Raw genomic sequence first — 56,018 nt, forward strand, 5'->3', positions numbered from 1 at the left:
CTCGTCGCTGAGCACCAACTCGGCCCGCGGCCGGCCACGACCAGACATGACCACAGCCTACATTTAGATTAGGGACTTCCGGCGCACCACACTAGCCGGGGGCTGGCTGTCCGGGGCCCGGAGCACACACCGGTCAACCATCCTGCCCGACCGCTTCGACCCGTCGAAAAACCCGGCCCGCGTGGCGGCGGTCGAGCAACTGACCAAGCTAGCCGACCAGGCCGGCCGCACGCTGATCCAGCTCGCGCTCGGCTTCGTCACCGCCCACCCGGGCGTCACCAGCGCGATCATCGGCCCCCGCACCATCGACCACCTGCACTCGCAGCTGGCGGCGGCCGACACCGTCCTCAGCGCCGACGTGCTCGACGCCATCGACGCCATCGTCCCGCCCGGCGTCGACCTGGCCCCGGACGAGAAGCTCGACACCCCGCCCGCCCTGCTCGACCACTCCCTGCGCCGGCGGTGACCGCGATGACCACGCCGAGCTTCGGCATCGCCACTGCCCAGATGCAGGTCGGCTACCAGGACATCCAGCGGGTCTGGCACGAGGCCGACGCGATCGGGGAGATCGAGCACGCCTGGCTCTTCGATCACCTGATGCCGATCGGCGGCGACCCCGACGGCCCGATTCTGGAAGGCTGGACCCTGCTCGCCGCCCTCGCCGCCCAGACCAGCCGCCTGCAACTCGGCCTGCTGGTCACCAGCAATCGCTTCCGCCCGCCGGCGATGCTCGCCAAGATCGCGACCACGGTCGACGTCGTCTCAGGCGGTCGCCTCGCCTTCGGCATCGGCGTCGGATCACGGCCCGGGCACCCCCTCGCGCTGAGGGAATACGCCGCGCACGGCCTTCCCTTCCAGGAGACCGCGTACGCCGTGGGCAGCCTCGCCGAAGCCTGCACCGTGATCAAGCGGCTGTGGACCGAGCACCGACCGTTCGACTTCGATGGCACATATGTGCGGCTCACCGGCGCCTTCGGCAACCCGAAGCCGGCCTCAAGCCCGCCGTTCCTGATCGCCGGCCGGTCGGCGGCCGTGCTCCGCATCGCCGCCGAGCACGCCGACATCTGGAACATCCCGGGCGGCGATCTGGCCGACTGCGTGAGCCGCAGCGCCCTGCTCGACCGCTACTGCACCGGGATCGGCCGCGACCCGGCCGCGATCGTCCGCTCGATCCACCTGGCCGCCGACTTCGCCCGGCCCGGCAACACCCGGCAGGCGATCGAGGAGGCGCTCGACGCCGGCTTCCGTCACATCGTGCTCGGCCTGCCCCTCCCGTACCCGCCCGGCGCCGCCCGATGGGTGGCCGACGAACTCATCGCGCCCTTCCGCCGCTGAGACCCGCCTGCAAACCGCAGGCTCGACCTCGGAGGACAAGTGGCGAACATTGAAACTTCCCTGAAGGAAGCCATGACCATCGAGGGCGCCGTCGGCGTGGCACTGGTGGACTACACCAGCGACCTCACCCTCGGTGTCATGGGTGGCGGCGCAACCATGGACATGAACGTGGCCCCGCCGGCAACACCGACGTGGTCCGCGCCAAGGTGCGCACCCTCGAGATGCTGGGCTTCACCGACAACATCGAGGACATCCTGATCACCCTCGACAGCCAGTACCACCTGATCCGGCTCGTCCAGGGCCGGCGCGGCGGCGACGCGCTCTTCCTCTACCTGGCACTGAGCAAGAGCCGGGCCAACCTCGGTCTGGCGCGGCACCAGCTCCGCAAGATCGAAGCCGAACTCGAAATATGACGGCGGTCGAGGAGTCGAACGTCCGGAGCACGTCCCAGCTCGTCAGCGATGCGGTGCGGCAGTTCCGCAGCCAGGTGCCGGACTGCATCGCGAGCGGCCTCGTCGACATGTCGACCGGGATGCTGCTCGCCGCGGACACGCTCGACGACCACCCGAGCGAGGTGCTGGACCTGCTGGCGGCGGCCACGTTCGACCTGTTCCAGGGCCGCAACGTGGTGATGATCGAAGACATCTTCAAGGCCGCCGCGGCGTGCAGAATGCCCGGCACTACTTCCAGGAGATCCTGGTGCACAACGACAACATGGTGCACGTCTTCCTACGCAGCGCCGGCAACCAGGACACCGTCGCGGTGGTGGTATGCCGCAGAATCACGAACTCCGGGAGCAAAGACCGGACCAACCAAGGCCCGCTTCGGCGCTGCCTGCTGGCCTTGAAGCGGCTCGGTCGGAGCGGGCGCTACCCCTGGTCGGGCCCGGCCAGGCTGCCGGAACCCGGCCGGCTCGGCCCGTGCTGGTCCGGCCGGTGCCGCCCGGGACGCCCGAGAAAGCCGCCGGCACTTCCGCGCCGCTAGCGCAGCGATCCGCCGGCGCGACCCAGGACGTCACCGACCTGGCGGCCGACTGGTTCGCGTCGCTGATTCAGACGCCCTTCGCCAACGACGAAGCGGTCCTCGACCGCATTGTCGTCACCCTACGGACCCTCTGACCTCGCCGAGACGCCATGGAGCATGCCGTGCAAGCCGCCAGCTCAGATCCTTTCCAAACCGTCCGCGGCGAACTGGCCGCCCTGCGTCATCAGGTGACCGGGGTCCGCGGCCGCGTCATCGCCGGCGTCGACGGCCTGGTGATTCTGCACGACACGATGGCCGGCGCCGAACCCCACGACATCGCCGCCCTTGCGGCCGGCGCGCACGGCATCAGCCGTACGTGCGGCGCCGCCCTCGGGCAGGGGACGTTCAGTGAGGTGACGATCCGTAACTCGGGTGGCTATCTCGCCGTCTACGCGGGCGGTGATCTGGCGCTGCTCGCCGTCATCGGGGACAGCGGCCTCAACATCGCCCGCCTGCATCTGGAGGCCCCGTCCGGTCACCGCCCGGCTCTCGGCCGTCCTGACGATCAACGCGATAGACAACCGCCTGTAGGGAACCTCAACGCCGCGACGACGCCCGGGCCACGAGTTCGGGCGTGAACGACAGCTGCTGATGCCGGTGGTCGGGGTTGGTCGCCTCGTCGAGGACCAGCTGGGCGGCCGCCCGGCCCAATTCTTGACGCGGTTGGCGTACGGAAGTGAGCGGAACCGCCGCCGCGGCGGCGAATTCGATGTCGTCGAAACCGACGATCGCCAGATCGTCGGGGATGTGCCGGCCGGAGCCGATGCTCTGCTGCAGCAGGCCGAGCGCCAGCAGATCGTTGGCGCAGAAGGCCCCGGTGGGGCGCCGGCGCGCCGGGAGGCCGGCCAGCCGCTCGCCGGCCGAGCGGCCCTCGGCGACCGTCATCGCCTCGGTCGGCAGGTAGACGAAGTCGTCGGGCGAGCGGCCGAGCTCGGCCCAGATCTGCCGTGCGCCTTCGAGGCGTTCCCTGACCTGGCCGAGCGACTCCGGCCCGCCGATGACCGCGACGCGTTCGTGGCCCTGCTCGGCGAGGTGCTCGATGGCGATGCGGCCGCCGAGCACGTCGTCGACGGACACCGAGCAGCAGTCGGCGCCACCCCGCACCCGGTCGACGATGACCATGGGGACGCCGCGACGCGACAGCTCGTCGAGGTGCGGGGCGTCCGGGTTGACCGGGGTGATCAGGATGCCCTGGACGCGCTGCTGGAGCAGGCGGTCGAGGTGCACCTCTTCGCGTTCGGGCCGGCTGTTGCTGTTGCAGATGAACAGTGAGAGGTCGGCGTCCTCGGCCGCGTATTCGATGCCCTGCGCAACGTCGTGGAAGAACGGGTTGCTGCCGTCGAGCATCACGTAGGCCAGTGTGCGGCTGGTGCCGGCGCGCAGCTGGCGGGCCGATTCGTTGCGGACGAAGCCGAGGTCGGCCATCGCCCGCTCGACCCGTTCGCGGGTGCGGGCGCTGACCACTTCGGGCCGGTTCATGACGTTGGAGACCGTGCCCAGGGAGACTCCGGCGGCCGCGGCCACGTCCTTCACCGACGGTGTCCTGCCGTTGAGCACCGCAAACCCCCTGGTTTGAAACGTTGAAGCGCCATCTTACGGCATCGAGGAGCGGGACAACGGCGTCGTTTCCGCAGTGTTTCCATTCCGTGCTTGACACCTGTGACCGGGGCCACCTACGTTCTCCCTACGCCTAATGAAACATTTCAACTCGTCCAGGCTGGAGGTGGCCGGTGGCAGAGGCAGAGGCCCTGCTCGAGGTCCACGACGTGTCCAAATCCTTCGGCGCGGTCGCGGCCGTCCAGGGCGTCAGCTTCCCGCTGTACGGCGGGGAGGCGCACGCCCTCGTCGGTGAGAACGGTGCCGGCAAGTCGACGATCGTCAAGATGCTGGCCGGGGTGCATCGGCCCGACACCGGCACCCTGAAGGTGAACGGGGCCGACGTCGAGTTCGCCGGGCCGGCCGACGCCAAGGCGGCCGGCATCGCGGTCATCTATCAGGAGCCGACACTCTTCCCCGACCTGAACGTCGCGGAGAACATCGCGATGGGCAATCAGCCGCTGACCCGGCTGCGCCAGATCGACCGCAAGGCCATGCACGCCAACGCCGAGGCGCTGTTCCGCCGGCTGGGTGTCCACATCGACCCGACCCGCCCGGCCCGCGGCCTGTCGATCGCCGACCAGCAGCTGGTCGAGATCGCCAAGGCGCTGTCCAGCCAGGCCCGCATCCTGATCATGGATGAGCCGACCGCGGCCCTCTCCGGCGTCGAGGTCGAGCGGCTCTTCGCGGTCGTGCGGTCGCTGCGCGACGAGGGCGCCGCGATCATGTTCATCTCGCACCGGTTCGAGGAGATCACCGAGCTGTGCGAGCGGATCACGATCATGCGCGACGGCAAGCACGTCGCGACGGAGATGGTCGCCGACCTGACCGTCGACGACATGATCCGCCGGATGGTCGGCCGCGACCTCAGCGCGCTCTTCCCCAAGCAGGAGGTCACCCCGGGCGAGGTCGTGCTCGAGGTCGACGGCCTGTCTCGCGAGGGCCTCTTCCGCGACATCAGCTTCGACGTGCGGGCGGGCGAGATCGTTGCGCTGGCCGGCCTGGTCGGCGCCGGCCGGTCCGAGGTGATGCAGGCCGTCTTCGGGGTGGATCCCTATGACAAAGGGACGGTCAAGGTGTCGGGCAAGCGGCTCAAGGCCGGCTCCCCGCGGGCCGCGATGGCCGCCGGGATGGCCCTGGTGCCGGAGGACCGCCGCCAGCAGGGCCTGATCATGGAGCTGTCGATCGAGCGCAACGTGACCCTGCCCCGGGCCCGCAAACTGGCCCGGCTCGGCCTGCTCTTCGGCGGCGAGGAGCGGCGGGCCGCCGCGACCTGGACCCAGAAGCTGCAGACCAAGCTGGGCCACCTGTCCGACGCGGTCGGCACGCTCTCCGGCGGCAACCAGCAGAAGATCGTGCTGGCCAAGTGGCTGTCGACCGGGCCGAAGCTGCTGATCGTCGACGAGCCGACCCGCGGCATCGACGTCGGCACCAAGGCCGAGGTGCACCGGCTGATGTCGTCGCTGGCCGCCGACGGCCTCGCGGTCGTCATGGTCTCGTCCGAACTGCCCGAGGTGCTCGGCATGGCCGACCGGGTGGTGGTGCTGCGCGAGGGCCGGGTGGCCACGGTTCTGAGTCGCGACGAGGCGACCGAGGAGTCCGTTATGTACGCCGCGATGGGACAGCAGGTGACGGCATGACCCCGGCCGCCTTGGCAAAGCCCGGCAAGTCGTTGTTGAGGACGCGCGAGCTCGGCATCGTGCTGGCTCTGGCCCTTCTGATCATCTACACGACGGCCAACAACCACCGCTTCCTCTCCGGGCAGAGCATCCGCGACAACCTGCTCAACACCGCCATCCTCGCCGTGATGGCGGCCGGCGAGGCGGTCGTCGTGATCACCCGCAACATCGACCTGTCGGTCGGCTCGGTGCTCGGCGTCAGCGCGTGGGCCACGGCCACCATGGTCAGCGACCATCAGGGCCTGCCGATGATCGTCCCGATCGCGGTCGGCCTGCTGGTCGGCGCGCTCTGCGGCCTGATCAACGGCATCCTGGTCCGCTACGGCAGGGTGCCGGCCCTGGTCGTCACGCTGGGCACGCTCTACATGTACCGCGGCATCACGTACTCGTGGGCCGGCGGCAGGCAGGTGAACGCCGACAAGCTGCCGCAGCACTTCCTGGGCTTCGCCAACGCGAGCGTCCTCGGCGTCCCGTGGCTGGTGCTGATCGCGGTCGTCGTGGTCGGCGGCATCTCGGTGCTGATGCGCAATTACCGGGCCGGCCGCGAGCTGTACGCGATGGGCTCGAGCCCGCAGGCCGCCGAACTGGCCGGCATCAAGGTCGCCCGCAACCTGCTCGGCGCGTTCATCCTCAGTGGAGCGCTCGCCGGCCTGGCCGGGGTGCTGTTCGCGGCCCGGTTCGGCACGGTCGACGCGTCCGCCGGCACCAGCTACGAGCTCAACGTCGTGGCCGCGGTCGTGGTCGGCGGGGTGGCCGTCTTCGGTGGCAGCGGCACGGTCTGGGGAGCCGGTCTCGGCGCGCTGCTGCTGACCGTGATCGGGAGCGCCCTCGCGGTGCTCGAAATCAACCAGTTCTGGCAGCAGGCCATCGTCGGGTTCCTGATCATCCTGGCGATCTGCGCCGACCGGCTGGTCGCGGTACGCATCGCCCGCTCGCTGCGGAGGAGAGACGCCCATGTCTAAGCGCCTGGCGAGCTGGGACAGCATCATCATCCTGCTGACGGTCGTCGTCCTGATCGTCGCGTCGTTCGCGGTCGACAACTTCGGCACCAGCCGCAACTTCACGTTCCTCGTCCTCGACCTGATGCCGATCATCCTGGTCGCACTCCCGATGACGATGATCATCGTGACCGGCGAGATCGACCTGTCGGTGGCCAGCACGCTGGGCCTGACCAGCTCGCTCATGGGCTGGATGTGGAACAACGGAATGTCGATCCAGACGATCATTCCGCTCTGCATCGTGTTCGGCGCGGTGGCCGGCGCGCTCAACGGCTTCCTGGTCACCGGGCTCGGCCTGCCCTCGCTCGCGGTCACCATCGGCACCCTGGCGCTCTACCGGGGCCTGGCGTTCGTGGTGCTCGGCGACAGCGCGGTGGCCGACTTCCCCTACAACTACAGCAGCTGGGTCACCGGCACCTTCGGCGCCAGCTCGATCCCCCACGTCCTGCTGCCGATCGCGATACTCGCCGTGATCTTCGGCATCGTGCAGCACGCCACCCCGGTCGGTCGCGCGCTCTACGCGATCGGCGCCAACGCGCAGGCCTCACACTTCTCCGGCATTCGGGTCGCCCACACCAAATTCTGGCTCTACGTGGTCAGCGGCGCGGTCTGCGGCCTGGTCGGCGTGCTGTGGACCCTGCGCTACTCCAGCGCCCGCGCCGACAACGGCTCGGGCCTCGAACTCGCCGTGGTCGCGGCCGTCCTCCTCGGCGGCGTCTCGATCTTCGGTGGGAAAGGCAGCCTTCCCGGGGTCCTCGCCGGGGTCGTGCTGCTTGCCGCGTTGCAGAACGCGCTGCGCCTGAAGGACGTCTCCGGGCAGGCGCTGAACATCGTCACGGGCGCACTGCTCGTGCTGTCGGTTCTTCTTCCCAACATCGTCACCGCGATCCGCGGGTCCTGGCAGCGGCGCAAGCTCCGCCAGGCCGCGGCGTCATGAAGGAGTCCACCATGCTCCGATCTCGCATCCCCGTGCTGGCCTTCACCACGGCCGTCCTCGTCCTCGGATCCGCCGCGTGCGGTGGCACCACCAAGAACAACTCCTCGGACACCGGCTCGGCCGGCGGCGCGGCACCGGCCAGTGCCAACCCGAACGCCCAGCTCAAGACCGGTCTGAAGATCGCCTACCTGCCGAAGCAGCTGAACAACCCCTACTCCGATGTGGAGACGAGCGGCGGCGAGGCGGCGGTCAAGGAACTCCAGGGCGAATACAAGAAGGTCGGCCCGAACGACGCCAGCGCCTCCTCGCAGGTCAGCTACATCAACACGCTGATCCAGCAGCAGGAAGACGTGATCGTGGTGGCGGCCAACGACCCGAACGCGGTCTGCCCGTCGCTCAACCAGGCTCGACAGGCCAAGATCCACGTGGTGACGTTCGACTCGGACGCCAGCAAGGCCTGCCGCGACATCTTCATCAACCAGGCCACCACCGAGGGCATCGGCCAGTCGCTGGCCAAGATGGCGCTCGAGCAGGCCGGCGGCTCGGGCCAGATCGCGGTCCTCTCGGCGACGCCGAACGCGACCAACCAGAACGCCTGGATCGACGTGATGAAGACCGAGCTGAAGAAGCCGGAGTACAGCAAGCTTCAGCTCGTCAAGATCGCGTACGGCAACGACGACGACCAGAAGTCGTTCCAGGAGGCACAGGGCCTGCTGCAGTCGTACCCGAAGCTGAAGGTGATCGTCTCGCCGACCACCGTCGGCATCGCGGCCGCCTCCCGGTACGTGAGCTCGTCCAGCTACAAGGGCAAGGTGCAGATCACCGGGCTCGGCCTGCCCAACCAGATGCGCAAGTACGTCAAGGACGGCACGGTCAAGAAGTTCGCGCTGTGGAACCCGGCCGACATCGGCTACCTCGCCGCGTACGCCGGTGCCGCGCTCGCCTCCGGGCAGATCACCGGCCAGCAGGGCGACAAGTTCAAGGCCGGCAAGCTCGGCGACTACACGGTCGGCGCGGACGGTGAGGTCGTGCTCGGCCCGCCGACGGAGTTCACCCCGGCCAACATCGACCAGTTCAACTTCTGAGGACGACGATGCGCTACTGCTTCCACCTGCAGGTCCGGCCGGACCGGCTGGAGGAGTACGTGGCGCGGCACCAGGCCGTGTGGCCCGAGATGCAGGACGCACTTCGGGCCGCCGGCTGGCGCAACTACTCACTGTTCCTCCGCCCCGACGGCCTGCTCATCGGCTACGTCGAGGCGGACGATCTCGCAGCATCTCAGGCGGCGATGGAGACGACTGAGGTAAACACCCGCTGGCAGGCATCGATGACGGAGTTCTTCGAAGGCGCCACGCCGACCGACGGGTTTCCGCTGCTCACCGAGGTTTTCCACCTAGAAGGTAAGTGATCACATGACTGACCTCGCCGCAGTCAAGCGGGCGTTGGCCGCTCAGCGCATCGAGACACCGTCCTGGGCGTTCGCCAACTCGGGCACCCGGTTCAAGGTCTTCGCGCAGGCCGGCGTGCCGCGCAATCCGGAAGAGAAGATCGCTGACGCGGCGGTCGTGCACCGCCTGACCGGCGTCGCGCCGACCGTCGCGCTGCACATCCCGTGGGACAAGGTCGACGACTACGCCGCCCTCACCCGCTACGCGGCCGACCAGGGCGTCGACATCGGTGCGATCAACACCAACGTCTTCCAGGACGACGACTACAAGCTGGGCTCGGTCACCAACCCCGACCCGGGCGTCCGCCGCAAGGCCACCGATCACCTGCTCGAGGCGATCGACATCATGGACCGGACCGGGTCGCGCGATCTCAAGCTGTGGTTCTCCGACGGCCTCAACTACCCGGGCCAGGACGATCTGCGGACCCGGCAGGACCGCCTGGCGGCGGCGTTGCGGGAGGCGTACGACCGGCTCGGCGCCCACCAGCGGATGCTGCTCGAATACAAGCTTTTCGAGCCGGCCTTCTACGCCACCGACGTGCCGGACTGGGGCACGGCGTACGCCCACTGCGTCGAACTCGGCGAGCGGGCCGTCGTCTGCATCGACACCGGCCACCACGCGCCGGGCACCAACATCGAGTTCATCGTGGCGTTCCTGCTGCGGCAGAAGAAGCTCGGCGCGTTCGACTTCAACAGCCGCTTCTACGCCGACGACGACCTGATGGCCGGTGCGGCCGACCCGTTCCAGCTGTTCCGCATCATGAACGAGATCGTCCGCGGCGACGCGCTGGACCCGGCGTACGGCATCAACTTCATGCTCGACCAGTGCCACAACATCGAGGCGAAGATCCCGGCGATCATCCGCTCGGTGATGAACGTCCAGGAGGCGTCGGCCAAGGCGCTGCTGATCGACCGCGACGCCCTGGCCACGGCCCAGAACAACGGTGAGGTGCTCGAGGCCAACGCGGTGCTCATGGACGCGTACAACACCGACGTACGTCCGCTGCTCGCCGAGGTGCGCGCCGACGCCGGCCTCGACCCCGACCCGATCGCCGCCTACCGTCGCTCCGGCTACCAGGAGAAGATCGTCGCCGAGCGGGTCGGCGGCACCCAGGCCGGCTGGGGAGCCTAAGCGTTCCTGGTCGATCGCAGCGCGGTCGACCAGGACACCACCTGGTCGAGCATCATGGTGAGCACGCCCTCGTTCTGCGGGTCGGGCTTGAAGGTCGTGTAGTTGGCCAGCTTCTCGACCCACTGGGCCGCCTGCTCGCGCCCGACCCGGTCGTGGTCGAACCGCTTGACCGAGCAGTGCAGGGCCGAAACAACGTGTTCGTCCCACTTGGCGGAGAAGTCGGCGCTGGCGTGACGCAACGCCTCGACCAGCTCGACCGCCCGCCGGTCGTTGCCCCGACGGGCGACGACCGTACGCAGGTCGGCGACGAACGCCAGCGCGGTCTCCTCGTGCTGCTCGGCCAGCCGGTAGAGGTGTTTACGCTGGTCATCGGTGAGCCGCAAGGCCCGCGCGAGGCCCGCGAGCATGGTCGCCGACGGCATCGGGCCGCGCCCGCGCTCGAGCCGCTCGTAGTAGACGATCGACATGTGCGCCCGCTCGGCCACCTCCTCGCGGCGCAGGCCCGGGGTGCGGCGCCGCTCACCGGTCGTGATCCCGGCGCCGTCGGTGTCAGGGCGTCGCGGCGGCGGCGGAGGAAGTCACCGAGCTCGCCACGCTGTCCGATCGTCACCCGAAAACACTAAGCCGGTCCGGCCGCGGAGCCGATTCTGGGGCCATCTCGATCCCCTAGGAGAAATCATGCCCCCGGTGATGGACCAGTACATCGACACCGCCTACGACATCACGACCCAGCTGTTCGGGCCGGAATCGGGCATCCCCTGGTGGGCCTGGGGCCTGGTGCTGGTCGCCCTGTTCTGGAAGGTCCTGCTGCCCGCCCGCAAGACCGCCGCCGACCGCGACGCCGCGCTGGTCGCCGCCATGACCGGCGACGCCGACGGCGGCGGCAAGAAGGGCAAGAAAAAGAAGTAGTCCTAGCCCGGCCGTCGGGGCAGCCCGCCGTGCAGCCCACTGGCCTCGACCGCGGCGACGATGCGCGGGTCGAGCAGCAGGGCTATCCCGTCGTTGCCGCTGTTGACGAGTGAGAACAGCCGCTCGGTCGCCCCGACCTCGGCGAGCAGGTCGTTGAGCACGGCCAGCGGGCGGAGGGTCGCCGTCTCCCAGGCGCGGTAGCCCTCCCAGTCCCCGGGCGACCACATCACGCAGGGCCGGCCGTTGATCGAAATCACGTGGTCACCGTCCTCGACGTGCACCGGCCGCGCCACGACGTCAACCTGCAGCTCGATCCCGTACGCCCGGAGAGCCGGCGCCAATGCAGCCAGCTCTCGCGGCGCGAAGCCCTCCGCCATCTCCTCGCTGTCGATGAAGAACCAGGTCTCGCCCGGCTCGTCGCCCTGGAGCTTGAACGGCCACCCGCCCGCCGCGACCCGCTTCTGCTCGGCGGCTGCCTCAGCAGGCGTCAAACCCCGCCACAGACCGAGGTCCTTCAACGTCCGCGCGAGCTCGATGTGACGGCGATCCACCGGGTCATCATGCCTGACCACTGTTGCTGCAACGGCGATCGCGAGCATCAGCACGGCGAAGGCCAGCACGGTCGCCGCACCGCCGACGTGTTCGGTCAGGAGGCCGCCGATCCACGGGGCGAGCGGCACCGGAGCCCAGCCGAGCAGGGCGACCGCGGACTGGACCCGCCCCATCAGCGCGTCCGGGACCTGGGCCATCCAGCGGGCGGTCACCACCGCGTTGTAGAGCGGCCAGACCGACAGCACCAGGCCCAGCAGCGCGCCGAGCAGGACCGGCCGGGTGGTCAGCGATGCCAGGGCGATCAGCGGGACGCCGACCCAGACCGCACCTGCGACGACCAGCCGGGTCGAGGTGACGCGACGGGCCAGGGCGGGTGCGGCCAGGGCACCGAGCATGCCGCCGGCGCCACCCAGAGCCAGCATCAGACCGACCTCGGCCGGCGAGGCGCCGTGCCCGGCGGCGACCACGACGAAGACCAGGAACAAGCCGTTGATCACGAAGTCGCTGCCGGTCGTCAGCAGTGCGGTGGTGCGCAGGAAGCGGTTGTGCCAGGCGGCCCGCAGCCCGTCGGCGATCTCGCGGGCCAGGTGGCGACCGGCGACCGGCGGCGGCGCGGGCAGCGGGGTCCGGATCGAGGCGACGGTCGCCAGCGAGGCCAGGTAGGAGACGGCGTCGGCGGCGAACGGCAGCATCGAGCCCACGCCGAACAGCCAGCCGCCCAACGGTTGCCCGGCCAGCGAGGCGCCGTAGCCGCGGGCCTGGTTGAGGGCGATCGCCGACGGCAGCCGGGCCTCGTCGACGACCTGACGCAGGGCCGCGCCCTCGGCCAGCCGGAACAGGACGAACAGCGAACCCTCGACGGCCGCCACGACCAGGAGCCCGGCGAACGGCAGGTGCCCGAATGCGACGGCACCCAGGGCCACGGCTCGGCCCAGGTCGGCGGCGAGCATCACCGCACGGCGGTTCCAGCGGTCGACGTACGCCCCGGCGGGCAGTTGCAGAAGCACGAACGGCGCGCCGGCGACGAGCGCGACCAGCCCGGCCTTCGCGGCCGAGCCGGTGGTGGCCAGCACCAGCAACGGATAGGCGACCGAGGACACCTCCGCGCCGAGACCGGACAGGGCCTGGCCGATCCACAGCAGACGGAAGTCGCGGTTCACCGCCGGCGGGGAAACGCGTGCAGGAGAACCGTGACCGTCTCCGCGTCCGGCCCGTCGACCGAGTGCCGGGCGATGACCGCACGCAGCTCGTCCAGCAGTGCGGTCAGACCCTCGGGCGTGGTGCGGATCGGATAGTCGCCCGAGCTTGCCGCGCGCGCCCACTCGGGACTCCACTGTTCGGCGCGGTACTGCGCCAGCATCTGGGCCCAGACCTGGTGGGCCGCGTCCTGCAGAGCGTTTACGGCCTCGGGGTCGGCCAGGTCGTCCCACGAGGTCGTCTCGTGGGCGGCTCGCCACCAGCGCTCGCGGCCACCCCGGTGCAGCTCCGGCGCCTCGGTAACAAACCCATGTTTGGCCAGTTGACGCAGGTGGTGGCTGGTCTGACCGGAGTCGGTCTGCAGCCGCCGGGCCAGGATCGCCGAGGTCGCCGGCCCGTCGATGCGCAGCGAACCCAGGATCTTCATGCGCAGCGGGTGTGCCATCGCGCGCATGGCACCGACGTCGGACAGCCTCAGCTCGTTCACGCCGTGCAGGATATCCTCTGCATAGAGTATCTGCATAGGGTCTCTGCAAGGGCGAACGGCCCCCGGTCGGGGGCCGTTCCTGGTCTGCGGGTTCGGTGGGAATTGAGGTGAGGTGGGCCGGGTACGCGCCGTCCGTACCTCCGAAAGCGCGGCCTGAGGATCAGGCCGTGGCCGGTGGGGGTTCGGCGGCACCGGTCATGATGGCGACGGCTTCGGACATGGAGTGGGACTTCGGGGAGATGACCGTTGCTCGGCGGCCCAGGCGCTGGATGTGGATGCGATCGGCGACCTCGAAGACGTGGGGCATGTTGTGGCTGATCAGGATCACCGGGAGGCCGCGGTCGCGGACGTCGCGGATCAGTTGCAGGACGCGGTTTCCCTCCTTGACGCCGAGGGCGGCCGTCGGCTCGTCGAGGATGACGACCTTGCTGCCGAAGGCGGCCGAGCGGGCTACCGCGACCGCCTGGCGCTGGCCGCCGGACAGCGATTCGACGGCCTGGCCGATGTTCTGCAGGGTTGCCACGCCGAGTTCGTTCATGTGGCGGCGCGCCTCGGAACGCATGTGTTTGCGGTCGAGCATGCGGAACACGGTGCCGAGCGGGCCGGCTCGGCGTTCCTCGCGGCCCAGGAAAACGTTGTCGGCGATGTCGAGGCCGGGGGCGACGGCCAGGGTCTGATAGACGGTTTCGATGCCGGCCGACCGGGCGTCCATGGGCGAGCGGAAGTGGACCGGGCGCCCGTCCAGGAGGATCTCGCCGCTGTCCGGGATCAGGGCGCCGGAGAGGGCCTTGATCAGGCTGGATTTGCCGGCCCCGTTGTCGCCGATGACAGCCAGGATCTCACCCGGCATCAGCGACAGGTCACTCCCGTCGATCGCGACCACCCGGCCGTAACGCTTGGTGAGCCCGCGCGCCTCGAGGACCGGTGTGGTCATGTCTTCACCTTCCTGATCCACTGGTCCAGCGAGACCGCGACCAGCACGAGCAGGCCGATCGCGAAGCCCTGCCAGACCACTTCGATGCCGGCCAGTTGCAGGCCGTTGCGGAACACGCCGACGATCAGCGCACCGATGAGGGTGCCGAGCACGCTGCCGCGGCCACCGAAGAGGCTGGTACCGCCGAGCACCACCGCGGTGATCGAGTCGAGGTTGTAGTCGGTGCCGACGTTCGGGCTGGCCGAGGCGAGCCGTCCGATGAGGATCCAGCCGCCGACGGCGTAGAGCAGACCGGCCACGGTGTAGACCGAGAAAAGCACCCGCGAGGTCCGGATGCCGGCGAGCCGGGCGGCCTCGATGTCGTCGCCGGTGGCGTACACGTGCTTGCCCCAGGCGGTGGAGCGTAGCGCGTAGAAGAAGTACCCGAAGAGCAGCAGCATGATGATCGACCCGTAGGTGAGCCGGAACCCGCCGATCGGGATCGCATTGCCGGTCCAGCTCATGAGGTTGGGCATGTCGGTTCCGCGTACGGTCTGGCTGCTGCTGATCACCGAGTTGAGCGAGAAGAAGATCGTGAGCGTGCCCAGCGTGACGATGAACGGTGGCAGTTTGATGCGGGTGACCAGGATGCCGTTGAACGCGCCCATGGCCGTGCCGCAGGCGAAGCCGAGCAGCAGCGCGATGATGCCCGGGATCCCCGCCTTGACGCAGAAGTTCGCCATCAGGATCGAGGAGAAGACCGCGACGGCGCCGGCCGACAGGTCGATGCCGGCGGTCAGGATGATCAGGGTCTGTCCGAGCGCGAGCGTGGCGATCACGGTGACCTGCTCGAGCACGAGCGAGAGGTTGACGGCCGAGAAGAACCGGGTGTTGACGATCGAGAACGCGATGATCGCCACGATCAGTACGGCCAGCGGCCCGAGCACCGGGTTGGCGTGCAGCATGTGCTGAACGCGCAGGCCGAGCGAATCGCGTTGGCGCACCTCGAATTCGGCGGAAGCGGTTGTCATGGTTTGTCACCCCCAGCAGTTCTGCTTGCCCCACGTGGCGTCCTTGGACTCCACGCCGGTCTGCGGATCGTTGGTGATCAGTTGGGCGCCGGTGTCCACGAAGTTCTTGCCCGGGGTGTCCTGCGGGCGGGTGCCGTCCTTCGCGTACGCGGCGATGGCGTCGATGCCCATCTGCGCCATCTTCAGCGGGAACTGCATCGAGGTGGCCCCGATGACGCCCTTGGCGACGTTGTCGACGCCGGGACAGCCGCCGTCGATCGAGACGATGGTGACGGCCTTGTCCTTGCCGGCCACCTTCAGTGCCTGATATGCCCCGGCCGCCGCGGGCTCGTTGATGGTGTAGACGAGGTTGATCGACGGATCCTTCTGCAGCAGGTTTTCCATGGCGGTGCGGCCGCCGTCCTCGTTGCCGTCGGTCACGTCGTGGCCCGAGATCCGCTGATCGTGCTCGTCGCCGATCTTGTTGGCGTCGCCGATCGGGATGCCGAAGCCCTGCATGAACCCCTGGTCGCGCTGCACGTCCACCGAGACCTGGTTGGCGTTGAGGTCGAGGAAGGCGATCTTGGCCGGCTTGGTGCCGAACTTCGTCTTGGCCCACTCGCCGATCAGCTTGCCGGCCGCGAAGTTGTCGGTGGCGAACGTCGCGTCGGCCGCGTTCGCCGGATCGGTCGGCGTGTCCAGGGCGATGACGAGCATGTGCTGCTTGTGGGCCCGGTCGATGCTGGGCACGATCGCCTTGGAGTCGTTCGGGGTGAGCAGCAAGCCCTTCGCCCCGTACGACATGAGGGTCTCGATCGCCTGCACCTGGGACTCGTTGTCGCCGTCGACCTTGCCGGCGAAGGTCTGCAGGTCGACGCTCTCGGCCTTCGCTTCCTTCTGGGCGCCCTTCTTCATCGTCACGAAGTACGGATTGGTGTCGGTCTTGGTGATGAGGCCGACCACGTCCTCGCCGTTGCCGCGGTTGCATGCGGCAGCGGTTCCGAGAGCGAGTGACGTGAGGCAACCGGCCGCGATCCACTTGACTAGCGCACGCATACCCCCTCCAAATCGATCAAAATCGATTTAGAAGTCAATCTAAACCTTGGCCCAGCAAAAAAGGAGAGGCCGCCGGCTCGTGCCGGCGGCCTCCTGTTTCGTACGGGTGTGGTTTACGGGAAGTTGGTGACATTCTGCGGTGTCACCGAACTGGCCTGAGCGGCCGTGCCGGTGCTGTTCACCACGTGGTCGATCGTGCCGGAGGCCAGCGAGATCGTGAAGATGTCGTGCAGCTTCACCCCGCCGTTGACCGGCACCTGGAACCCGTTCGCCGAGTGCACGGCCGGGTTGGTCTGGAAGAAGCAGTAGCTGCCCAGACCCCAGCCCTCGAAGCTGGTGACGCTGTCGGCCACCTTGAGCGCCGGGTAGCCGGTGCCGTTCGGGTTCCAGGTCGCGTTGTTCGGCGGGTCGTACGGCTGCTCGTTCTGCAGGAAGTACATCCGGCCGCCGTTACCGTTCCACTGGATCTCGTTCTTCTGGTAGTGCTCGACGAACAGGCCGTACGCGGTCACGTTCTGGCCGTTCACGGTCAGGCCGGTGTCGGCCGTGTTGGTCGTCCAGCCGACGCCCGAGCCGTGGTCGGCCCGCCACGCCCAGATGTGGTCGATGATCGCGTTGCTGCTGTTGACCAGCAGGCTGTTGGTGGCCTTGCCGGCGCCCGCGCCGCCGATCCGGAAGAACACGTCCTGGATCGTGGTCGGGTTGCCGGCGTGGCTCGCCGACGACCCGTTCGGGCCGACGACCAGCAGGTTCGCCGAGTTGGTGGTGCCGGCGTCGAAGAGAATGCCGGCGATCTTCACGCCGTCCACGTCGGACACCTGCATTCCAGTGACGCCGTTGTCCGGGATGATCGTCGCGTAGCCGAGGCCCAGCACGACGGTGTTGGCCCGGGTCACGTTGATCGTCTGGTTCACGTGGTAGATGCCCGGCTGGAAGATCAGGTTCAGGCCCTGCGCGAGCGCCTGGTTGATCGTGGCCGCGCTGTCGCCGGGCTTGGCGACGTAGAACTGCGAGAGCGGGATGCTGGTGCCCGGCGTGTTGCCGTTCGCCCAGGTCACGCCCGACGCGTTGGTCTGCAGGTTGGGCACGAAGACCGCGTAGTTGCCGCCGGTCTGGTAGAGGTAGGGCTTCTCCCGGATGACCGGGGTCGAGCCGATCGTGGTGTACGGCGGGTTCGGGAAGCTCTGCGCGGGAGCACCCTGCACGCCGACGAACTCCTGGTTCCAGACCGCGTTGGTGTTCGAGCCGATCTGGCTGTTGCGGGTGAACCACTGCTGCTGGGAGTACTGCCCCTCGGCACCGGTCATCCGCGAGTCGGCGATGTAGCCACCGGACGCCCAGCCGTAGCCGTTCGGGGCCAGGTTGACGCCACCGTGGACGTCGATCCGGCGGAACGGCGCGGCCTGCGAGACGGCCCAGCGGTCGTCACCGGAGACCGGGTAGAGCGACAGGTTCTCCACCGACCGCCAGAAGTTCTGGGTCGCATTGCCCTGCATCCAGCCCGCGTCGACGGTGATGTCGCCGTGGATCTGCACGTCGTCCGGGTTCTGGCCGAGGCCGAGCACCGAGGTGTAGAAGCCGACCTGGATGTTCAGGCCGCTGTACGAACCCGGCTTGAACGCCAGCACGTACCGCTGGGTGCCGAACTGGTTCGACTCCTGCTGGTGGAAGATCGTGTCGGCCTGGCTCTGGATCGACGCCGCCGACATGCTCGGGTCGAAGACGATCACGTTGGAGCCGAGGCTGCCACCACCGGGCTGAGTCGGGCCGGTCGGCTGGGTGGTCGGCGGCGTGGTCGTGCCGCCACCGCCGGCCGTGCCGAAGACCTTGAACTCCCACAGCGAGTAGCCGTAGCCGGAGGTGCGCGCGGTGCCGTACATCCGCACGTACCGGCCGCTGCCGCTGACGTTCAGGTTCTGCGTGCCGCCGGTGCTGGTGGTCGTCGAGTAGATCGACGTCCAGTTGGTGGCGTCGTTCGACGTCTGGATCTGGAACGCCTTGCCGGCGGCCGTCTCCCAGTCGAGTTCGACCGAGGTGATCGTGGACGTCTGGCCGAGGTCGACCTGCAGCCACTGCGGGTCGGAGAACGCGCTCGACCAGCGGGTGCCGGCGTTACCGTCGACGGCTTCCGACGCCAGGTAGGCGCCGGCGGCCTCGGTCGACGACGCGGTCGCGGGCTTGCCCTGCGAGAGCAGGGTGTCGGCCGCGCTCGCACCGAGCGAGGTGGTCACGGCGTACCCGGCGACGACGGCGGCCACGAGGCCACCGATCGCGCCGAGGCGCCAGGGGGAGCGTCTCCGCGGGGGTGCGGAGTTAGCGGGGATGGTCATTGCTTCTCCTTGGGCGGGGAACTGCAAGGGGGACTTCTTGCACCCTGGGGGGAAGCTGATCTCCACATTGACGGGGAGAGCGCTCCCCCGAGAACGACGCTAAGGACGGTCCGGTGAACTGTCCAGAGTTCGGCCGAGTTCCGGAACCGATCGATAACGCGGACGTGCTTGTGGATGTCACATCGATGCGCAATGGGCCGATGTACGTTCGGGCATCGGTGCAGGTAGATGACTTGCCCTGGTTTCCCTTTTGCTCCCGGCGACGGCATCCGCGACCCTCGATAACACAACCGCCGCAACCGGTTCCGACGCGGACCGGAAAGACTCGCATCAACGCCTGGAACACGCATAACCGGGCAAAGGTTCGGGAAGCGCTTTCTGACCGGTCATCTACTACGCTGAACCCATGCGGCTGGTCCTGACCACCGACACCCACCTGCCCAAGCGCGCCCGTGACCTGCCGGCCCCGCTGTGGGACGCCATCGACGAGGCCGACGTCGTGCTCCACGCCGGCGACTGGGTCGACGAGGCCACGCTCGACGCGATCGAGGCGCGCGCCGACCGGCTGATCGCCTGCTTCGGCAACAACGACGGTCCGGGCCTGCGGGCCCGGCTCCCGGAGATCGCGTACGCGTCGCCGGCCGGCCTGAAGATCGCGGTGCTGCACGACTCCGGGCCGTCGACCGGACGCACCGAGCGGATGGCCGCCCGCTTCCCCGACGTCGACCTCCTGGTCTTCGGCCACTCGCACATCCCCTGGGACACGACCGCCCCCTCGGGGCTGCGCCTGCTCAACCCGGGCTCGCCGACCGACCGCCGGCGCCAGCCGTACGCGACGTACATGACCGCCGTGGTCACCGACGGTGCTCTGGTCGACGTGCGGCTCCACGAGCTTCCTAGGTAGGGACAGCCCTACTCCGAATCCGGATGCTGGCCGGGCTGATTCGGCGGCCGCGAATTTCTAGCGTCGGTCCTATGAGGAAAACGCTGAGTTCGGGGATCGCGGCGACGCTGGTGGCGGGGTCGTTCGCGGTGACGGGGGCACCGGCGCAGGCGGCGCCTCCGCTCGGCGGGCTGGTCTCGGCGACCAGCCTGCACGAGTACGCCACACGCGCCGACGTCGACGCGTACCTGACTTCCGACGGCTTCAGTCCCGAGACCGACCGCTACGGGGTGCACACCTATCGGCTGGTCTATCGCACCACCAGCGCAACCGGGAAGCCGACCACCGCGAGCGGGCTGGTCGCCCTGCCGGTCAGCGGTTCCCGACGGCTGTCGACGGTCGAATTCGGGCACGGCACCGAGATCTACAAGGATGACGCGCCGTCCACTTCGGACGACGTGTTCGTGGACGGGCCGGCGGTCACGTTCGCGTCGGCCGGGTTCGCCGCGGTCGCGCCCGACTATCTCGGGCTGGGTCTCGGCCCGGGCCCGCACCCGTGGATGGACGTGCCGTCGGAGACCACCGCCTCACTCGACCTGCTGCGGGCGGCCCGCACCTTCGTCGCCCAGCAGGGGCGTTCGCTGAGCCGGGACGTCTACCTGTCCGGGTTCTCGCAGGGCGCCTCGGCTGCTCTCAGCCTGGCCCGCACGCTGCAGCGCGGAGGCGACCCGTGGTTCCGGGCCGCCGCGGTGGCTCCGATCAGCGGCGCCTACGACTTCCGGCACGCGGCGATCCCGTCGCTGTTCACGCCCGCCGTACAACCGCTGCTGGCCAGCGCGTACACGACCTATCTGCTGGTTGCCTTCGACCGGCTGCACGACATCTACCGGGAGCCGGCCGACGTGTTCCAGCCCGACTACGTGCCGCTGGCCGGACTGTTCGACGGCACACACACCGGCCAGGAGGTGCTCGGCGCGCTGCCCGCCTCGATCGACGACCTGCTGACCGTCCGGGGCAAGCAGATGCTGCTGCACCCGACCGGCCGGTTCGCCGACGCGCTGGCCGTGCTCGACAGCGTCTGCACCGACTGGACGCCGCGGATGCCGGTGCGGCTCTACTACAGCCCGGGCGACGAGGAGGCTGTCAACGCCAACACCGAGCACTGCCAGGCCGCGCTCGACGCGCCGACCGTGAACCTCGGCGTCGACCGGGACTACAACGGGTTCGTACACGAGGGCTCCGAAGTCCTCGGCGTACCGGAAGTAACCCGGTGGTTCGCCCTCCTGGCCGGTTGAGAGCCGGATGCCCGGCCGCTTCGGCGGCCGGGCATCTCACCGTCAGAGCGTGACGCTCGGGTAGAGCGGGAACGGCGCCAGCAGTTCGGTGGCCTGCTTGCTGACGCGGTCGGCGAGGGCCGGGTCGAGGGAGTACTTCGCCTTGGAACCCTCGGCCGGGCTGGTGCCGGCGAGCACGGTGTGGATGAGCTCGGCGATCTGGTCCATCTCGGCGGTGCCGAGGCCCCGCGAGGTGAGGGCCGGGGTGCCGATGCGGATGCCCGAGGTGTACCAGGCGCCGTTCGGGTCCTGCGGGATCGCGTTGCGGTTGGTGACCACGCCGGAGTCGAGCAGGGCCTGCTCGGCCTGGCGGCCGGTGAGACCGAACGGATGCACGTCGATCAGCACGAGGTGGTTGTCGGTGCCGCCGGAGACCAGCTCGACGCCGCGGGAGAGCAGGCCCTCGGCGAGCGCCTGGCTGTTGGTGACGATCTGCTGGGCGTAGCCCGCGAACTCCGGCCGGCGGGCCTCCGCGAACGCGATCGCCTTGGCCGCCATCACGTGGCTGAGCGGGCCACCGAGGACCATCGGGCAGCCGCGGTCGACCTGGTCGGCCAGCTCGGGCTGGGCCAGAACCGCGCCGCCGCGCGGGCCGCGCAGGCTCTTGTGGGTGGTCGTGGTGACGATGTGGGCGTGCTCGACCGGGTTGAAGTCGCCGGTGAAGACCTTGCCCGCGACCAGGCCCGCGAAGTGCGCCATGTCGACCATGAACGTCGCGCCGACCTCGTCGGCGATCTCGCGCATCTTCGCGAAGTTGACCTTGCGCGGGTACGCCGAGTAGCCGCCCACGATGATCAGCGGCTTGAACTCCCTGGCCGTCTCGCGCAGGGCCGCATAGTCGATCTGGCCGGTCGACGCGTCGACCCCGTAGCTGCGCTGGTCGAACATCTTGCCCGAGATGTTGGGCCGGAAGCCGTGGGTGAGGTGGCCGCCCGCGTCGAGGCTCATGCCGAGCATGCGCTGGTTACCGAACGCCTGCCGCAGCTCGGCCCACTCGGCGTCGTTGAGGTCGTTGACCTGCCGCTTCTCGAACTTCTTGAGCGCCGGCACCTCGACCCGGTCGGCCAGGATCGCCCAGTAGGCGACCAGGTTGGCGTCGATGCCGGAGTGCGGCTGAACATAGGCGTAAGGGGCGTTGAACAGCGCCTTGGCGTGCTCGACCGCGACCGCCTCGACGGTGTCGACGTTCTGGCAGCCGGCATAGAAGCGGCGGCCGATGGTGCCCTCGGCGTATTTGTCGGACAGCCAGTTGCCCATGGCGAGCAGAACGGCCGGGGACGCGTAGTTTTCACTCGCAATCAGTTTCAGCGATTCCCGCTGGTCGTGGAGCTCCTTGACGATCGCGTCGGCGATCCGGGGCTCGACACTGCGCACGACCTCGATGGCCGCCTGAAAAGCAGTGGATTCGGGACTCAAGTCAGACATGGGACCTCCTTAGCACGATGCTGAGGCCCAGGCGCACGGCAGGTCGTCATGTCGACGGGGCCGCTCCCCGATGGTGACCCATCCCAACGCGCCAGTCACGGCCCGCCGCCGAGCATACCGGCGCCCGAGCTCACCGGGAGTACCCGTCCGGACATCCGGGGCCGCCTTCTCGGCGGAGAACGCCCGGGCGTGTTCCCGCTGCCGAAACCGACGATCACTAGCCTGACCCGGGTGAACGGCGTTCAGCTTCTTCTCATCGTCGGTGCCGGCATCGCGGTGTCGGCCATCGCCCGGCGGCGCGGACTCGAGTCCGGGCTGGTCATCGTCGTGCTCGCGGCCGGGGCCTCGTTCATCCCGCAGATGCCCCGGCTCGAGCTGGAGCCGGAGCTGATCCTGGCCATCGTGATCCCGCCACTGCTCTACTCGGCGACCCGCGGGGCCTCGTTCTCGGCGTTCGGCGCCAACCTGAGCTCGATCACCACGCTCGGCATCACGCTGGTGCTGCTCACCACGGGCGCGCTCGGGGTGATCTCGACCTGGATCCTGCCGTCGATCGGGGCGGCGGCCTGCTTCGTGCTCGGCGCGGTGCTCGCCCCGCCGGACACCATCACGATCGTGTCGCACGGTGATGAGCTGGGGCTGCCCAAACGCATCACGTCGACGCTCACCGGCGAGAGCCTGGTCAACGACGCGACGGCGCTGACGCTGTTCGCGATCGCGGTCGCCGCGGTCAACGGCAACCACACCGGCTGGGCCGCGGGCACCCTCGAGTTCTTCAAGAACGCGCTGCTCGGCATCCTGATCGGTGCCGTCATGGCGGTGATCGTGCTGTGGATCCGCCCGCGGCTGGGCAACGCGACCCTCGAGACCTCGCTGGTGCTGCTGCTGCCGTTCACCGCGTTCCTGGCCGCCGAGCAGGCGCACGTGTCGGGCATCCTGGCCGTCGTCACGGCCGCGTTCTCGGTCAGCGTCAACCTCAGCCTCGACCCCAAGCACCAATATCCGGGCGCCTACCGCACCCGCCTGCAGGAGGACGCGTTCTGGCCGGTCCTCGACTTCCTGCTGGAGACGTTCGTGTTCGCGTACATCGGTCTGCAGTTGAAGTTCGTGCTCGAGGAGGTCTTCCGGGAGGAGCACCTCACCCGCACGCTGGTCGCCTCGGGGGTGCTGCTGGTCGCCGCCATCCTGATCCGGATGGCCGGGGTCTACGTGCTCTTCGGCCGGCGCGTGCTGCAGTGGCGGCTGGTCGGCTGGCGGCTGACCCGCAACCCGCAGCTGCGGGAGCAGTGGGAGAAACAGATGGCGAACGCGGGCAAGCGCGCCCGGAACTACTCGCCTCCGACCCACAAGGAGATCGTGCTGGTCGGCTGGACCGGCATGCGGGGCATCCTGACCCTGGCCGCCGCGGCCGCCGTCCCCGAGTTCACCGACGATCACCGGCCCTTCCCCGGCCGACCGGAGATCCAGGCGATCGCGCTCTTCGTCACGCTGGGCACCCTGCTGATCCAGGGCACAACGGTGAAGGCGCTGGCCCGGCGGCTCCGGTTCGACCTGACCGCGGACCGGGCCGAGGAGGAGGCGATGCGGGAGGACGCCGCCCGGACCATCGCCGACGCCGCGGCCGAGCCGGCCGCCGACGTCGACGACGGGTTCGAGAAGCAGCGGCTCGCCCTCGGCGTCGCGGTGCGTGACCGGCGGCTGACCGAGGCGATCGCCCGGGAGCTGATCGAGGACATCGACCTGCGCCAGGCCGCCCGGCATACGGGGGATTCGTGATCCCTTCCTCCGCCCTCGAAAGCCCGGCACGCTGGGTGGTGTGACTGTGACGATGGACCGGGCGCAACTGGCGGATTTCCTCCGCACCCGCCGCGAGGCGCTCCAGCCGGAGGACGTCGGTCTCCCCCGCGGGCACCGGCGTCGCACCGGCGGCCTCCGCCGCGAGGAGGTGGCCGCGCTCAGCGGGATGTCGACCGACTACTACACCCGCATCGAGCAGCAACGCGGTCCGCAGCCGTCCGAGCAGATGCTCGCCGCGATAGCCCGCGGCCTGCACCTCAGCCTCGACGACCGCGATCATCTGTTCCGGATCGGCGGCCACGCCGTCCCGCGGCGGTTGATCCGCGACGACCACCTGAGCCCCGGCATGCTGCGCGTCGTCGACCGACTGCAGGACACCCCGGCGATGGTCGTCAACCGCTACGGCGAGACGATCCTGCAGACGCCGCCGGCGGTGGCTCTGCTCGGTGACGAGTCCCGCTTCACCGGCCTGAACCGCAGCACGGTCTATCGCTGGTTCGCCGACCCGTCCAGCCGCGACCGGTACGTGGCCGAGGACCACCCGCTGCACACCCGGGTCTTCACCGCCCAGCTGCGCATGCGGTACGCCACCGACCCCGGCGGCCGGGCCGGCGAGATCGTACGGGCGCTGCTCGCGATCAGCCCGGAGTTCGCCGAGGTGTGGGCCGATCACGAGGTCGGGCTTTCACACGTCGACCGCAAGCGCATCGTGGTGCCCGATCTGGGCGTGCTCGAGTTGTGGTGCCAGAACCTGTTCGACCCCGAGCAGGAGCAGACCCTGGTGGTCTTCACCGCGGCGCCCGGATCGCCTAGTTATGAGAAGCTTCAGCTCCTCGCCGCGGTTGCTTAAGACCGGTTCCGGAACCGGTTTTACTTGCCTAGGACGACCGGCATCGATGAGACTCGCCAAGAGAGCGCTCTCTGCCGTTGATCCCTACGCCGGTTCCCCGACCGGCGGACGACTCGGGCGCACCACCGCCATTCCCCTGGAGAGTCCATGGAACACGCCATCCCCAGGCGTCGCCCCCGGCTGCTCACCGCAGTGCTCGGCGCCGTCATCGTCGTCCTCGTCGCCGCCTATGCGGCTCTCACCTCGGTGCAGGCCCACGCCGCCTCAACCCTCATCTCCCAAGGCAAGCCCGCGACCGCGTCGAGCTCCGAGAACGCTTCGTTCCCGGCCAGTGCCGCGGTCGACGGCAACACCGGCACCCGGTGGTCGAGTGCGTTCAGCGACCCGCAGTGGCTCCAGGTCGACCTCGGCTCCACCGCCACGATCACCTCGGTCACCCTGAACTGGGAAGCGGCGTACGCGAAGTCCTTCCAGATCCAGACCTCGGCCAACGGCAGCACCTGGACCACGATCTACAGCACCACGACCGGCCCGGGCGGCGTGCAGAACCTGACGGTCAACGGCACCGGCCGCTACGTGCGGATGAACGGCACGGTGCGGGCCCTCCCGTACGGCTACTCGCTCTTCGAATTCCAGGTCTTCGGCTCGGTCAGCGGCGGCACCACGACGCCGCCGACCACCCCGCCCACCGGCGGCTCCGGCAACACCATGCCGGCCTCCTTCTGGGGTGACACCGGCAGCATCCCGGCGGCCAAGAACGTCGTCGAGGTGCAGGTCCTCAACCGGACCAACGGCAAATACCCCGACAGCCAGGTCTACTGGAGCTTCAACGGCCAGACCCACTCGATTGCCGAGCAGCAGTTCCTCGACATGCCCGCCAACTCGGCCGGCCGGATGTACTTCTACCTCGGCTCGCCGAACAGCCAGTACTTCGACTTCATCGAGTTCACGGTCGGCGCCGGCGTCTTCAACGGCAACACCACCCGGGTCGACGCGTTCGGCCTGAAGATCGCCATGCGGCTGCACTCGAAGGACGGCACCGACCAGCAGGTCGGCGAGAACTACAACACCTTCACCGAGGACCGTACGGCCACGTTCTCCCGCTTCGCCGCCGCGGTGCCGGCCGAGTTCCAGCACGAGGCCACCGCGACCGCGCCGTACCGCATCCTGTCGCCGGGCAGCGACTCCAACTTCCTGCCGGGCGGCCCCAACCAGAACTACATGTCCTCGTACGCGGCCGCCAACGGCATCAGCGCCACCACCCAGCAGATCTTCGGGTGCAGCGGGCCAGAAGCCGCCAACGCGGCCCAGTGCGCGGCGCTCAACCGGCACACCGCCGACCTGCCCGCCTCCCAGCAGCAGACGGTGAGCAACTACTACCGGGCCGCACCGGCCAACTACTACGCCAAGTTCTGGCACGACAACGCCCTCGGCGGGCTGGCCTACGGCTTCCCGTACGACGACGTCGCCGGCCAGAGCTCGTTCATCACCCACGCGAACCCGCAATTCCTGCAGGTTGCCGTCGGCTGGTGAGCTCTTCTCGGACGGCCCGGGCTTTCGCCCGGGCCGTCTTGCTATGCGGTGCGACGACGCCGCCGGAACTTCTCCGACAGAGCCGGCGGCACGTAGCCGCGGTCGCCCGGGTTCACGTTGACGCCCGGCGGGACGATCTCGTCGATGCGGTCGAGGACGTCGGTGGTCAGCTTTACGTCGGCGGCGCCGATCTGTGACTCCAGGTGGGCCATCGTCCGCGGGCCGATGATCGGCGAGGTGACCGCCGGGTGCTGCAGCACGAAGGCCAGCGCCAGGTGGATCAGCGGCATCCCGGCCTCGTCGGCCAGCTTGCCGAGCGCGTCGGCCGCCTCGAGCTTGCGCTGGTTGCCGGGCTGCGACAGGTCGTAGCGGGCCGGCAGCCGTTCGCTGCGCTTCGACTTCGGCAGGTCGGCGCCGACCCGATAGCGCCCGCTAAGCCAGCCGCCGGCCAGCGGACTCCACGGGAGCACACCCATGCCGTAGCGCTCGGCGGTCGGCAGCACGTCGGCCTCGATGCCGCGGACCAGGATCGAGTACGGCGGCTGCTCGGTCATGAACCGGCTCAGCCCGCGCCGCTCGGCCGTCCACTGCGCCTCGACGATCTCCTCGGCCGGGTAGGTCGACGAGCCGAACGCCCGGATCTTGCCCTGCCGCTGGAGGTCGGTAAGCGCGCCCAGCGTCTCCTCGTGGTCGGCGTCGGTGTCGGGCCGGTGGATCTGGTAGAGGTCGATCCAGTCGGTGCCGAGCCGGCGCAGGCTGTCCTCGACCTCCCGGATGATCCAGCGGCGGGAGTTGCCCTGGCGGTTGGGGTCGCCCGGGGTGCCGGCCGGCGCCTCGACCGGTACGCCCATCTGCCCGTGCACCTTGGTGGCCAGGATGACGTCGTCCCGCCGCCCCTTCAGCGCCTTGCCGACGATCGTCTCCGACTCGCCCTGCGAATAGACGTCGGCGGTGTCGATGAAGTTGATCCCGGCGTCGAGGGCGCGATGGATGATCTGGATGGACTTGTCGTGGTCGGGCTCGCCCCAGGCGCCGAACATCATGGCGCCGAGGCAGAGCGGACTCACCTGCATTCCGGTACGACCGAGGCTGCGATATTCCATGACCCCGACGGTATGACGGGTCCGGGCGGCCCGCTTGGTTTCGTAACTCAGATTGCTTGCTTGTTACGGATTACATCGACGAGACTGACTGCGTTGCGCTCCCCCGCCGCCGGCCCCCACCCGGATCACCCGGCCCCTTCCCCGGGGCCCGAAGTCCGTCCCCCGCGACGATCCGGGGCGGCGGGGAGAGCGCTTTTCTAGACGACCAGCCACAGCGCCAGAACGCCGGCGCACAGGGCGAGCGGCACGGTCAGCAGGCCCAGCTTCAGGAATTCGCGGGCGTCCGGTGCCGCGTCCCGGCTGTGCAGGATCTGCCGCCACAGCAGGGTGGCCAGCGATCCCACATAGGTCAGGTTCGGGCCGACGTTGACGCCCAGCAGGACGGCCAGGAGCAGGCCGCGCGACCCGGCCACGGCCGGGACCAGAACCAGCGTCGCGGGCAGGTTGTTCAGCACGTTGGCCAGGAGGGCGGCCAGGCCGGCCACCGCGAGCAACTGCGGCAGCCCGGCATGGGACGGGACGACCGCGTCGACGAGACGGTCCAGGCCGTGCTCGCGTACGGCGAGCACGACCAGACCCAGGGCGAACACGAACGCGCAGAACGGCAGGTTGGCCTCGCGGACCAGGGTCGGCAGCGGGGTGCGGCGGGGCACGGCCAGTGCGACGGCGCCGGCCGCGGCGACAAACCCCGGGTGTACGCCGAGCGGACCGGCCACCGCGAAACCGGCCAGGGTCAGCCCCAGGACGATCAATGCGTAACGGGGTGCGGGGACGCGGTCCTCGTCTTCGACGGGTTCGGCGCGGGCGTTCAGGTCGGCGCGGAAGAACCACGAGAAGACGGCGAACTCGGCGGCGATCACGGCGGCCCAGGGCAGCGCCATCATCGCCGCGAAGCTGACGAACGTCAGGCCGCTGGCCGAGAAGGCGAGCAGGTTGGTGAGGTTCGAAACGGGCAGCAGCAGTGAGGCGGAGTTGGCGAGGTGGGCCGACGCGTACACGTGCGGTTTGGGCCGGGCCCCGATCCGGGCCGCCGTGGCGAAGACCACGGGGGTCAGCAGGACCACGGTCGCGTCCAGGCTGAGGGTGGCGGTGATCAGCGAGGCCGCGGCGAAGACGGCCACGAGCAGGCGTCGGGCCCGGTGCCGGCTCAGATCGGCGGCCACCCCACCCGCGTACCGGAAAACGCCGTGCTCCCCCGCGAGATGCGCGAGAAGCAGGACCGCCGCGAGGAACCCGACCGTCGGGCCGAGGGCCTTCAGTTCCGACCAGGCATGCCGGACCGGCAGCAGGCCGGTGACCACCGTCAGGGCCGCCGCGGGCACCGCGGCGACCGCTTCCGGCAGCCCGCGGGGCCGTGCCACGGCGAAGGCCAGCACGGCGACGAGCAGCGCCACCGCGGCGATCATCGGCACCGCGTCAGGTTAGGAGTCGAACAGATCCTTCGCACCCGACACCGTGAGCACACGATCAACCACGTTACGGGAGTTGCGGACCCGGAAACCGGCGCCCTGGACCCGGCTCGCGTTGAACCCGTCGATCAGGGCGCCCAGCGCCTCCGAGTCGAGGAACGACACCTCCTGAAGATCGACCACGACGTCGCCGTCGCCGAGCGCGAGCAACAGAGCGTCGCGCAGGTCGTCGCGCGCGTTGATGTCGAGCTCGCCGGAGATGCGCAGGATCGTGGTCGCACCGTCGGCCGTCCGTTCCCCACCGATCCTGTAGGAGTCCGCCACGCTGACTTTTTACCAGCAGTGGGGGCGATCAGCTCGGAAAGCCGGCCCAGACGTGTTTGGTGTTGTCGGCGATGTACCACCCGACGTCGACCGCGAACTCGCGGGTGAGCTGCAGTCCGAGGCCTCCGGCGCCGAGCGGGCGGTCCTCGTCGAGCACCGGCTTCGCATCCAGATCATGATCGGCGACGTCGATGATCAGGCGGTTGTGGTCGCGCAGCAGCCGCACCTCGGTCGGTGGCAGGCCGTGCCGCAGCGCGTTGGTGGCCAGTTCGGTGGCCACCACGGCCATGCGTTCGGCGAGGTCGCCGGGCGGGCGATGGGCGCAGCCGGCCATCGCGTCGCGCAGGCCGGCCCGCAGTCGGCGCAGCTCGCGGAAGTTGTCGAGACGCCAGCAGCGCAGCTCGACGGCCGCCGGATGCGGGACCGAGGCAGGCAGCGAGGGCATGACGTCCATCTTGCCCGGATCGGGGATGTCGAAGCACTGGCCGTCCGGCCTAATCCATCCGGCGTCTCTCGCGTCCGGCCGTCACAATCAGGGCATGTATGTGATCCGCGAGCGGTTCTTCCACATCGGCGACGACTTCGACGTACTCGACGAGCACGGCACCAAGCTGCTGCACGTCGACGGCAAGGTGTTCAGCCTGCGCAACCGGGTGGTGATCGAGGATCCGTCCGGCCAGGAGGTGGCCAGCGTTCACCGGCACCTGGTCGCGCTCCGGCCGACGTACGAGATCAAGATCGGCGGCGAGACGGCGGCCGAGATCCGCAAGCACCTGTTCACGCCGTTCCGCGACAAGTTCACCATTGACGTCCCCGGGTCCGACGATTTGGAGATGAAGGGCAACTTCACCGACCACGAGTACGTCATCGAGCAGGGTGGCGACGAGGTGGCCGCGGTCTCCAAGCGCTGGCTGACCATTCGCGACACCTACGCCGTGCAGGTCGCCGCCGGCATCGAACCGCTGCTCATCATCGGTGCCGTGCTCGCGCTTGACCTCGCGATGGACCGCGAGGAAGAGAAGGAGGACAAGAAGCAGAGGGACAAAGATACAGATGAGTGAGTAGATGACAACCGAAAGTCACTCATACTTTCGGCTAGTTTTCTCTCGTCCCCTCGGTTAAGGTTTGCACATCCGAACGGCCTAGTGCCTGGTCGACGGCGATCGTCCTGGTCGCCGTCGACCATTAAATAGGGACACCCGACCAACCGGGTCCGAAATGGACCGGCTCTCCGGGACGGTGCCAGGGGAGGACCGAGAGCATGACCGTTTCCACGGCGACTGCCGCAACCACTTCCGTTGCCACGCCGGCTTCCGCCGAGGCTCCGGCCGACAGCGCGGCCGAGCTGCTCAACGCGATGGCCGCGATGCCGGCCGGGCACCCGTCCCGCGCCGGTCTGCGCGACCGGGCGATCGAGGCCTGGCTGCCGCTGGCCCGCCACCTCGCCAACCGCTACTCCGGCCGCGGCGAACCCACCGACGACCTGATCCAGACCGCCACCGTCGGCCTGATCAAGGCGGTCGACAAGTTCGACCCGGACCGCGGCGTCGACTTCGCCGGCTACGCCATCCCCACGATCATCGGCGAGATCAAGCGGCACTTCCGCGACCGCACCTGGTCGGTTCGCGTGCCCCGCCGTCTGCAGGAACTGCGCCTGGCGATCACCGAGGCCAACAGCACCCTGACCCACACGCTGGGCCGCTCCCCGACGGTGACCGACATCGCGACCCACCTCGGCGTGACCGAGGAAGAGGTGCTGGAAGGTCTCGAAGGCGCCCGCGCCTACAACGCGACCTCCCTGTCGACGCCGATCTCGGCCGACGGCTCCACCGAGCTGGGCGACACCCTCGGCGGCGAGGATTCCGAATACGAGGTGGCCGAAACCCGGGTGTCCCTCGGCCCGGCGCTGGCGACCCTCGACGAGCGCGAGCAGAAGATCCTCACGCTGCGCTTCTACGGCAACCTGACCCAGTCGCAGATCGCCGACCACATCGGCATCTCCCAGATGCACGTCTCGCGCCTGCTCACCAAGGCCCTCACCAAGCTGCGTGGCCAGCTGGCCGCCGACACCCTCTGACCGAACGCAGCACCCCGACGCCGGCCCCTCAACGGGCCGGCGTCGCCGTATTTGGCGCTTCGACCCGACGTGGACCAGCGACAACCTGGCCCCCGACCATCCACGACCTGACCTACTATTCGGCCGGCAAGGTGCCCGGACGCGTGCACGGCCTCACCCAGCTCAACGCCCCGCTGAGCGCACACACCCGCACCTTCCCGGTCGCGGGCGACAACACCGGCCCGACCATCGCCTGGGCCACGCCGGCCAACGGCGCGCTACTGCCCGGCTCCCGGATCAGCGGAACGATCAAGGCCACCGACCCGTCCGGCGTCACAATTGCCCTGCTCAACCACTACGACGCCCCGAAGTTCGCGGCGTCGATCCCGGCGGGCACGGACGGCAAGCACATGATCACCTGGTGGGTGGCCGACGGCGTCGGCCACTCCCGCTACCTGACCCGCACGGTCACGGTCGACAACACCGGGACGAGCCTGACCACGTCCGCCCGCACCTGGCACCGGTAGCAAGGGCCAGCGCTTGATGACCTCCCGCTCGTAAACGACGAAAGACCCGCGCGACCGCGAGCGATGTGCCGGTGAATCGCTGCCCGGTGCAACGGCGGATGCCCGGCGTACGGCCTTGTGGATCTGTTCGTCGTCGGCGCTGCCGGGGCCGGCGATGTTCTCCCGGACGCGAAGCGGTCAGCGCGGGCTGCAACGCGCAGATCGCCGCTGCTCAGGCAGAAGATCTGCCCGTCGTCTTCAGCGAGCAGCTGAAGGGCCTCGACCTGGGTGCGGATTCGCTTGTCGTGGGTCAGCAACGCCCAGCCCGCGTTCAGCCCGAAACTCATCCAGTCCGGATCGCTGACGTCCTGGGCGTCGTTCGCGAAGTGGTCGGTGATGTCGTGGACGATCCAGCCTTGCTCGTGCAGCAACCGAGAGGCGCCGCGTCCCGGGCACCGGTCGGCGAAGAACTCAGGCTGCGACGCGGATGAGCGCGTTGACCTGGTCAAGGCTCAAGCCGCATTCGTCGGCGACGACGTCCGCGGGTTCACCCGCTCGCCACATGCTCAGAACCGCGTCGACCGGCACCCTCGCGGGCTCCACGATCGGCGCTCCCCAGGCGAAGCGCGGGTCGATGACGACCTCAGCGACCGCCGGATCATATCGGCGAAGCGTCAGGCGCTTGGGGAAGTCGTCGTCCTCGTCCCAGACGATGTATTTGAGGTGGTCATCGATCACCGCACGGATGGGCATCTGGAGGTCTCCGGCGCGGGCCACCTCGTCGGAGTCGAGGTGGTGGATGAAGACGTCGATGCCGTCGCTCGCCTCAGCATGTCACAACGAACCGGCGGCGGATGGGGCCTGTGGACAGCGCGCGACGGCTTAGATGACCACCGGAACGGTTGCGGGCAGCGGCAGCAGTCGGCGGCCGGGACACCGACCGCCACTCGGGTAAACGCGGTGTCTCACACGGTCGCGTCAGGATGAGTGCGGGCCGGGGACTTTGCTGCTGTGGTTGGGGAGAGACGAGCCCGTACATCTGAAAGCCGGTAAAGCGCAACGCCGCGGTGACCCTCGTTGGTCACCGCGGCGTCAGCGTCTGAAGAATGGATTAATACCAATAACGCCGTCCGCCGATGGGGCGGCCGACCGAGCCGAGAATCCAGAAGACCGCACCGACGACCAGGATAATAATGCCGATCGTGGTGAGGATCGAGATGTGGGCGAAGATGCCGATCAGCAGCAGGATCAGGCCCAGGATCAACATGGTGTGTGCTCCATTCGGCGGGGGAACGGGGTCCGCCGCACCGAGTCATACCCGCATCGAAGAATTGCCAATCATCGTCAGTTGGCGGCGGGTCACGTAAATCAGCGTCACGGCGATCGCCAATGCGCCGGCTTCCATCGCGGCGCCCACCAGAGGGGTCGAGTCGTAGCCCCAGCCGTGGGTGATGGCGCGGCCGCCCAGGTAGGCGCCGAGGGCGTTGCCGAGGTTGAACGCCGAGACGGCCGAGGACGACGCCAGAAGGTTCTGGGCGTCGCCGTCGGCGGCGGTGATGACCCGGGTCGTCAGGCCGGGAACGGTCGCGTAGGCAACGACACCGAGGACAAACAGGGTGACCAGGGCCGGTAGGCGGGAGTGTGACGTCCAGCCGAAGGCGGTCAGCACGATCAGCATGGCGATCGACGCGCTGACGATCGTCCCCATGAGACGGCGGTCGGCCGAGCGGGCGCCGGCGATGTTGCCGAGGACCAGGCCGAGTCCGAAGAGGGCGAGCAGCCACGGGAGGGCGCCGGAGGAGAAGCCGGCGACGTCGGTCATCAGCGGCGCGATGTAGGTGAAGGGTGCGTAGACGGCGCCGAAGACGAGCGCGGTCATCGCGAGCGCCAGCCAGACCTGCGGGTTCCGGAAGGCGGCGAGCTGGGCGCGGGCCTCACCGGTGGAGGCCATGGCGGGGACGAACGCGACGGTGGCGCCGGCCGCGAGCACGCCCAGGACGGCCATCGCCCAGAACGTGGCGCGCCAGCCCAGCTGCTGGCCGAGCAGGGTGCCCAGCGGCACGCCGGCCACGCTGGCGAAGGTCAGGCCGCTGAGCATGGCGCCGATCGCGCTGCTGCGGCGCTCGGGGCGCACAAGGTCGCCGGCGACGATCGTGGCGATGCCGATGAAGGCGCCGTGGCAGAGCGCGGTGAGGATGCGGCCGGCCAGCATGGTGGCGTAGGTCGGGGCGAGCGCGGAGAGCATGTTGCCGGCCACGAAGAAGCTGAGCAGGAACAGCAGGACCGGCTTGCGCGGCCGGTGCGCGACGAGTGCGGTGAGGAGCGGGCCGCCGACGACGACACTCAGGGCGTAGCCGGATATGAGCAGACCCGCGGTGGGAATGCTGACCGTGAGGTCGGAGGCGATCGCGGGCAGCAGCCCGGTGATGACGAACTCGGTCATGCCGAGGGCGAAGGTGCCGACGGCCAGAGCGACGAGCGCGAGTTTCATCATGAACTCAGCCAAACAAACTGGAACCGGTTTCGCCAAGGCCCTTACTACAAGCCGTGAAAGAAGGAGACGCCGTGGCTCGTCCGGCCTTTGTCCTGCACGACCATCGGAAGCCGCGGCCGCATTTCGACCTCCGGCTGGAGGAGGACGGCGTGCTGCGGTCGTGGGCGGTGCCGCGCGGGCTGCCGACCGATCCGCGTGGCAACCGGCTGGCGGTCGCGGTGCCCGATCATGCGATGGACCACCTCGCGTACACCGACTCCGACAAATCGATCGCGGATACCGGCTGGTGGGAGCAAGAGGACCGCAACGACAAGCGGATCGTCTTCACGTTGCACGGCCTCCGGGGCGCACACCGGTACGCCCTCATTCACACCGACGGGTCGAACTGGCTCCTCCATCGGACCAAGGATCAGCCTCAGTACTGACTCTGCACGTTTCGAAACCCGCGCTCCGGCTACCGTGTTAGCCGATGCCTCCTCCAGCCGACCTTCCCGGATTCCTGCACGGCGTGACACCCATCCTCGACCGATGGGGTTACCTAGCCGTCGCGGGCATGATCGGCGTGGAGAGCTTCGGCATCCCCGCGCCTGGTCAGACCATCATGGTGGCTGCCGCGATCTACGCCGGCGCCGGCCGGCTCAACATCGTCGGGGTGGCCGCGATCGCCTTCGTCGCCGCGGTTATGGGCGACAACATCGGCTACTGGATCGGCGTGCGTGGGGGCCGGAAGGTTGCCCACAAATACGGCAAATACGTGTTTTTGACCCCAGAGCGACTGGAACGCGCCGAGCGATTCTTCGCCCGGCGCGGCAACCGCATCGTGCTGGTGGCCCGGTTCATCGACGGCATCCGCCAGTTCAACGGCGTGATCGCCGGCATCACCGCGATGCCATGGCGCGCGTTCCTGCTCTACAACGCTCTCGGCGCCTTTCTGTGGGTCGGCTGGTGGACGACGATCGCCTACGTTCTCGGCACCCATCTGGTCGAAATCTTCGATCAGGCACACCGATACAAATGGTGGGCGATTGCGGTAGTCGTGGTGGCTATCGGGCTTTATGCCTGGCTACATATCCGACATATCCGTCGTCGGCGGGCGCGGGGAGCAGCACAATCCGAGGTCGCCGACTCCCGACCGTGAAGATTCCTCCGGTACCTTTTGAACGGTCCGTGAACGGAGGGAGAAACCGTGTCAGACACACAGCTCGAGCGCCGTCGCGACCAGGCCGCGTCCGCCCACGCCGCGGTGGCGAAGGCCAGCGCGACCGTCACCGAGTTGGAGAACCGGCTGCGGACCAACGCCGACATGACCGTGCAGCAGAGCCAGGCGCTGCGCAACGCCGAGGCCGAGGCCAAGCGCCTCAAGCGGTCGCTGAAGACCCAGGCCCGTGACCGCGACCGCCTCCGCAAGGCTCACAAGAAGGCCGTCTCACAGGCCGCGAAGGCCAAGGACCGCGCCGATTCGGCCGAGTCGAAGTACAGCAAGTCCGTCCTCGCCGGCCTCGTCAGCCAGGCCAAGGAGCAGGACCGCCGCGCCAATCAGCCGGCGACTCCGGCCGCAGCACCCGAGCCGACCAACGCCGCCGCCGAGCAGCCGACCACCGCCCCCGCCGAGCAGCCGGCGCCCGTCGCGAAGCAGCCGACCCCCGCCGCCGAGCAGCCCGCCACGCCGGCTCGCGCTCGTCCGGCACGATCCACCGCCACCCGCACGGCCGCCCGCACCACCGCGGCCAAGGCCGCGTCAGCCGCTTCCACTCCCACCCGCGCCCGCAAGACCGCCGCAACCCCGGCGACCCCCACGGCCGCGAAACAGACTCCGGCTCGCCGGGCCCGATAAAAACCCCGAAGATCTCGTACGCGGGTCCGCCTCCCCCAACCACTGGAGGCGGCCCCGGCCACCCGCGCCGAAAGCACCTCGTCCCCGGTATCTCCCACTACTGACCGGGTGGTTGCCCGTTACCGAACCCGCCGCCCGGGTTCTGACCCCCAGCGAGATCGGTGTCGGTGATCGCGGTCGCGCTCGCCTTCGCATCCGCCACGATCCGCACGGTGTGCCCGGCGACGACCGAACCGATCTGATCCGACCCGTTGTCCACCGACGTCGAGTTCGTGATCGCGTACGTCTTGCTGTACCCGTCTTCGCTCTTGACCGTGATCGCGCTGGTGCTGACCGCCGACACCGTCCCGGTCTGGGTCAGTTCGGTGGAGTAGCCGCCGTTCCCGTCCGACACGACGGCCGTGCCGTGCAGGGCGGCGGCCATCACGTCCTGGTTTCGCCCGCCGATTCGCTGCTGGCCGGAACCGTTCGGCGTACCGGTCACGCTGTTGCCGTTGCCCCGGCCGACCGCGGCCATGATCCCGGCCGTCACGCCGCCGCTGGCGATCGCCACCGCGACCAGCGCCCCGGCGATCGCCAGCTTCGGATTTCTCTTCTTCCCGGCCGGCGCCGGAGGCGAGTTCGGCGGGGTCCACTGCGTCACAGGCTCGGCGGACGAACGGGTCGAATGGTCATGAATGGTCATCGTCTTCCGGTCTCCTCGGCTAGCGCGCGCTGGTGATGCGCTACGAAGGAGACTGGCGTCGGCCGCTATGCGAGGCCTGTGGAGGTTTTGGGTGCTGGATATCAACCTGCGGGACGCCGTCCGGGCGGTGCTGTTCGACATGGACGGCACGCTGGTGACGTCGGACGCGGCGGTCGAGCGGGCCTGGCTGGCGTGGGCCGCCGAGTACGGCGTCGACGGCGCGCGGGCCTTCGAGATCGCGCACGGCCGTCCGAGTGAGCCGACCGTACGCACCCTGCTCCCCCACCTCGACGAGGCCGAGACGGCGGCCGCGATCGCCCGCCAGCTCGAGCTGCAGTACGACGATCTCACCGACGTGGCCGCGATGCCGGGCGCGTACGACCTGCTCGCCCTGCTCGACCGCCGCGGCCTGCCCTGGGCGGTCGTGACCAGTGCCGACGACCGGCTGGCCAAGGCCCGGCTGGGCGCCGCCGGCATCGTCGCCCCGACGCTGGTGACCTCCGATGACGTGCCGGTCGGCAAGCCCGATCCGGCCGGCTACCGGCGCGCGGCCGAGTTGCTCGGCGTGAAGCCCGGCGACTGCCTGGTCGTCGAGGACGCCGATGCGGGCCTGGAGGCGGCCCGCGCAGCCGGTTCCTACACCGCGGCGCTGCGTGGCCTGGACGGTGACGTGCGCCTGGGCAGCCTGGCCGGCCTGGTCACTCTTCTGAGTTAGGAACGGTCGGCAGGTCGTCCAGGAACTCGGCGGTCGGCACGAAGAACAGGCCGCCGGTCAGCGCGGTCGAGAAGTCGAGGATGCGGTCGTAGTTGCCCCACGGGTCGCCGAGGAACATCCGCCGCAGCATCTGCTCGGGCACGTCCGGGGTCGCGGCGTACGCGATGTAGTAGGTGCCGAACTCGCCGTCCTTGATCGACCCGAACGGCATGTTGTCGCGCAGGATCTTGAGCTCGTTGCCGTCCGGGTCGTCGATCGTGTTGAGCGCGACGTGCGAGTTCGAGGCCTTGTCGCGGATCTCGATGTTGTCGAGTTTGCTCCGTCCGATCGCCGACTCCTGGTCCTCGACCTTGAGCGCGTTCCAGGCCGTCAGGTCGTGCACGTACTTCTGGATCAGCACGTAGCTGCCGCCGGCGTACGACGGGTCCTCGTCGCCGATCAGCACCGCCCGGGCCGCCTCGTGGCCGGTCGGGTTCTCCGTGCCGTCGACGAAGCCGAGCAGGTCGCGCTCGTCGAAGTACTTGAAGCCGTGGGTCTCGTCCTCGACGTCGGCCACCTCGCGCAGCCGCTCGACGATCTTGGCGGCCAGCTCGAAGCACAGGTCCATCTGCCCGGCCCGCAGGTGGAACAGCAGGTCGCCGGGGGTCGACGGCGCGGTGTGGCGGGTGCCCTTCCACGTGCGGAAATTGTGCAGCCCGGCCGGACGGTCGACGTGGGGGAACAGCCGGTCCCACAGCTCGGCGCCGATCCCGGTCACGCAGGACAGCTGGCCGGCCGGCAACCGGAACCCGACCGACCGTTGCAGGCTGCTCACGTCCTCCAACAGGTCACGCACAGTGTCCTCGCCGCCCGGCCGCACGGTCAGGACCAGGAAGATCGCGGCGTCGGTCAGCGGGGCGAGCACGGCCTGTGATGCGACGATCGGGCCGGGTGTACGAGGCGCGGTCATGACGGGCAGCCTACGGTGGCCCGCGGCCATAATGAACGCATGAGTGAGCGGGTCGACGTGCTGGTCATCGGGGCCGGGCTGTCCGGCATAGACGCGGCGTACCGGCTGTCGACCGAGTGCCCCGGCCGGACGTTCCTGATCCTCGAGGCGCGGCAGACGATCGGCGGCACCTGGGACCTGTTCCGTTACCCGGGGATCCGCTCCGACTCCGACATGTTCACGCTCAGTTACCCGTTCCGTCCGTGGCGCAACCCGCAGGCGATCGCGTCCGGCGAGACGATCCGCGACTACATCCGCGACACGGCGGCCCGCTACGGCCTCGACCGGAAGATCCGGTTCGGACGCCGGGTCGTGCGCGCGCACTGGTCGAGCCCCGGCGCGACCTGGACGGTCGAGACCGACACCGGCGAGACGTACGCGTCGAACTTCCTCTACCTGTGCACGGGCTACTACCGCTACTCGTCCGGCCACGAGGTCGACTTCGCCGGCCGGGAAGCCTTCCGCGGCCGCATCGTGCATCCGCAGCACTGGCCGGACGACCTCGACTACGCCGGCCAACGGGTCGTCGTGATCGGCAGCGGCGCGACCGCGGCAACGCTGGTGCCGTCGATGGCGTCGTCGGCCGCCCATGTGACGATGCTCCAGCGTTCCCCGGCGTACTTCATCTCGCTCGGCGGCCCCGGCCCCGGCAGCGAGCCGGCCGCCGAGCTCACCGGGCCGAAGGCCCGCCTGGTCCGCAGCCGCAACGTCCTCGGCACCGCCCTGCTCTACCAGGCTGCCCGCCGCTGGCCCGACCGCGTCGCGCGGCTTCTTCAGCGCCGGGTCGCCCGCGAACTGCCGGACGACGTGCCGATCGACCCGCACTTCACACCCCGTTACCGACCCTGGGACCAGCGCCCCTGCGTGGTCCCGGACGGCGACTTCTTCGCGGCCCTGCGGGCCGGCAAGGCGTCGGTTGTCACCGGCACCGTCGAACGGTTCCACGCTTGCGGTGTACGCCTCACCGACGGCACCGACATCGACGCCGACGTGATCGTGACCGCGACCGGCCTGACCATGGTCGCCTTCGGCGAGATCGCGCTGGACGTCGACGGCGACCGGGTCGACTCCGGGCGGTTGCAGGTCTACAAGGGCATGATGTTCTCCGGCGTGCCCAACCTGGCCTGGTGCGTCGGCTACATCAACGCCACGTGGACGCTGCGGGCCGACCTCACCTCGCGCTACGTCTGCCGCCTGCTCAACTACATGGACCGCCACCACATCGACGTGACCACGCCGACCGTCCCGCCCGGCACGGCCGAGGCGGACGAGCCGTTGATGGCGCTCAGTTCCGGCTATGTGCAACGGGCCGCGGCCCTGCTCCCCCGGCAGGGCGCCCGCCGGCCGTGGCGGGTCCGCAACAACTACCTGACCGACCTGCCGGGCATGCTGCTGAGCCGGATCAACGACGGCAACGTCCGGTTCGCCCGGCGGCGCTAGCAGGTCGACACGGGGGGCTTTCCGTCCAGGCGGTCGCGACTCCACCCGATCAGGTCCGGGGAGTCGCCGCTGAGCACGCCGACGTGGTCCAGCGCGGGGAAGGTCCGGTAGTCGACCTTCGTGCCGGTCGCGCACTCCTGCCGGACGTAGTCGTTCTGGGTGGTCACCGGCACGGTCGTGTCGGCCTGACCCTGACCGATCAGCACCGGCACGCTGATCGCCCGGTCGGGGACGTTCTCGCGGAGCCGCCGGCCGAAGGCACCGCTGTCCGGGTCGGCCGCCCAAATGTCCGGTCCGCGCAGCAGCGACAGCACGGCCAGGTCGATCTTCGGGTCGGCGAGACAGCGGGCGGCCTGCTCGTGCACCGCGACGCGGGATCCCCTGTGGACGTACGCGTCGAACCGCACGTCGGGGTAGGCCGCGCTGTACGCCTCGACCAGGTAGGCGGAGAGGGCCTCGCCCCGCCAGTGGTCGGCCAGTTGAGGCACCTCGGTGCCGGGCGCGAGCGCGGCCACCCCTTCCAGGTCGACCGTCGGGGCGTAGGCCGGCGCGATGATCCCGGCCCAGAGCGCGGCGTTGCCTCCCTGTGAGTGGCCCCAGACCAGCGTTTGCGGCGAGGCTTCGAGGGCGCCCAGGTGGCGGGTCGCCAGGGCCGCGTCGAGCAGCGAGCGGGCTTCACCCTGGCCGATCAGAAAGGGGTGCGGGCCGCTCGTGCCCAGCCCCGGATAGTCCGGGGCGATCACGATCCAGCCGGCGGCGAGCGCCGCGGCCTCGTCCGGAACCGCGCCTCCGCCGACCGGATCGGGCTGGAGCGAGGGTGCGCAGTCGGGCGCGATGCCGGTGGCCCCGTGCGCCCAGACGACGACCGGGCGGGGCGTCGCCGGAGCCTGGGCCGCGGCGACGACGATCGCACTGGCGACGATCTCCGCGCCGTCGCCGCGGGTGGTCGTGTAGAGAATCCGCCAGGCCTGGGCGCCGCCGGGAACGTTGCGGGTGAACGGTTCGCTGCGCACGAGCACGCCGTGTCCGCCCGGCGGGTGGGCGGGAGCGGTGTAGAAGGCGTCCGGCCGGGGGTGGCTCGCCTGCATGACCAGGGCCCCGGCGAGGATCAGCACACCGGCCGCCGCGGTGGTCGCCCGCAGCCAGTTCCGCCGGAGCACGAGCACTCCGCCGAACAGCACGGCCAGCCCCGCGATCACCGCGGCACCCCCGGGCCGCACGAGCGCGACGACGACGGCGACCAGGGCCGCCACTCCCGCGGCCGGCACCAGGGTCAGAAGCAGCAGCACCGCCCCGGCCGCAACCAGCACACCGGTCGCGGTCGCCGTGGCCCACCCGCCGAGCATCAACACGGCGCCCACCGCCGTGGCGAGCAGGCCAAAGGTCGTCACCGGCCAGCGGTGCCGCCCGACTGGGACGAGCCATCGCACGCCCCGCAGTCTGTCACGCCACGGGTGCGGTCAGGGCCGGGGGAACTGCACGCTCGGCTTGTCCTTCATGTAGTCGCCGACCGTGCTCCAGACCGCCGGGTTGACCACCGCGTGGTTCATGTGCTGGGTGGTGCCGGGCCAGTCGGGGTCGGCGAGGTAGCCGGCCACCACGATCGAGGTGGTGCCGAGGATCAGGGCGGCGGTCTTCTCGCTGTCGGTGGTGCCGGTCTTGCCGAAGACCGGATGACCCACGACGCCGTGCGACTGGGGTGCGGTGCCGCCACCGCCGCAACTGCCGGTCTGGGCCGAGTCGCCGACCGGGCAGCGCGCCGCGTCGACGGCCTGGCGGGCCACCTCGGTCGAAACCACCTGCTGGCAGCTCGGCCGGCCGACGTCGATCTTCGCGCCCTTCAGGTCGTAGATCTGCTTGATCGGCGTCGGTGAGCAGTATTTTCCGTCGGCGGCCAGGGTGGCGTACGCGTTGGCCAGGTCGAGCGGGGTGGACTCGGAGACGCCCAGGGTGAACGCGCCCCACTGCTCGGCGTTGCCCGGTTTGGCCAGCGCCGCGTCGTTGGAGGCGCGGAACTGGATGCCGAAGTCCTCGGCGGTCTGCACGACGTTCTGCGCACCGACCTGCTCCTCGAGCGGCACGAAGTACGTGTTCACCGAGTGCCCGAACGCCGACCACATGTTGTAGGTGCCGGCCTCGCTCTCGCCCGCGTTGCTCGGACAGTAGAAGTGCGTGCCCGGGCAGGCGGCCGGGCTGCCCGGCTCGACGATGTAGTGCGTCTTCGCCACGACACCCGCGTTGATCGTCTTGGTCAGCGGGATGCCCTGCTTGAGCGCGGTGACCATGGTGAACATCTTGAAGGTCGAGCCGGCCTGGTAGCCGTCGACGTCGCCGCCGCCGCTGATGATCGGGTTGGTGGTGTTCGGGTACGTGCCTTTGAGGTGATGGCGGGCCTTCTGCGGATCCGACGAGATGTGGTTCTTCGACTGGTCGAGGCTGTAGGTGCGGTTCGCCGCAAGGGCCATCACCTGGCCGGTGCCCGGCTGCACCGCGGCCAGCATGAGGGCATCCTTGTCGTTCTTACTGATCTGCTGGCCGATCCGCTTGTACGCGGCCGTGGTGGCCTTGAGGTCCAGGCTCGTGACGATGCGGTAACCAGCGGTGTTCAACAGTTCCTGGCGGTCGTAGGCCGACACTCCGAACGCCTGCTGCTGCAGCCACCACCGGGTGAAGTAGTCGCAGAAGAAGCCCCACTGCTTGTTGTTCACCGAGACGCAGCCGTTGCCGACCTTCCGCACCTGCTGCGGAATCTTCTCCTTCAGCGCGGCCTGCTCCTGCGCCGGGGTGATCGCGCCGGTGGTCACCATGCCGTCGAGAACGTACTGCCGTCGCGTGACCGCCTGCGGGTAGCCGGTCTTGGTGGTCGGGTCGAAGCCGCTGGGCGCCTTGACCATCCCGGCGAGCAGCGCCGCCTGCGCGACGTCCAGGTCCTTCGGGTTCTTGTTGAAGTAGATCCGGCTGGCCGCGTAGATGCCGTAGGCGCCGTTGCCGAAGGGCGCGATGTTGAGATAGCCCTCCAGGATCTGCTTCTTGGTCATCTTCTTCTCGAGCTGGAGGGCGTCCTTCATCTCAGTGATCTTGCGGGTCGGGGTGTCCTGCGCCGCGGCGACGACGTCCTTGGGGTCGGTCGACGAGTACTCCAACTCCATGCGCACGAACTGCATCGTGAGGGTGGAGGCACCCTGCTTGCTGCCACCGCTCGAGTCGCTGACGAAGGCTCGGACGGTGCCCTTGAGGTCGACGCCGTTGTGGTGATAAAAATCGCGGTCCTCGGCGGCGACGATGGCGTTCTGCATGTTGACGGAGATCTGCGCCAACGGCACCTCACTGCGGTACTCGTCGTACATCACGGCGATCTGCGTCTTGCCGTCGGACGCGTAGATGCGGCTGATCTGCGGCTCATGGAAATCGGTCAGCTTGGTCGGCAGCGCGGCGTACGCACTCCCGCCGGCCTTGGCCGTCAGGCCGGACAACGCCGCGGCCGGGAAGGCCGCGGCCGCCACCACCAATCCGGCTAGTAGCCCGCAAACCAGCAAGGCTGCTGAGTTGGTGAGGATGTTGTGATCGCGCCGACGGAACCAGGAAGCCACCCGCGGCAGGTTACGGGACGGAAACGCGAAGTTCCTGTGGGGTTCCCTGATTCGAAGGCCGGCGAATCAGCCGCCCGCAGGGGCCCGCCGATAGCTGGTGACGACGACCTGGCCATCGACCAGGCGGGAGTCCTGGGTCTGAAGATTGAGGAGCTGCGTGGACCCGGCGAAGAGCTTGCGGCCGCCGCCGAGGGCGACCGGGTGGACGGCGACGTGGTATTCGTCGATCAGGCCGAGGTCGGTCAGCGCGGCGGCCAGGTTGGCCCCGCCGGTCAGCAGCAGATCGGCTCCGGGCTCCGCCTTGAGGGCGGCCACCTCGCTCTGCAGGTCGTCGCGAATCACGCGGGACGCCCATTCGTCGCCCTGGTAGCTACGCGAGAACACGATTTTCCGGCTCGCCCGCCAGAACGGCGCGAAGCGCAGGACGTGCGGGTCCTGGGACATGGTCTCGGCGGTGGGCCAGAAGCCGACCATCATCTGCCACACCGGCCGGCCGAAGAGCAGGGTGTCGACCCGCTCGTCGAGGGCGTCGGAGTAGGCCGACAGTTCGGGGCCCATGACCGGCCAGTCGAACTCGCCGTTGGGGCCGTCGACGAAGCCGTCGACCGACGTGTGCACCCAGTAGATAATTTTTCGCATGGCCCGATCCTCCTGGTGACGGTGTCACCGAGTCGGACCGGGCCGGACGGCGAAACTAATCGCGGTCAGCAGGCGCCGTTGTCGGTCCACACGTCGTGGTTACCGGGCGTCTCGTTCTGCGTCCACCACTTGGCCGTGTACTTGTGGCCGTTGTAGGAGACGGTGCTGCCACCGCCGTACGCGGTCGAAGCGTTCCACGCCGCCGGGCAGCCGCCGGCCGGCGGTGTCGTGGTGCCGCCGCCGCAGGCACCCTGGTCGGCCCAGACGTCGGCCGATCCGGGGGTTTCGCCCTGAGTCCACCACTTGGCCTGCCAGGTGTGGCCGTTGTAGGAGACCTGGTTGCCGCCGACGTAGACGGCCCCGGCGCTCCAGGCCGGAGCGCTGCACGCGCCACCGGTCGGCGGCGTGGTCGGCGGCGTCGTGGGCGGGGTCGTGGGCGGAGTGGTCGGCGGGGTCGTCGGACCGGTGGTCGGCGGGGTGGTTCCGCCGCCGCAGGACGACGGGGCCGCGCCGTTCACGTCGTCGACCGTGGCGTTGAACAACGTTGCGCCCGGATCCAGGTCGAGCAGGGAGAACATCATCGCCCCGCCGAGGCCCTTGCAGTGCGCGTAGTCGATCTTCGCCTTGATCGACTGGGCGTTCTCGCCGGTGAAGAACTCGGAGCCGTTGTAGAAGTACGCGCTCTGCGACGCCGAATCCCAGTAGGTCGTGGACGGGTTGTCGACGATCCCGGTGAGTTCCTTGTAGTACGCCACGCCGGGCACCTGACTCAGGCCGCGCGCCGACGACGGGCCCGACGCCGACGAGTACAGCCCGTGGTTGGCGCCCGCCGGCACGCCGCTCCAGCCGCGGTAATAGAACGGTATGCCCATCGTCAGCTTGTTGGCCGGGAAGCCACCGGCGATGCCGTATTCGGGCAGCCCGGTGGTCCACGCCTTGATCGCGGTGTCGATCGAGTACTTCGAGGAGCCCGGCGGCACGTTCGCCGACGGATCCGACGGGCTCTGGTAGATCGGCGACTGGTTGTTGGTCTGGCTGGGCTCGAACGCGCCGTGCATGTCGTACGTCATGACGTTGGCGAAGTCGAGGATCTGCCCGACCTTGTTGGTCTCGATCTGCGCGATCTTGTCCTGGCCGGCCGGCACGGCGGCGGTCAGGTACTTTTTCGCGCCGCCGAGAGCGTCCAGCTCGCTGCGGAACTCCTGCAGGAGCGCCGTGTAGTTGGCCTTGTCGTTGGGGCTGTAGTGGTTGCCGGTGTGGCCGAGAACGCCCGGGTACTCCCAGTCGATGTCGAAGCCGTCGAAGATGCCGGCCGCCGATGCGGCGCCGCCGAAGCCGTTCTGCACCGGCAGGTTGCCCTTGATGAACATGTCGATGCAGGAGGAGACGAACTTCTGCCGGCTGGCGCTGGTGGCGGCCACGTCGGAGAAGTACTTGGAGTAGGTCCAGCCGCCGATCGAGGCCACGATCTTGAGGTTGGGGTGCTTCGCCTTCAGCTTCTTGAGCTGATTGAACGTGCCGACCAGGGGCTGGTTCCAGGTGTCGGCCACGCCGTCGACGCTGGTCGAGGCGTCGTACGTCTTCTGGTAGTCGGCGTACGCGTCACCGGCGCCGTCGCCCGCGTTGGGGTTCGACTCGTTGGTCGAGTCGGACGCCTTGGTCGCCTCGAAGCAGGTCAGGTTGGCCGGGTCGATGTTCTCGAAGTCGTAGATCAGATAGTCGAGTTTCCCGGCCATGCCCGAGGTGTCGAGGTTCTTGGGGTAGAACGCGTTGCCGTAGATGCTCCACTGGTCGTAGTAGGCGAACTTCACGCCGCCCGACGTTGCCGCGCCGGCCGAGCCGGCCGAGGCGACCACGGCGATCGTGCCGACGACCCCGAGCAGGACCGCGGTCAGTGACCCGAGTTTTCTCCTTCTGCCCATAGAAATAGACACTAATCACTAAAGTTTGTTTTCCGTAAGGTGCTGAAGGGGCAATCAGAAGCTGGCAAAACGACGCAGGTCCAGGCCGCCGACGGTGGTGAAGTCACCGCCCACCTCCAGGCGGCCCGAGGTGCGGTTGACGCTGAGCACCCGCACGCCGATCACGCCGTTGGCCTGCGGCGCCCACGGCGCGAGCGCACCCGTCGAGGTCACCGCGGCCAGCTTGACCCGCGACACCGAGCCGTCGGTGCAGCCGCCGCGGGTGCCGTTCCGCTCGGTCAGGCACGCGTTGTCGAAGTGGCCACCCACATAGACCAGACCGCCGTCGAGGGCGATCGCCGCCGCGTCGCCGTCGAAGACGCGCTGCCAGCGGGGCACCCCGGCCGCCGTGTAGGCGATCGCCCGGCCGCCGACGCCACCGGTGGCCACGTAGACCCCGGCCGCGTCGACGGCCAGCGCGTGCACCTCGGCGGGCGGGCGGGGAACGAAAAGTGGGTTCGGCCGCCCGGTCGCGCCGTCCAGGGCGGCCAGACGCAGGGTGCCGCGCACCTCGTCGACGGTGTGGAAACTGCCCCCGACATAGACCGTGGCGCCACCGGCCGCGACCGCGTGCACGGCGTCGTCCGCGCCCGGGTGCCAGCGGCCGTCCAACCGGTCGTCGAGCAGGGAGAACGCGGCCAGATTCTGCCGCCTGCTGCCGTCCACTTCGGAGAACCGGCCGCCCAGATAGAGGCGGTCGTGGGCGATCGTCAGGGCGTAGGGGGTGCCGGAGAGCGTGTGCCGGAACGGGCCGACCCCGCCGGTGAACGGGCTGAGCCGGGCCAGCGAGTCCCGCTTCTTGCCGCCGATCTGATGGAAGTCGCCGGCCGCGAAGACGCTGTCGGGAATGGCGGCCAGGGCGCGCACCGTCCCGTCGGCCGCCGGCGCCCAGTCGAGAAGCTCGCCGGTGAGCGCGTCGAAGGCGGCCAGCCGCAGCCGGGCGAAGCTGCGTCCGCCCCAGGTCGCGCTGGTGAACGAACCCCCGACATAGACCGTGCGCCCCCGGTGGGCGATCGCGTACACGCCGCCGTTGAAGGTCGGCGCGACCAGCGGGTGGGCGCCGACCGCGATCGCCGCCGGGGTGGCGATCAGGAGCGTGGCGATCATCAGGACAGCGAGGGCCGTACGTCGGAGGAGTAATGACACAAACCGACTAACCGTCGCGCGAGCGGGAAAGTCTCGGGTGACCGAGGTCAGGGATCGGTTCCGCCGCCTCGAGGATCTCGGAAGCGTCGGCCGGATCGGTGCGCAGCCCGAGCATGGCCAGCCATTCGATCAGCTGCCGGTGCACGGCGTCGGCACCGTCGAATTCGGGCTGGGTGACCGGCCAGCGGGCCGGGTGGACCAGCACCGCCTCGGTCTGCCACCCACCGAGGCCGCCGTGCGAACCGACCAGTTCCTCGAACGCGGCCACCTCGTCGGTCACCGGGTCGACGCAGCTGATCAGCACCAGGTCGGCGATGTGGGCCGACTCCTGGTGGCGCAGCACGTCGTGCCGGGCGTGCGGCCCGTACGGCAGAAGCGGGTCGACGCCCTGCACCACGCCGTCGCGCAGCCGGTGGCTCCCGGCCGCCCCGATCGCCACCGGGCCGTCCTCGTCGCGCACCACGACCAGGCCGACCCCGGGATGGGCGGCCAGCCCGCTGATCAGTCTCGGGTAGACGCTGTCGACCTCGGCCCGGTCGAGCCGGTGGTGATAGCTGGTGAGGTAGAGCAGCGACAGGTTGCCGGAGTTGACCACAAGCAGCGGCGGCACCGCGTCGTCGTAGCGGGGCGAGACACCGGTGAGCCGCGAAACGACGTCCTCCAACGTCTCCCCGTAGCGCTGACGGAAGGTCGCGCCCTGGCTCTGCCCGTGGTCGGAGAGAACGACCAGGTGGTAGTGCCGGGCCGCCTCCGGCGCGAGCCTCTCCAGCACCCCGAGCATCCGGTCGAGGCTCTCCAGCTGCCGCATCGACTCGGGGCGCGCGGGCCCGGCGTGATGGGCCACCTCGTCGTAGTCGACCAGATCGCAGTAGATGGCCGCGGCGCCCCGGGCCATCTGCTCGGCGACCAGCGAGATGTTCACGTCGCGGAGCAGCATCGAGGCCGGCCGCAGGGCCAGGAACATGCCCGACCGGCTGACCCGGGGCTGCAGGTTGCGCCGGCGCTGCAGGCGGGCCTGGTGCAGTTCGGTGATGACCTCGCCGATGCCGAGCACGATCGCGCGGGTGAATCCGTACGGCGAAGCCATGAACGCGGCCCAGCCGCGCGCCGACCGACCGGGTAGTGCGGCATGGCTGACCGTCAGAAGGTTGATGGCGGCATCGCCGCCGAACGCGTTGCCGATCGAGACTCCGCCGTCGCGCAGCAGCCCGCGGCCGTCGCTGAGCCGCGGCTCGATCACCGCCGCGTCGCGGGGCCGGTTGGAGACCATCAGCTTGCCGGTCTCCTTCTCGAACCAGCGGAAGCCGGGGATCTGCCGGCTCGCGCCGTGCAGGATGCCGGCCTGCGAGGCCGGCGTGGTCGACGGCAGCCCGGTGTGCCAGCTGCGCATGCTGTGGCTGCCGGACCGCAGCCAGTAGCCGAGGGTGGGCAGGTTGCCGGCCCGGATCGACCAGCGCAGCACCGGCTCGGACACCCCGTCGAGCTGCACCATGATCAGGCCGGGCTCGGTGCCCGCGCGGGGCCGGCGCAGGGTGACCAGCGGGCCGCCGGCTTGCCGGGCCTGCCGCCGGCGGACGCTGCGCATGAGGCGCTTCGCCTCGCGGACGAACGTGTCGTCGCTGCCGCTGTCGGCCATCCAGTCGAGGATCGCGGCGAAGATGACGGCCAGGACCGCGGCGAAGAACAGCGACGGCAGGCCGCTGATGCGGTTGGCCGGGTCGAGTTCGAGCGCGACCACGATGACGATGACCTGGGCGGTCACGCCGAGCAGCATCGCGCCCCAGCCGCCGAGCGCGCCGATGCCGACCAGGAGCAGCGGCCGCAGCACGGCGCCGACGACGGCGACCAGCACGACCAGGCCCAGCGTGTTGAAGACGTCGGTGCTCTTCACGCCCGGCATCAGCCAGAGCGTGACGGTCAGGACGACGAACGTGACGAGGGCGCTGCGGAGCACCGCGCGGGTGCGTTTGCGGATGCGCGGCCACCGCAGCAGCGCGCGCACGTCGGCCCGCCAGCCCCGCGTCTGCGGCGCCGGAGGCGGCTCGTGCGGGCGGATGGCCACGTCCAAACGATCGCACAGGCCCCAATGCGCGGCGCCAGGACGTCAGGTACGTCTCACCCGCATGGAACCGCCCGGCACACGAACAGCGGATGACACCCGTTCGTGGGACGGCGCGGCCGGTCGGCCGGGTTAACTTCGGGTCGGTGCGCCTTCGTGCTGTGCTCGCCGCCCTTCTGTTGCTGTCCGTCGCCGCCTGCACGGCCCCGGCGAAGCCGGCGCCGGCTCCCACGCCGACGCGCACTCCGGCGAAGAGGACGGCCCGGGTCGTCGGCTACTTCACCGACTGGGGCGTCTACGCCCGCGACTACCAGGTCAAAGAGGTCGAGACGAGCGGCTCGGCGGCCGAACTGACCGATCTCGTGTACGCGTTCGGCCGGGTCAAGGGCGGTGCCTGCGCGCCCGGCGACACCTGGGCCGACTACCAGAAGCCGATGTCGGCGGCCGACAGCGTCGACGGCGTGGCCGACGACCCGAAGGCGGCCGTGAAGGGCGACTTCGGTCAGCTGATCAAGCTCAAGGCCCGGCATCCCGACCTGCGACTGATCTGGTCGTTCGGCGGCTGGAACGACTCCGACGGCTTCGACGACGCCGCCGGCGACCCGGCCGCGTTCGCCTCTTCGTGCCGCACGCTGCTCCAGGATCCACGCTGGCGGGGGCTCTTCGACGGCGTCGACATCGACTGGGAGTACCCCAACGCCTGTGGCATGGTCTGCGACAAGAGCGGGCCGGGCGCGCTCGGCCGGGTGCTCGCCGCACTGCGCACCGCGCTCGGGCCGGATGCCCTGATCACCGCGGCGGTTCCGGCCGACATCGGCAAGCTGAAGCGTACGGACTACGCGGCGGCCGCCCGCTCGGCGAACTGGCTGAGCGCGATGACCTACGACTACTTCGGGACCGGCTCCGACGACGGGGGCGGCGACGACCCGACCGATCTGCACCGCACCGAACCGCACTCGCCGCTGACCACCTATCCGGGCGCTCCCAAGGCCAAGGCGAACGCCGAGGCGACCGTCGACAGTCTGCTGTCGCTCGGGGTTCCGGCCGGCAAGCTGCTGCTCGGCCTCGGCTTCTACGGCCGGGGCTGGAACGGCGTGACCGGGGCCGGGGTCGGTTCGGCCGCGAGCGGCCCGGCGGCCGGCAAGTACGAGCAGGGGCTGGAGGAGTACGAACTGCTGGTCAAGCGCTGCCCGCCGACCGGCACGGCCGGCGGCACCGCGATCGCGCACTGCGGTTCGCAATGGTGGTCCTACGACACCCCGCAGACGATCAAAAGCAAGATGACGTACGCGCGGAGCAAGGCTCTCGGCGGAGCATTCGCCTGGGAGTTGTCGGGCGACACTCCGGACGCCGTACTCCTGAAGGCCGTGGCGTCCGGCCTGAACCCGGACTCCTAGCTTTCAGCCGATCTGCACCCAGACGTTGTCCAGGGCGCCGTTGAACTGGTCGTTGTCGGCGAAGGCGCCCTTGCCGCCGATACTCAGCGGGCGCTGGTTGGTGACCGAGAGCTTGGACGGCACCGCGATGCTGCCCCGGGCCGTGCCGTCCACGAAGATCGACAGCGTGGTGCCGGCCCGGCGGCACTGCAGTGCGTGCCAGTGGCCGTCGGCGATCGACACCGAACTGTACGCGATGCGGATGGTCGGCCGTTTGTCGTCCACGAGCACGCAGCTGGGCCGCCCGGCGACCCCGTCGACCTGCAGTTTCCACTGGCTGCTGGTGCGCGAGTAGCCCTTCTGCACGATGTTCTCGCCCTTGCTCGTCTGCCCGGGCGGCAGCAGCACCTCGGCCCCGTAGGCGATGTTCCGGGTGCCCGGGTTGAGGTCGGCCGAGGTCGGGCTCCGCAGTGCGACGTGGGGGCAGACCCCGGCCGTGCATTCGGGTGGGAAGGCGAGCGCCGCTCCCTGCCCGTGCACGACCTGCCGGACCGAGCCGCCGTGCGCGGCCACCGCCCGCAGTGTGTGGCCGTGCCCGGACTCGTCGGCGACCGTCCCGGACCGCCGGCTGTCGAAGTTGTACCGCGCGATCATCACCGCCGAGCCGGTCGCGAGAGCCGGCCGGACCGGCCGGATCGCCACCAGCGCCGGACGCTGGTGGCGATGGTGGCCGTCGGCCGGCGAGCCGGCAGCCGCGGACGGCGCGGGGATGGCGACGACCGCGGCAAGCAACAGGGCAGTCGACCAGGATCGCATGCCCGAATTATGACGCTACGGGGTAATCGGCCTTACGCCATTGGCACAGATTCAGCCGCCGGAAGATCGTCCTTGTTCACCTTGATCAGCACGGCGGCGACCACCGTAGCGAGCAGAATGAGAACGGCCGCCCAGGTGAACGCGGCCGAGTAGCCGTCGACCTGGGCCAGCAGGCCGGCCCGTGGGGCGTCCTGCGGGCTCTTCGGCAGGTGGCTCGTCGCGTACGCCGCGATCGCGCTCGTCGCGATCGTGTTGAGCAGCGCCGTGCCGAGCGAACCGCCGACCTGCTGGGTGGCGTTGAGCGCGGCGCTCGCGGCGCCCGCGTCGTGCTGCGGCACCCCGATCAGGGCCAGGCTGGACAGCGGGACGAAAGTGAACCCGAGACCGAGGCCGAGCAGCACCTGGGCCGGCATCAGGTGCAGCCAGAACGAGGTGTCCAGGCCGACGAAGCGGAGGATGAACATGCCGACCGCGGCCAGGATCGGTCCGGCGACCATCATCGGCTTGGGGCCGATCCGGGGCATCAGGTTGCTGGCCACCGTGGCCGAGACCAGCACGCCGACGGTGACCGGCAGTGACGCGAAGCCCGCCTCGAGCGGCTTGTAGCCGAGCACGTTCTGCAGGTAGAGCGTCAGGAACAGGAACGAGCCGAACAGGCCCGCGCCGACCAGCATCGAGGTCAGGTAGGCGCCGCCGCGGTTGCGGTCGAGCACGATACGCAGGGGCAGCAGCGGGTTGCGCACCCGGCGCTGGATCACCACGAAGACCACCAGCAGCACCAGGCCGGCGCCGATGAAGGCCCACGTGGTGCCCGAACCCCAGCCCTCGTCCGGCTTGGCCGCCTCGGTGAAGCCGTAGACCAGCGAGGCCAGGCCCAGCGTCACCACCAGCGCCCCCGGTACGTCGTACCGGGTGTTGCCCGCCGCCTTGCTCTCCGGCACCAGCGGAATGGCCAGGGCCAGGGCGACGATCGCGACCGGGATGTTGACCAGCAGGCACCAGCGCCAGTTGGCGTACTCGGTCAGCACGCCGCCGAGCAGCAGGCCGACCGCCGAGCCGCCACCGGCGATCGCGCCGTAGACAGCGAACGCCTTGGCCCGCTCGCGGGCCTCGGTGAACAGCACCGTGAGCAGGGCCAGCGACGCCGGCGCGAGCAGCGCACCGAAGACGCCCTGCAACGCCCGGGCGGCGAACAGCATCTCGCCGTTCTGTGCGAAGCCACCGACCGCCGAGGCGACGGCGAAGCCGACCGCGCCGACCATGAAGGTCCGCTTGCGCCCCCAGTAGTCGGCGATCCGGCCGCCCAGCAGCAGGAACCCGCCGAAGGCGAGCGTGTAGGCGGTCACCACCCACTGCCGGTTGGCATCGGTGATGTCCAGCGCCCGCTGGGCGCTGGGCAGCGCGATGTTCACGATGGTGGCGTCGAGCACGACCATGAGCTGCGCGATCGCGATCACGGCCAGGGCCACCCACCGGCGCGGGTCGGGTGGTGCCGCGCCGTCGTGGACGACCGGCACCTGCTCAGCGGTTGCTGACATGTCATTCCCCCCAGATGTCTTCGGCCCCAAAGCTAGGAGGGAATGAGGTCAGATCATGACCTCTGAGCTGGTAATGAGACGGGCGTCTCTACGACGTCTGCTTCTCCTGGGTCATCCCGGTGTTCGGCATCGCCTCGGGCGCCGAGCTGTCGAGCGGCACCGCTTCGCCCGGCACCAGTCCGAGCTGGACGCCCTGGCGCGGCAGCACCGCGTCGAGCGCCCAGTCGGCGGCCACGCGCACCCGGTTGCCGGGCATCGACAGCAGGTGGTAACCGCGGGTAACCGCCTTGGCGACGATGCCGCTCAGCGGCACACCGAGCGGGTTGGCGGCCGAGTCGAGGCCGCCCAGGTCGACGACGAACCCCAGGTCGTGGTGCTTGTAGGGCCGCCGGCGCCCATGCCCGTAGGAGGCCGCGATGTTCTTCGCCGCGGTCGTGCCCTGCCGGGTCGCGTGCTGGGCGGTCATCCCGGTGATCTGGCCCGGCATGGTCAGGTCGGGCACCGCCGCCGCGTCGCCGATCGCGTAGACGTCGGGGTGGCCGGGCACGGTCAGGTATTCGTCGACCACCAGGCGGCCCTGCTCGGTCGGCAGGCCGATGCCCTCGACCAGCGGATCGGGCCGTACCCCCACGCACCAGATCAGCGAGCAGGTCGGCACGTATTCGCCGGTCGACAGCTCCACACCGTGCTTGGACGCCTGCTTGACGCTGGTCTGAGTGAGGATTTCCACCCCGCGCTCGCGCAGCACCCGGTCGGACGCGGCGCCCAGCCGCTCGTCGAGCGACGGCACGATCCGGTCGGCGGTGTCGACCAGCAGCCATCGGGGCAGGCCGGTCAGCTCGGGCCGGTTGCGCACCAGGGCCTCGGTGTAGAGCACCCCCTGGGCCGCCACCTCGGTGCCGGTGTAGCCCGCGCCGACCACCACGAACGTGCACCGGGCCCGGCGCTCCTTCTCGTCGTCGGTGGTGGCCGCCATCTCGATCTGCCGGGTCATGTGGTCGCGCAGGAACAGCGCCTCCGGGATGCCACGGAAGCCGTGCGCGTATTCCGTCACGCCGGGCACCGGGAGCAGCTTGTTGACACTGCCCGCGGCGATCACCAGCCGGTGGTAGCCCAGCGTGCCGGTGCCGCCGTCCGGGTCGCGCCAGCTCACGGTGCGTGCGTCGAGGTCGAACTGGTCGACGTGACCGAGGATCATCCGTACGCCCGGAAGCGTCGCGGTCAGCGACACCGTGACCCGGCGGGGCTCGAGGATGCCGGCCGAGACCTCGGGCAGCAGCGGGAGGTAGAGAAAGTAGTCGGTCGGGTTGATCACGACGATCTCGGCGCTCCCGCGGGAGAGCTTGGACAGCTTGCGGGCCGCGGTGAAACCGGCGAAGCCGGCGCCGACGACGACGATTCGTGGCCGTGCCATGGAAAGGTCCTTCCGTCGTGAAACCGACCGGATGCCCTGCTCACCGTAGCGAAAACTGAGGGCGGCGGAAGTGACGCGTAAAACACTGGCCGGCCCGGCCGTAAACCGCGCGCGGCGGCGAGCGCGGAGTGCAACGATCGATGGGATGGCCGCCGTGCAGGAAACCGTCCGGCCCCCGACCGGCCACCCGCCGTGGTGGCGCCGGGGTCCGGTCGTGGTCGGCATCGTCGTCCTGATCCTTTCCGCCGAGCTGATCCTGGGCTGGCACGCGCTGGCGGGCGCGCTCACCCAGCTGCGGGCGCCACGCTGGGGTTGGGTGCTGGGAGCGGTGGCGGCCGAGATCGCCTCGATGGGCACCTACGCTCGCATGCAGCGGGCCCTGCTGCGCGGCGCCGGCACCAAGGTCAGCGTCCGCAAGCACGTGGCCACGGCGTACGCGGCCCACTCGCTGAGCGCGACCCTGCCCGGCGGCCCGGTCTTCTCGACCAGCTTCAACTTTCAGCAGTTGCGGCGGTTCGGCGCCTCGGCCGCAGTGGCCTCCTGGTGCATCGCGTTGAGCGGCGTCCTGTCGACCGGCGCCCTGATCGTGATCGGCGCGGCCGGGGGCATCCTGACCCGCAACTCGGGCGGCTGGCACTCGCTGGTCGGCTACGGCGTGGCCGCGCTCGTGATCGCGTTCGGCGTCCGCCTCCTGGCCGAGCACCCGCATTGGCTGGACAAACCGGTCCGTCTGCTGCTCGGCGGGGTCAACCGGGTGCGCCGGCGCCCGCGCGGGCACGGCCAGGACGCGCTGCTCAGCTTCGTCGAGCAACTGCGGGCGATCCGGGTGCACCCGGCCAGCTTCGGCACCGCCGTGGTGCTCGCCCTGCTCAACTGGCTGTTCGATGCGCTCTGCCTGTGGATGTGCTGCGTCGCGGTCGGGGCGCCCGGCATCAACGCCACCAAACTCGTGATCGCCTACTGCGCCGGCATGGCCGCGGCCAGCCTGCCCATCGTGCCGGGCGGCCTCGGCGTGGTCGACGGCGCGCTGATCCTGGGCCTGGTCGCGGGCGGCCTGCCGAGCTCGTTCGCGGTCGCCGCCGTGGTGCTCTACCGGCTGGTCAGCTTCGGCTTCATCATCGGCGCGGGCTGGCTCGTCTGGCTGGTCATCCGCGCTCGTTCGAGGGCCGTGGCTAGTCCTTCTTCCGCCTGAACAGGCTCCACCTCTTCTTCGCCGGCGGTGGCGCGTCGTCGCGGGTCGGCCCGTCCAGCATGGCCAGCCGGTGCTGGGCGACGGGGTTCTCCGGCTCCATCCGCAGCGAGATCAGCAGCGCCTGCCGCGCCTGGTCGGTGTGGCCGAGCGCGTCCAGCGCGACGCCGTGCGTGAAGTAGTAGTGAGCCTCGTTCGGGTCGAGTCCGACCGCGGTCCGCGCGGCCTGCTCGGCGTCGGCCAGATGCCGGTCGGCGGCGAGCAGCGCCCAGGCCACCCGGTCGTGCCAGAACGGGTTCTCCGGCTCGTTGAT

At 69.6% G+C, this 56,018-nt stretch carries 55 protein-coding genes, 2 pseudogenes and 1 riboswitch (1 of these 58 running past the window's edge); of the genes and pseudogenes, 28 read left to right on the forward strand and 29 right to left on the reverse strand.

Annotation, left to right across the window (positions count from 1 at the left end; all coding sequences use genetic code 11):
* Nucleotides 1-91: 91 nt before the first annotated feature.
* From ACIA5C_RS46690 to ACIA5C_RS46715, 6 genes and pseudogenes are all read left to right on the forward strand, one after another.
* Nucleotides 92-466 (forward strand): annotated as a pseudogene (locus ACIA5C_RS46690) (aldo/keto reductase); the annotation flags it as partial.
* Nucleotides 467-471: 5 nt separating this feature from the next.
* A complete protein-coding gene (locus ACIA5C_RS46695; protein WP_396067479.1) occupies nt 472-1,335 on the forward strand; it encodes an LLM class flavin-dependent oxidoreductase in 864 nt (287 codons plus the stop codon).
* A gap of 39 nt (nt 1,336-1,374) precedes the next feature.
* Nucleotides 1,375-1,748, forward strand: a pseudogene (locus tag ACIA5C_RS46700) (hypothetical protein).
* The gene (locus ACIA5C_RS46705) at nt 1,745-2,182 is read left to right on the forward strand and encodes a hypothetical protein (protein WP_396067481.1); all 438 of its coding nucleotides are present in this window, start codon (nt 1,745-1,747) and stop codon (nt 2,180-2,182) included. The pseudogene ACIA5C_RS46700 and the gene ACIA5C_RS46705 overlap by 4 nt, the downstream one beginning before the upstream one ends.
* Nucleotides 2,183-2,255: 73 nt before the next feature.
* A complete protein-coding gene (locus ACIA5C_RS46710; RefSeq protein WP_396067483.1) occupies nt 2,256-2,453 on the forward strand; it encodes a hypothetical protein in 198 nt (65 codons plus the stop codon).
* Nucleotides 2,454-2,480: 27 nt separating this feature from the next.
* A complete protein-coding gene (locus ACIA5C_RS46715) occupies nt 2,481-2,936 on the forward strand; it encodes a roadblock/LC7 domain-containing protein (RefSeq protein WP_396067485.1) in 456 nt (151 codons plus the stop codon).
* On the opposite strand, the gene ACIA5C_RS46720 is transcribed toward ACIA5C_RS46715, so the two are convergent.
* Complete coding sequence (locus tag ACIA5C_RS46720; protein WP_396067487.1) at nt 2,896-3,891, reverse strand: LacI family DNA-binding transcriptional regulator; 996 nt, start codon at nt 3,889-3,891, stop codon at nt 2,896-2,898. The genes ACIA5C_RS46715 and ACIA5C_RS46720 overlap by 41 nt on opposite strands.
* A 197-nt stretch (nt 3,892-4,088) precedes the next feature.
* On the opposite strand from ACIA5C_RS46720, the gene ACIA5C_RS46725 reads away from it, so the two are divergent.
* From ACIA5C_RS46725 to rhaI, 6 genes are read left to right on the forward strand one after another with little or no spacing between them, the layout of a single operon-like run.
* Nucleotides 4,089-5,594, forward strand: a complete 1,506-nt coding sequence (locus ACIA5C_RS46725) for a sugar ABC transporter ATP-binding protein (protein WP_396067489.1) — start codon at nt 4,089-4,091, stop codon at nt 5,592-5,594.
* Nucleotides 5,591-6,595 (forward strand): ABC transporter permease, encoded by a 1,005-nt coding sequence (locus ACIA5C_RS46730; protein ID WP_396067491.1) that lies wholly within the window; start codon nt 5,591-5,593, stop codon nt 6,593-6,595. Before ACIA5C_RS46725 ends, ACIA5C_RS46730 begins: the two co-directional genes overlap by 4 nt.
* Nucleotides 6,588-7,568 carry an ABC transporter permease gene (locus tag ACIA5C_RS46735; protein WP_396067493.1) on the forward strand — a complete coding sequence of 327 codons (981 nt, stop codon included), beginning with the start codon at nt 6,588-6,590 and terminating at the stop codon, nt 7,566-7,568. The genes ACIA5C_RS46730 and ACIA5C_RS46735 overlap by 8 nt, the downstream gene beginning before the upstream one ends.
* Nucleotides 7,569-7,579: 11 nt before the next feature.
* Nucleotides 7,580-8,653, forward strand: coding sequence for a rhamnose ABC transporter substrate-binding protein (gene rhaS, locus ACIA5C_RS46740; protein ID WP_396067495.1), 1,074 nt, complete (start codon nt 7,580-7,582; stop codon nt 8,651-8,653).
* 8 nt (nt 8,654-8,661) lie between these two features.
* Entirely contained in the window at nt 8,662-8,976 is a 315-nt protein-coding gene (locus ACIA5C_RS46745) for an L-rhamnose mutarotase (RefSeq protein WP_396067497.1), read from the forward strand.
* Between the two features lie 4 nt (nt 8,977-8,980).
* Nucleotides 8,981-10,147, forward strand: coding sequence for an L-rhamnose isomerase (gene rhaI, locus ACIA5C_RS46750; RefSeq protein ID WP_396067499.1), 1,167 nt, complete (start codon nt 8,981-8,983; stop codon nt 10,145-10,147).
* Here rhaI and ACIA5C_RS46755 read toward each other — a convergent pair.
* Entirely contained in the window at nt 10,144-10,632 is a 489-nt protein-coding gene (locus ACIA5C_RS46755) for a helix-turn-helix domain-containing protein (RefSeq protein ID WP_396067501.1), read from the reverse strand. The genes rhaI and ACIA5C_RS46755 overlap by 4 nt on opposite strands.
* A 193-nt stretch (nt 10,633-10,825) precedes the next feature.
* On the opposite strand from ACIA5C_RS46755, the gene ACIA5C_RS46760 reads away from it, so the two are divergent.
* Nucleotides 10,826-11,056, forward strand: coding sequence for a hypothetical protein (locus tag ACIA5C_RS46760; RefSeq protein ID WP_396067503.1), 231 nt, complete (start codon nt 10,826-10,828; stop codon nt 11,054-11,056).
* Nucleotides 11,057-11,058: 2 nt separating this feature from the next.
* Here the strand turns inward: ACIA5C_RS46760 and ACIA5C_RS46765 are convergent, their stop codons facing one another.
* The 6 genes from ACIA5C_RS46765 to ACIA5C_RS46790 form a co-directional block, all read right to left on the reverse strand.
* Nucleotides 11,059-12,768 (reverse strand): MFS transporter, encoded by a 1,710-nt coding sequence (locus ACIA5C_RS46765; RefSeq protein WP_396067505.1) that lies wholly within the window; start codon nt 12,766-12,768, stop codon nt 11,059-11,061.
* Nucleotides 12,765-13,292, reverse strand: coding sequence for a helix-turn-helix domain-containing protein (locus tag ACIA5C_RS46770; RefSeq protein WP_396067507.1), 528 nt, complete (start codon nt 13,290-13,292; stop codon nt 12,765-12,767). The genes ACIA5C_RS46765 and ACIA5C_RS46770 overlap by 4 nt, the downstream gene beginning before the upstream one ends.
* Nucleotides 13,293-13,452: 160 nt before the next feature.
* Nucleotides 13,453-14,226: an ATP-binding cassette domain-containing protein gene (locus tag ACIA5C_RS46775; RefSeq protein WP_396067509.1), complete on the reverse strand. Its 774-nt coding sequence runs from the start codon at nt 14,224-14,226 to the stop codon at nt 13,453-13,455.
* On the reverse strand, nt 14,223-15,236 hold the full coding sequence (locus ACIA5C_RS46780) for an ABC transporter permease (RefSeq protein ID WP_396067511.1): 1,014 nt from the start codon (nt 15,234-15,236) through the stop codon (nt 14,223-14,225). Before ACIA5C_RS46780 ends, ACIA5C_RS46775 begins: the two co-directional genes overlap by 4 nt.
* A gap of 6 nt (nt 15,237-15,242) precedes the next feature.
* A complete protein-coding gene (locus ACIA5C_RS46785) occupies nt 15,243-16,271 on the reverse strand; it encodes a sugar ABC transporter substrate-binding protein (RefSeq protein ID WP_396067513.1) in 1,029 nt (342 codons plus the stop codon).
* A gap of 113 nt (nt 16,272-16,384) precedes the next feature.
* Nucleotides 16,385-18,601, reverse strand: coding sequence for a discoidin domain-containing protein (locus ACIA5C_RS46790; RefSeq protein WP_396067515.1), 2,217 nt, complete (start codon nt 18,599-18,601; stop codon nt 16,385-16,387).
* A gap of 406 nt (nt 18,602-19,007) precedes the next feature.
* Between ACIA5C_RS46790 and ACIA5C_RS46795 the strand changes: the two genes are divergently transcribed.
* Both ACIA5C_RS46795 and ACIA5C_RS46800 read left to right on the forward strand, forming a co-directional pair.
* The gene (locus tag ACIA5C_RS46795) at nt 19,008-19,505 is read left to right on the forward strand and encodes a metallophosphoesterase family protein (RefSeq protein ID WP_396067517.1); all 498 of its coding nucleotides are present in this window, start codon (nt 19,008-19,010) and stop codon (nt 19,503-19,505) included.
* Between the two features lie 71 nt (nt 19,506-19,576).
* Nucleotides 19,577-20,779, forward strand: a complete 1,203-nt coding sequence (locus ACIA5C_RS46800) for an alpha/beta hydrolase family protein (RefSeq protein WP_396067519.1) — start codon at nt 19,577-19,579, stop codon at nt 20,777-20,779.
* A gap of 42 nt (nt 20,780-20,821) precedes the next feature.
* On the opposite strand, the gene ACIA5C_RS46805 is transcribed toward ACIA5C_RS46800, so the two are convergent.
* Nucleotides 20,822-22,243, reverse strand: a complete 1,422-nt coding sequence (locus tag ACIA5C_RS46805) for a glycine hydroxymethyltransferase (RefSeq protein WP_396067521.1) — start codon at nt 22,241-22,243, stop codon at nt 20,822-20,824.
* Nucleotides 22,244-22,261: 18 nt separating this feature from the next.
* Nucleotides 22,262-22,352: riboswitch (ZMP/ZTP riboswitch) on the reverse strand.
* A gap of 122 nt (nt 22,353-22,474) precedes the next feature.
* On the opposite strand from ACIA5C_RS46805, the gene ACIA5C_RS46810 reads away from it, so the two are divergent.
* From ACIA5C_RS46810 to ACIA5C_RS46820, 3 genes are all read left to right on the forward strand, one after another.
* Nucleotides 22,475-24,019: a cation:proton antiporter gene (locus tag ACIA5C_RS46810; protein WP_396067523.1), complete on the forward strand. Its 1,545-nt coding sequence runs from the start codon at nt 22,475-22,477 to the stop codon at nt 24,017-24,019.
* Nucleotides 24,020-24,071: 52 nt separating this feature from the next.
* A complete protein-coding gene (locus ACIA5C_RS46815; protein WP_396067592.1) occupies nt 24,072-24,890 on the forward strand; it encodes a helix-turn-helix transcriptional regulator in 819 nt (272 codons plus the stop codon).
* Between the two features lie 147 nt (nt 24,891-25,037).
* On the forward strand, nt 25,038-26,423 hold the full coding sequence (locus tag ACIA5C_RS46820) for a beta-1,3-glucanase family protein (RefSeq protein WP_396067525.1): 1,386 nt from the start codon (nt 25,038-25,040) through the stop codon (nt 26,421-26,423).
* A 41-nt stretch (nt 26,424-26,464) separates the two neighbouring features.
* On the opposite strand, the gene ACIA5C_RS46825 is transcribed toward ACIA5C_RS46820, so the two are convergent.
* The 4 genes from ACIA5C_RS46825 to ACIA5C_RS46840 all read right to left on the reverse strand — a co-directional run bounded on the left by ACIA5C_RS46825 (nt 26,465) and on the right by ACIA5C_RS46840 (nt 29,704).
* A complete protein-coding gene (locus tag ACIA5C_RS46825) occupies nt 26,465-27,526 on the reverse strand; it encodes an aldo/keto reductase (RefSeq protein ID WP_396067527.1) in 1,062 nt (353 codons plus the stop codon).
* 197 nt (nt 27,527-27,723) lie between these two features.
* Entirely contained in the window at nt 27,724-28,938 is a 1,215-nt protein-coding gene (locus ACIA5C_RS46830; protein WP_396067529.1) for an SLC13 family permease, read from the reverse strand.
* 9 nt (nt 28,939-28,947) lie between these two features.
* Nucleotides 28,948-29,259, reverse strand: a complete 312-nt coding sequence (locus ACIA5C_RS46835; RefSeq protein WP_396067531.1) for an STAS domain-containing protein — start codon at nt 29,257-29,259, stop codon at nt 28,948-28,950.
* Nucleotides 29,260-29,287: 28 nt separating this feature from the next.
* Nucleotides 29,288-29,704 carry an ATP-binding protein gene (locus ACIA5C_RS46840; protein WP_396067533.1) on the reverse strand — a complete coding sequence of 139 codons (417 nt, stop codon included), beginning with the start codon at nt 29,702-29,704 and terminating at the stop codon, nt 29,288-29,290.
* Between the two features lie 94 nt (nt 29,705-29,798).
* On the opposite strand from ACIA5C_RS46840, the gene ACIA5C_RS46845 reads away from it, so the two are divergent.
* The 3 genes from ACIA5C_RS46845 to ACIA5C_RS46855 all read left to right on the forward strand — a co-directional run bounded on the left by ACIA5C_RS46845 (nt 29,799) and on the right by ACIA5C_RS46855 (nt 31,842).
* Nucleotides 29,799-30,320 (forward strand): LURP-one-related/scramblase family protein, encoded by a 522-nt coding sequence (locus ACIA5C_RS46845; RefSeq protein ID WP_396067535.1) that lies wholly within the window; start codon nt 29,799-29,801, stop codon nt 30,318-30,320.
* Between the two features lie 200 nt (nt 30,321-30,520).
* Nucleotides 30,521-31,336, forward strand: a complete 816-nt coding sequence (locus ACIA5C_RS46850) for an RNA polymerase sigma factor SigF (protein ID WP_396067537.1) — start codon at nt 30,521-30,523, stop codon at nt 31,334-31,336.
* 143 nt (nt 31,337-31,479) lie between these two features.
* A complete protein-coding gene (locus tag ACIA5C_RS46855; RefSeq protein WP_396067539.1) occupies nt 31,480-31,842 on the forward strand; it encodes a hypothetical protein in 363 nt (120 codons plus the stop codon).
* Here ACIA5C_RS46855 and ACIA5C_RS46860 read toward each other — a convergent pair.
* The 4 genes from ACIA5C_RS46860 to ACIA5C_RS46875 all read right to left on the reverse strand — a co-directional run bounded on the left by ACIA5C_RS46860 (nt 31,767) and on the right by ACIA5C_RS46875 (nt 34,315).
* Nucleotides 31,767-32,330 (reverse strand): hypothetical protein, encoded by a 564-nt coding sequence (locus ACIA5C_RS46860; protein ID WP_396067541.1) that lies wholly within the window; start codon nt 32,328-32,330, stop codon nt 31,767-31,769. The two genes, ACIA5C_RS46855 and ACIA5C_RS46860, sit on opposite strands and share 76 nt — an antisense overlap.
* Nucleotides 32,293-32,574 (reverse strand): DUF433 domain-containing protein, encoded by a 282-nt coding sequence (locus ACIA5C_RS46865; protein ID WP_396067543.1) that lies wholly within the window; start codon nt 32,572-32,574, stop codon nt 32,293-32,295. The genes ACIA5C_RS46860 and ACIA5C_RS46865 overlap by 38 nt, the downstream gene beginning before the upstream one ends.
* Nucleotides 32,575-32,932: 358 nt before the next feature.
* Nucleotides 32,933-33,088 carry a DUF6131 family protein gene (locus ACIA5C_RS46870; RefSeq protein ID WP_364110499.1) on the reverse strand — a complete coding sequence of 52 codons (156 nt, stop codon included), beginning with the start codon at nt 33,086-33,088 and terminating at the stop codon, nt 32,933-32,935.
* 45 nt (nt 33,089-33,133) lie between these two features.
* Nucleotides 33,134-34,315: an MFS transporter gene (locus ACIA5C_RS46875; protein WP_396067546.1), complete on the reverse strand. Its 1,182-nt coding sequence runs from the start codon at nt 34,313-34,315 to the stop codon at nt 33,134-33,136.
* Between the two features lie 71 nt (nt 34,316-34,386).
* Here ACIA5C_RS46875 and ACIA5C_RS46880 point away from each other — a divergent pair, with 71 nt between their 5' ends.
* From ACIA5C_RS46880 to ACIA5C_RS46890, 3 genes are read left to right on the forward strand one after another with little or no spacing between them, the layout of a single operon-like run.
* Nucleotides 34,387-34,740 carry a DNA polymerase ligase N-terminal domain-containing protein gene (locus tag ACIA5C_RS46880; RefSeq protein WP_396067548.1) on the forward strand — a complete coding sequence of 118 codons (354 nt, stop codon included), beginning with the start codon at nt 34,387-34,389 and terminating at the stop codon, nt 34,738-34,740.
* A gap of 44 nt (nt 34,741-34,784) precedes the next feature.
* The gene (locus ACIA5C_RS46885; RefSeq protein WP_396067550.1) at nt 34,785-35,453 is read left to right on the forward strand and encodes a DedA family protein; all 669 of its coding nucleotides are present in this window, start codon (nt 34,785-34,787) and stop codon (nt 35,451-35,453) included.
* Nucleotides 35,454-35,501: 48 nt separating this feature from the next.
* Complete coding sequence (locus ACIA5C_RS46890; RefSeq protein WP_396067552.1) at nt 35,502-36,149, forward strand: hypothetical protein; 648 nt, start codon at nt 35,502-35,504, stop codon at nt 36,147-36,149.
* Nucleotides 36,150-36,246: 97 nt separating this feature from the next.
* On the opposite strand, the gene ACIA5C_RS46895 is transcribed toward ACIA5C_RS46890, so the two are convergent.
* On the reverse strand, nt 36,247-36,834 hold the full coding sequence (locus tag ACIA5C_RS46895; RefSeq protein ID WP_396067554.1) for a hypothetical protein: 588 nt from the start codon (nt 36,832-36,834) through the stop codon (nt 36,247-36,249).
* Nucleotides 36,835-36,925: 91 nt separating this feature from the next.
* Between ACIA5C_RS46895 and ACIA5C_RS46900 the strand changes: the two genes are divergently transcribed.
* A complete protein-coding gene (locus ACIA5C_RS46900; RefSeq protein WP_396067556.1) occupies nt 36,926-37,549 on the forward strand; it encodes an HAD-IA family hydrolase in 624 nt (207 codons plus the stop codon).
* Here ACIA5C_RS46900 and ACIA5C_RS46905 read toward each other — a convergent pair.
* Nucleotides 37,533-38,498: a Dyp-type peroxidase gene (locus ACIA5C_RS46905; RefSeq protein ID WP_396067558.1), complete on the reverse strand. Its 966-nt coding sequence runs from the start codon at nt 38,496-38,498 to the stop codon at nt 37,533-37,535. The genes ACIA5C_RS46900 and ACIA5C_RS46905 overlap by 17 nt on opposite strands.
* 39 nt (nt 38,499-38,537) lie before the next feature.
* On the opposite strand from ACIA5C_RS46905, the gene ACIA5C_RS46910 reads away from it, so the two are divergent.
* Entirely contained in the window at nt 38,538-39,977 is a 1,440-nt protein-coding gene (locus ACIA5C_RS46910) for a flavin-containing monooxygenase (RefSeq protein ID WP_396067560.1), read from the forward strand.
* Here the strand turns inward: ACIA5C_RS46910 and ACIA5C_RS46915 are convergent.
* The 6 genes from ACIA5C_RS46915 to ACIA5C_RS46940 all read right to left on the reverse strand — a co-directional run bounded on the left by ACIA5C_RS46915 (nt 39,974) and on the right by ACIA5C_RS46940 (nt 49,375).
* Complete coding sequence (locus tag ACIA5C_RS46915; protein WP_396067562.1) at nt 39,974-41,368, reverse strand: lipase family protein; 1,395 nt, start codon at nt 41,366-41,368, stop codon at nt 39,974-39,976. The genes ACIA5C_RS46910 and ACIA5C_RS46915 overlap by 4 nt on opposite strands.
* A gap of 69 nt (nt 41,369-41,437) precedes the next feature.
* Nucleotides 41,438-43,567, reverse strand: coding sequence for a transglycosylase domain-containing protein (locus tag ACIA5C_RS46920; protein ID WP_396067564.1), 2,130 nt, complete (start codon nt 43,565-43,567; stop codon nt 41,438-41,440).
* Nucleotides 43,568-43,633: 66 nt separating this feature from the next.
* Complete coding sequence (locus ACIA5C_RS46925; RefSeq protein WP_396067566.1) at nt 43,634-44,206, reverse strand: dihydrofolate reductase family protein; 573 nt, start codon at nt 44,204-44,206, stop codon at nt 43,634-43,636.
* Nucleotides 44,207-44,271: 65 nt separating this feature from the next.
* The gene (locus tag ACIA5C_RS46930) at nt 44,272-46,128 is read right to left on the reverse strand and encodes a glycosyl hydrolase family 18 protein (RefSeq protein ID WP_396067568.1); all 1,857 of its coding nucleotides are present in this window, start codon (nt 46,126-46,128) and stop codon (nt 44,272-44,274) included.
* Nucleotides 46,129-46,182: 54 nt separating this feature from the next.
* Nucleotides 46,183-47,274: a hypothetical protein gene (locus ACIA5C_RS46935; RefSeq protein WP_396067570.1), complete on the reverse strand. Its 1,092-nt coding sequence runs from the start codon at nt 47,272-47,274 to the stop codon at nt 46,183-46,185.
* A 46-nt stretch (nt 47,275-47,320) separates the two neighbouring features.
* Nucleotides 47,321-49,375 (reverse strand): alkaline phosphatase family protein, encoded by a 2,055-nt coding sequence (locus ACIA5C_RS46940; protein ID WP_396067572.1) that lies wholly within the window; start codon nt 49,373-49,375, stop codon nt 47,321-47,323.
* A gap of 143 nt (nt 49,376-49,518) precedes the next feature.
* Between ACIA5C_RS46940 and ACIA5C_RS46945 the strand changes: the two genes are divergently transcribed.
* A complete protein-coding gene (locus tag ACIA5C_RS46945; RefSeq protein WP_396067574.1) occupies nt 49,519-50,769 on the forward strand; it encodes a glycoside hydrolase family 18 protein in 1,251 nt (416 codons plus the stop codon).
* A 3-nt stretch (nt 50,770-50,772) separates the two neighbouring features.
* Here the strand turns inward: ACIA5C_RS46945 and ACIA5C_RS46950 are convergent, their stop codons facing one another.
* From ACIA5C_RS46950 to ACIA5C_RS46960, 3 genes are all read right to left on the reverse strand, one after another.
* Complete coding sequence (locus ACIA5C_RS46950) at nt 50,773-51,564, reverse strand: LamG-like jellyroll fold domain-containing protein (RefSeq protein WP_396067576.1); 792 nt, start codon at nt 51,562-51,564, stop codon at nt 50,773-50,775.
* A 32-nt stretch (nt 51,565-51,596) separates the two neighbouring features.
* Nucleotides 51,597-53,102, reverse strand: a complete 1,506-nt coding sequence (locus ACIA5C_RS46955) for an MFS transporter (protein WP_396067578.1) — start codon at nt 53,100-53,102, stop codon at nt 51,597-51,599.
* 88 nt (nt 53,103-53,190) lie between these two features.
* On the reverse strand, nt 53,191-54,516 hold the full coding sequence (locus ACIA5C_RS46960) for an NAD(P)/FAD-dependent oxidoreductase (protein WP_396067580.1): 1,326 nt from the start codon (nt 54,514-54,516) through the stop codon (nt 53,191-53,193).
* Between the two features lie 145 nt (nt 54,517-54,661).
* On the opposite strand from ACIA5C_RS46960, the gene ACIA5C_RS46965 reads away from it, so the two are divergent.
* On the forward strand, nt 54,662-55,708 hold the full coding sequence (locus ACIA5C_RS46965) for a YbhN family protein (RefSeq protein ID WP_396067582.1): 1,047 nt from the start codon (nt 54,662-54,664) through the stop codon (nt 55,706-55,708).
* On the opposite strand, the gene ACIA5C_RS46970 is transcribed toward ACIA5C_RS46965, so the two are convergent.
* A protein-coding gene (locus ACIA5C_RS46970; protein ID WP_396067584.1) for a tetratricopeptide repeat protein crosses the window boundary here: on the reverse strand, nt 55,689-56,018 show its 3' portion. Its footprint extends 324 nt past the window's final position; only the last 330 of its 654 coding nucleotides appear in the window; its start codon lies off the right edge, out of view — the gene reads right to left on this strand; its stop codon occupies nt 55,689-55,691. The genes ACIA5C_RS46965 and ACIA5C_RS46970 overlap by 20 nt on opposite strands.

This window comes from Actinoplanes sp. NPDC051343 (genome assembly GCF_044455125.1).
In the GTDB taxonomy this organism is placed as follows: Bacteria; Actinomycetota; Actinomycetes; order Mycobacteriales; family Micromonosporaceae; genus Actinoplanes.

Coding starts and splice junctions, on each gene's coding strand:
- ACIA5C_RS46695 (WP_396067479.1), top strand. CDS start 472: ATGACCACGCCGAGCTTCGGCATCGCCACTGCCCAGATGCAGGTCGGC.
- ACIA5C_RS46705 (WP_396067481.1), top strand. CDS start 1,745: ATGACGGCGGTCGAGGAGTCGAACGTCCGGAGCACGTCCCAGCTCGTC.
- ACIA5C_RS46730 (WP_396067491.1), top strand. CDS start 5,591: ATGACCCCGGCCGCCTTGGCAAAGCCCGGCAAGTCGTTGTTGAGGACG.
- ACIA5C_RS46735 (WP_396067493.1), top strand. CDS start 6,588: ATGTCTAAGCGCCTGGCGAGCTGGGACAGCATCATCATCCTGCTGACG.
- rhaS (WP_396067495.1), top strand. CDS start 7,580: ATGCTCCGATCTCGCATCCCCGTGCTGGCCTTCACCACGGCCGTCCTC.
- ACIA5C_RS46745 (WP_396067497.1), top strand. CDS start 8,662: ATGCGCTACTGCTTCCACCTGCAGGTCCGGCCGGACCGGCTGGAGGAG.
- rhaI (WP_396067499.1), top strand. CDS start 8,981: ATGACTGACCTCGCCGCAGTCAAGCGGGCGTTGGCCGCTCAGCGCATC.
- ACIA5C_RS46760 (WP_396067503.1), top strand. CDS start 10,826: ATGCCCCCGGTGATGGACCAGTACATCGACACCGCCTACGACATCACG.
- ACIA5C_RS46775 (WP_396067509.1), bottom strand. CDS start 14,226: ATGACCACACCGGTCCTCGAGGCGCGCGGGCTCACCAAGCGTTACGGC.
- ACIA5C_RS46780 (WP_396067511.1), bottom strand. CDS start 15,236: ATGACAACCGCTTCCGCCGAATTCGAGGTGCGCCAACGCGATTCGCTC.
- ACIA5C_RS46785 (WP_396067513.1), bottom strand. CDS start 16,271: ATGCGTGCGCTAGTCAAGTGGATCGCGGCCGGTTGCCTCACGTCACTC.
- ACIA5C_RS46790 (WP_396067515.1), bottom strand. CDS start 18,601: ATGACCATCCCCGCTAACTCCGCACCCCCGCGGAGACGCTCCCCCTGG.
- ACIA5C_RS46795 (WP_396067517.1), top strand. CDS start 19,008: ATGCGGCTGGTCCTGACCACCGACACCCACCTGCCCAAGCGCGCCCGT.
- ACIA5C_RS46800 (WP_396067519.1), top strand. CDS start 19,577: ATGAGGAAAACGCTGAGTTCGGGGATCGCGGCGACGCTGGTGGCGGGG.
- ACIA5C_RS46805 (WP_396067521.1), bottom strand. CDS start 22,243: ATGTCTGACTTGAGTCCCGAATCCACTGCTTTTCAGGCGGCCATCGAG.
- ACIA5C_RS46815 (WP_396067592.1), top strand. CDS start 24,072: ATGGACCGGGCGCAACTGGCGGATTTCCTCCGCACCCGCCGCGAGGCG.
- ACIA5C_RS46820 (WP_396067525.1), top strand. CDS start 25,038: ATGGAACACGCCATCCCCAGGCGTCGCCCCCGGCTGCTCACCGCAGTG.
- ACIA5C_RS46825 (WP_396067527.1), bottom strand. CDS start 27,526: ATGGAATATCGCAGCCTCGGTCGTACCGGAATGCAGGTGAGTCCGCTC.
- ACIA5C_RS46840 (WP_396067533.1), bottom strand. CDS start 29,704: ATGCCCTCGCTGCCTGCCTCGGTCCCGCATCCGGCGGCCGTCGAGCTG.
- ACIA5C_RS46845 (WP_396067535.1), top strand. CDS start 29,799: ATGTATGTGATCCGCGAGCGGTTCTTCCACATCGGCGACGACTTCGAC.
- ACIA5C_RS46850 (WP_396067537.1), top strand. CDS start 30,521: ATGACCGTTTCCACGGCGACTGCCGCAACCACTTCCGTTGCCACGCCG.
- ACIA5C_RS46865 (WP_396067543.1), bottom strand. CDS start 32,574: ATGCCCATCCGTGCGGTGATCGATGACCACCTCAAATACATCGTCTGG.
- ACIA5C_RS46870 (WP_364110499.1), bottom strand. CDS start 33,088: ATGTTGATCCTGGGCCTGATCCTGCTGCTGATCGGCATCTTCGCCCAC.
- ACIA5C_RS46875 (WP_396067546.1), bottom strand. CDS start 34,315: ATGATGAAACTCGCGCTCGTCGCTCTGGCCGTCGGCACCTTCGCCCTC.
- ACIA5C_RS46885 (WP_396067550.1), top strand. CDS start 34,785: ATGCCTCCTCCAGCCGACCTTCCCGGATTCCTGCACGGCGTGACACCC.
- ACIA5C_RS46895 (WP_396067554.1), bottom strand. CDS start 36,834: ATGACCATTCATGACCATTCGACCCGTTCGTCCGCCGAGCCTGTGACG.
- ACIA5C_RS46905 (WP_396067558.1), bottom strand. CDS start 38,498: ATGACCGCGCCTCGTACACCCGGCCCGATCGTCGCATCACAGGCCGTG.
- ACIA5C_RS46910 (WP_396067560.1), top strand. CDS start 38,538: ATGAGTGAGCGGGTCGACGTGCTGGTCATCGGGGCCGGGCTGTCCGGC.
- ACIA5C_RS46925 (WP_396067566.1), bottom strand. CDS start 44,206: ATGCGAAAAATTATCTACTGGGTGCACACGTCGGTCGACGGCTTCGTC.
- ACIA5C_RS46930 (WP_396067568.1), bottom strand. CDS start 46,128: ATGGGCAGAAGGAGAAAACTCGGGTCACTGACCGCGGTCCTGCTCGGG.
- ACIA5C_RS46935 (WP_396067570.1), bottom strand. CDS start 47,274: ATGATCGCCACGCTCCTGATCGCCACCCCGGCGGCGATCGCGGTCGGC.
- ACIA5C_RS46950 (WP_396067576.1), bottom strand. CDS start 51,564: ATGCGATCCTGGTCGACTGCCCTGTTGCTTGCCGCGGTCGTCGCCATC.
- ACIA5C_RS46955 (WP_396067578.1), bottom strand. CDS start 53,102: ATGTCAGCAACCGCTGAGCAGGTGCCGGTCGTCCACGACGGCGCGGCA.
- ACIA5C_RS46960 (WP_396067580.1), bottom strand. CDS start 54,516: ATGGCACGGCCACGAATCGTCGTCGTCGGCGCCGGCTTCGCCGGTTTC.
- ACIA5C_RS46965 (WP_396067582.1), top strand. CDS start 54,662: ATGGCCGCCGTGCAGGAAACCGTCCGGCCCCCGACCGGCCACCCGCCG.